This is a genomic window from Micromonospora sp. NBS 11-29, from assembly GCF_002140155.1.
Lineage (GTDB): Bacteria > Actinomycetota > Actinomycetes > Mycobacteriales > Micromonosporaceae > Micromonospora.
Genome location: NZ_NAPR01000013.1, coordinates 338,444 through 396,114, shown reverse-complemented (window position 1 = coordinate 396,114; position 57,671 = coordinate 338,444). Strand labels below are relative to the sequence as shown.

At 73.5% G+C, this 57,671-nt stretch carries 39 protein-coding genes and 10 pseudogenes (1 of these 49 cut by a window edge); 25 read left to right on the top strand and 24 right to left on the bottom strand.

Annotated features, from left to right (window positions below):
- Nucleotides 1-378, top strand: the 3' portion of a protein-coding gene (locus tag B1205_RS18220) for a metallopeptidase family protein (protein WP_089156690.1). Its footprint begins 66 nt before the window's first position; only the last 378 of its 444 coding nucleotides appear in the window; the start codon falls outside the window, past its left edge; it ends in the stop codon at nucleotides 376-378.
- A gap of 81 nt (nucleotides 379-459) precedes the next feature.
- On the opposite strand, the gene B1205_RS18215 is transcribed toward B1205_RS18220, so the two are convergent.
- The 5 genes and pseudogenes from B1205_RS18215 to B1205_RS18195 all read right to left on the bottom strand — a co-directional run bounded on the left by B1205_RS18215 (nucleotide 460) and on the right by B1205_RS18195 (nucleotide 5,845).
- Complete coding sequence (locus B1205_RS18215) at nucleotides 460-720, bottom strand: WhiB family transcriptional regulator (protein ID WP_013284161.1); 261 nt, start codon at nucleotides 718-720, stop codon at nucleotides 460-462.
- A 458-nt stretch (nucleotides 721-1,178) separates the two neighbouring features.
- A complete protein-coding gene (locus tag B1205_RS18210; protein ID WP_089156689.1) occupies nucleotides 1,179-1,520 on the bottom strand; it encodes a phospholipase in 342 nt (113 codons plus the stop codon).
- A gap of 13 nt (nucleotides 1,521-1,533) precedes the next feature.
- A pseudogene (locus tag B1205_RS18205) lies at nucleotides 1,534-2,876 on the bottom strand (DUF4331 domain-containing protein).
- Between the two features lie 71 nt (nucleotides 2,877-2,947).
- A complete protein-coding gene (locus tag B1205_RS18200) occupies nucleotides 2,948-3,238 on the bottom strand; it encodes a hypothetical protein (RefSeq protein WP_089156688.1) in 291 nt (96 codons plus the stop codon).
- Between the two features lie 151 nt (nucleotides 3,239-3,389).
- A pseudogene (locus B1205_RS18195) lies at nucleotides 3,390-5,845 on the bottom strand (bifunctional FO biosynthesis protein CofGH).
- Between the two features lie 1,343 nt (nucleotides 5,846-7,188).
- On the opposite strand from B1205_RS18195, the gene cofD reads away from it, so the two are divergent.
- From cofD to B1205_RS18170, 3 genes and pseudogenes are all read left to right on the top strand, one after another.
- Nucleotides 7,189-8,136, top strand: coding sequence for a 2-phospho-L-lactate transferase (cofD, locus tag B1205_RS18185; protein ID WP_089157075.1), 948 nt, complete (start codon nucleotides 7,189-7,191; stop codon nucleotides 8,134-8,136).
- 16 nt (nucleotides 8,137-8,152) lie between these two features.
- Nucleotides 8,153-9,108, top strand: a pseudogene (locus tag B1205_RS18180) (coenzyme F420-0:L-glutamate ligase); the annotation flags it as partial.
- A gap of 1,232 nt (nucleotides 9,109-10,340) precedes the next feature.
- Nucleotides 10,341-10,901, top strand: coding sequence for an NUDIX hydrolase (locus B1205_RS18170; protein WP_089156687.1), 561 nt, complete (start codon nucleotides 10,341-10,343; stop codon nucleotides 10,899-10,901).
- A 52-nt stretch (nucleotides 10,902-10,953) separates the two neighbouring features.
- Here B1205_RS18170 and B1205_RS18165 read toward each other — a convergent pair whose 3' ends face one another.
- Nucleotides 10,954-12,045 carry a mannose-1-phosphate guanylyltransferase gene (locus B1205_RS18165; RefSeq protein ID WP_089157074.1) on the bottom strand — a complete coding sequence of 364 codons (1,092 nt, stop codon included), beginning with the start codon at nucleotides 12,043-12,045 and terminating at the stop codon, nucleotides 10,954-10,956.
- Between the two features lie 53 nt (nucleotides 12,046-12,098).
- Nucleotides 12,099-13,244 carry a glycosyltransferase family 4 protein gene (locus B1205_RS18160; RefSeq protein WP_089156686.1) on the bottom strand — a complete coding sequence of 382 codons (1,146 nt, stop codon included), beginning with the start codon at nucleotides 13,242-13,244 and terminating at the stop codon, nucleotides 12,099-12,101.
- A gap of 150 nt (nucleotides 13,245-13,394) precedes the next feature.
- Between B1205_RS18160 and B1205_RS18155 the strand changes: the two genes are divergently transcribed.
- The gene (locus tag B1205_RS18155) at nucleotides 13,395-14,087 is read left to right on the top strand and encodes a TIGR03089 family protein (RefSeq protein WP_089156685.1); all 693 of its coding nucleotides are present in this window, start codon (nucleotides 13,395-13,397) and stop codon (nucleotides 14,085-14,087) included.
- A gap of 73 nt (nucleotides 14,088-14,160) precedes the next feature.
- Here B1205_RS18155 and B1205_RS18150 read toward each other — a convergent pair whose 3' ends face one another.
- Together B1205_RS18150 and B1205_RS18145 are read right to left on the bottom strand one after the other, a co-directional pair.
- Nucleotides 14,161-16,137, bottom strand: coding sequence for an acetoacetate--CoA ligase (locus B1205_RS18150; protein ID WP_089156684.1), 1,977 nt, complete (start codon nucleotides 16,135-16,137; stop codon nucleotides 14,161-14,163).
- Nucleotides 16,138-16,430: 293 nt separating this feature from the next.
- The gene (locus tag B1205_RS18145; RefSeq protein WP_089156683.1) at nucleotides 16,431-16,946 is read right to left on the bottom strand and encodes an acyl-CoA thioesterase; all 516 of its coding nucleotides are present in this window, start codon (nucleotides 16,944-16,946) and stop codon (nucleotides 16,431-16,433) included.
- A 23-nt stretch (nucleotides 16,947-16,969) separates the two neighbouring features.
- On the opposite strand from B1205_RS18145, the pseudogene B1205_RS31760 reads away from it, so the two are divergent.
- A pseudogene (locus B1205_RS31760) lies at nucleotides 16,970-17,575 on the top strand (hypothetical protein); the annotation flags it as partial.
- Between the two features lie 39 nt (nucleotides 17,576-17,614).
- Here B1205_RS31760 and B1205_RS18135 read toward each other — a convergent pair.
- Complete coding sequence (locus B1205_RS18135; RefSeq protein ID WP_089156682.1) at nucleotides 17,615-18,778, bottom strand: acyl-CoA dehydrogenase family protein; 1,164 nt, start codon at nucleotides 18,776-18,778, stop codon at nucleotides 17,615-17,617.
- Between the two features lie 246 nt (nucleotides 18,779-19,024).
- Between B1205_RS18135 and B1205_RS18130 the strand changes: the two are divergent.
- Together B1205_RS18130 and B1205_RS18125 are read left to right on the top strand one after the other, a co-directional pair.
- Nucleotides 19,025-20,397, top strand: a pseudogene (locus B1205_RS18130) (UDP-glucose dehydrogenase family protein).
- 161 nt (nucleotides 20,398-20,558) lie between these two features.
- Nucleotides 20,559-25,465 (top strand): annotated as a pseudogene (locus B1205_RS18125) (SCO7613 C-terminal domain-containing membrane protein).
- Between the two features lie 436 nt (nucleotides 25,466-25,901).
- Here B1205_RS18125 and purE read toward each other — a convergent pair.
- The 4 genes and pseudogenes from purE to B1205_RS31755 all read right to left on the bottom strand — a co-directional run bounded on the left by purE (nucleotide 25,902) and on the right by B1205_RS31755 (nucleotide 29,857).
- Nucleotides 25,902-26,393 (bottom strand): 5-(carboxyamino)imidazole ribonucleotide mutase, encoded by a 492-nt coding sequence (purE, locus tag B1205_RS18120; RefSeq protein WP_089156681.1) that lies wholly within the window; start codon nucleotides 26,391-26,393, stop codon nucleotides 25,902-25,904.
- The gene (locus tag B1205_RS18115) at nucleotides 26,390-27,550 is read right to left on the bottom strand and encodes a 5-(carboxyamino)imidazole ribonucleotide synthase (RefSeq protein WP_089156680.1); all 1,161 of its coding nucleotides are present in this window, start codon (nucleotides 27,548-27,550) and stop codon (nucleotides 26,390-26,392) included. The genes purE and B1205_RS18115 overlap by 4 nt, the downstream gene beginning before the upstream one ends.
- A 61-nt stretch (nucleotides 27,551-27,611) precedes the next feature.
- Nucleotides 27,612-29,593, bottom strand: a pseudogene (locus B1205_RS18110) (thioredoxin domain-containing protein).
- Between the two features lie 129 nt (nucleotides 29,594-29,722).
- Nucleotides 29,723-29,857 (bottom strand): hypothetical protein, encoded by a 135-nt coding sequence (locus B1205_RS31755; protein ID WP_254910024.1) that lies wholly within the window; start codon nucleotides 29,855-29,857, stop codon nucleotides 29,723-29,725.
- A gap of 36 nt (nucleotides 29,858-29,893) precedes the next feature.
- Here B1205_RS31755 and B1205_RS18105 point away from each other — a divergent pair, with 36 nt between their 5' ends.
- The gene (locus B1205_RS18105) at nucleotides 29,894-30,706 is read left to right on the top strand and encodes a phosphatidylinositol-specific phospholipase C domain-containing protein (RefSeq protein WP_254910023.1); all 813 of its coding nucleotides are present in this window, start codon (nucleotides 29,894-29,896) and stop codon (nucleotides 30,704-30,706) included.
- A gap of 45 nt (nucleotides 30,707-30,751) precedes the next feature.
- Here the strand turns inward: B1205_RS18105 and B1205_RS18100 are convergent, their stop codons facing one another.
- The 3 genes from B1205_RS18100 to mca all read right to left on the bottom strand — a co-directional run bounded on the left by B1205_RS18100 (nucleotide 30,752) and on the right by mca (nucleotide 34,677).
- Nucleotides 30,752-33,214, bottom strand: a complete 2,463-nt coding sequence (locus tag B1205_RS18100; protein ID WP_254910069.1) for a putative bifunctional diguanylate cyclase/phosphodiesterase — start codon at nucleotides 33,212-33,214, stop codon at nucleotides 30,752-30,754.
- 248 nt (nucleotides 33,215-33,462) lie between these two features.
- Nucleotides 33,463-33,747, bottom strand: coding sequence for a hypothetical protein (locus B1205_RS18095; RefSeq protein ID WP_089156678.1), 285 nt, complete (start codon nucleotides 33,745-33,747; stop codon nucleotides 33,463-33,465).
- A 48-nt stretch (nucleotides 33,748-33,795) separates the two neighbouring features.
- The gene (gene mca, locus B1205_RS18090) at nucleotides 33,796-34,677 is read right to left on the bottom strand and encodes a mycothiol conjugate amidase Mca (RefSeq protein WP_089156677.1); all 882 of its coding nucleotides are present in this window, start codon (nucleotides 34,675-34,677) and stop codon (nucleotides 33,796-33,798) included.
- A gap of 246 nt (nucleotides 34,678-34,923) precedes the next feature.
- Here mca and B1205_RS18085 point away from each other — a divergent pair, with 246 nt between their 5' ends.
- The gene (locus B1205_RS18085; protein ID WP_089156676.1) at nucleotides 34,924-35,349 is read left to right on the top strand and encodes a DUF4307 domain-containing protein; all 426 of its coding nucleotides are present in this window, start codon (nucleotides 34,924-34,926) and stop codon (nucleotides 35,347-35,349) included.
- 144 nt (nucleotides 35,350-35,493) lie between these two features.
- Entirely contained in the window at nucleotides 35,494-35,994 is a 501-nt protein-coding gene (gene greA / locus B1205_RS18080) for a transcription elongation factor GreA (protein ID WP_089156675.1), read from the top strand.
- Between the two features lie 121 nt (nucleotides 35,995-36,115).
- On the opposite strand, the gene ilvA is transcribed toward greA, so the two are convergent.
- The 3 genes from ilvA to B1205_RS18065 are packed head-to-tail and all read right to left on the bottom strand — an operon-like array spanning nucleotide 36,116 to nucleotide 39,964.
- Nucleotides 36,116-37,336: a threonine ammonia-lyase gene (ilvA, locus tag B1205_RS18075; protein ID WP_089156674.1), complete on the bottom strand. Its 1,221-nt coding sequence runs from the start codon at nucleotides 37,334-37,336 to the stop codon at nucleotides 36,116-36,118.
- Nucleotides 37,337-37,391: 55 nt separating this feature from the next.
- Entirely contained in the window at nucleotides 37,392-38,804 is a 1,413-nt protein-coding gene (locus B1205_RS18070) for an amidase (protein ID WP_089156673.1), read from the bottom strand.
- A 17-nt stretch (nucleotides 38,805-38,821) separates the two neighbouring features.
- Nucleotides 38,822-39,964 (bottom strand): cystathionine gamma-synthase, encoded by a 1,143-nt coding sequence (locus tag B1205_RS18065; protein ID WP_089156672.1) that lies wholly within the window; start codon nucleotides 39,962-39,964, stop codon nucleotides 38,822-38,824.
- Between the two features lie 76 nt (nucleotides 39,965-40,040).
- Here B1205_RS18065 and B1205_RS18060 point away from each other — a divergent pair, with 76 nt between their 5' ends.
- The 4 genes from B1205_RS18060 (at nucleotide 40,041) to msrA (ending at nucleotide 42,346) form a co-directional block, all read left to right on the top strand.
- A complete protein-coding gene (locus B1205_RS18060; RefSeq protein WP_089156671.1) occupies nucleotides 40,041-40,370 on the top strand; it encodes a hypothetical protein in 330 nt (109 codons plus the stop codon).
- Complete coding sequence (locus tag B1205_RS18055; RefSeq protein ID WP_140158090.1) at nucleotides 40,370-41,080, top strand: nucleotidyl transferase AbiEii/AbiGii toxin family protein; 711 nt, start codon at nucleotides 40,370-40,372, stop codon at nucleotides 41,078-41,080. The genes B1205_RS18060 and B1205_RS18055 overlap by 1 nt, the downstream gene beginning before the upstream one ends.
- A gap of 116 nt (nucleotides 41,081-41,196) precedes the next feature.
- Entirely contained in the window at nucleotides 41,197-41,610 is a 414-nt protein-coding gene (locus tag B1205_RS18050) for an HIT family protein (RefSeq protein ID WP_089156669.1), read from the top strand.
- 76 nt (nucleotides 41,611-41,686) lie between these two features.
- The gene (msrA, locus tag B1205_RS18045) at nucleotides 41,687-42,346 is read left to right on the top strand and encodes a peptide-methionine (S)-S-oxide reductase MsrA (RefSeq protein WP_089156668.1); all 660 of its coding nucleotides are present in this window, start codon (nucleotides 41,687-41,689) and stop codon (nucleotides 42,344-42,346) included.
- Between the two features lie 156 nt (nucleotides 42,347-42,502).
- Here msrA and B1205_RS18040 read toward each other — a convergent pair whose 3' ends face one another.
- Complete coding sequence (locus B1205_RS18040; protein ID WP_089156667.1) at nucleotides 42,503-42,910, bottom strand: winged helix-turn-helix transcriptional regulator; 408 nt, start codon at nucleotides 42,908-42,910, stop codon at nucleotides 42,503-42,505.
- Between the two features lie 51 nt (nucleotides 42,911-42,961).
- On the opposite strand from B1205_RS18040, the gene B1205_RS18035 reads away from it, so the two are divergent.
- The 6 genes and pseudogenes from B1205_RS18035 to B1205_RS18010 form a co-directional block, all read left to right on the top strand.
- Nucleotides 42,962-43,735 carry an alpha/beta fold hydrolase gene (locus B1205_RS18035; RefSeq protein ID WP_089156666.1) on the top strand — a complete coding sequence of 258 codons (774 nt, stop codon included), beginning with the start codon at nucleotides 42,962-42,964 and terminating at the stop codon, nucleotides 43,733-43,735.
- A 200-nt stretch (nucleotides 43,736-43,935) separates the two neighbouring features.
- Nucleotides 43,936-45,726 (top strand): N-acetylglutaminylglutamine amidotransferase, encoded by a 1,791-nt coding sequence (locus B1205_RS18030; protein WP_089156665.1) that lies wholly within the window; start codon nucleotides 43,936-43,938, stop codon nucleotides 45,724-45,726.
- Nucleotides 45,727-45,728: 2 nt separating this feature from the next.
- Nucleotides 45,729-47,515: pseudogene (gene ngg / locus B1205_RS18025) on the top strand (N-acetylglutaminylglutamine synthetase).
- Nucleotides 47,512-48,696 carry an osmoprotectant NAGGN system M42 family peptidase gene (locus B1205_RS18020; RefSeq protein ID WP_089156664.1) on the top strand — a complete coding sequence of 395 codons (1,185 nt, stop codon included), beginning with the start codon at nucleotides 47,512-47,514 and terminating at the stop codon, nucleotides 48,694-48,696. Before ngg ends, B1205_RS18020 begins: the two are co-directional and overlap by 4 nt.
- 281 nt (nucleotides 48,697-48,977) lie before the next feature.
- Nucleotides 48,978-49,907 (top strand): ribonuclease Z, encoded by a 930-nt coding sequence (locus B1205_RS18015; RefSeq protein ID WP_089156663.1) that lies wholly within the window; start codon nucleotides 48,978-48,980, stop codon nucleotides 49,905-49,907.
- A pseudogene (locus B1205_RS18010) lies at nucleotides 49,904-50,305 on the top strand (GNAT family N-acetyltransferase); the annotation flags it as partial. The gene B1205_RS18015 and the pseudogene B1205_RS18010, both read left to right, overlap by 4 nt.
- 331 nt (nucleotides 50,306-50,636) lie before the next feature.
- On the opposite strand, the gene B1205_RS18005 reads toward B1205_RS18010, so the two are convergent.
- Together B1205_RS18005 and B1205_RS18000 are read right to left on the bottom strand one after the other, a co-directional pair.
- Nucleotides 50,637-52,007: a cystathionine beta-synthase gene (locus tag B1205_RS18005; protein WP_089156662.1), complete on the bottom strand. Its 1,371-nt coding sequence runs from the start codon at nucleotides 52,005-52,007 to the stop codon at nucleotides 50,637-50,639.
- A 75-nt stretch (nucleotides 52,008-52,082) separates the two neighbouring features.
- Nucleotides 52,083-52,439 carry a YkvA family protein gene (locus B1205_RS18000; protein WP_089156661.1) on the bottom strand — a complete coding sequence of 119 codons (357 nt, stop codon included), beginning with the start codon at nucleotides 52,437-52,439 and terminating at the stop codon, nucleotides 52,083-52,085.
- Between the two features lie 131 nt (nucleotides 52,440-52,570).
- Here B1205_RS18000 and B1205_RS17995 point away from each other — a divergent pair, with 131 nt between their 5' ends.
- The 4 genes and pseudogenes from B1205_RS17995 (at nucleotide 52,571) to B1205_RS17980 (ending at nucleotide 57,216) form a co-directional block, all read left to right on the top strand.
- On the top strand, nucleotides 52,571-53,617 hold the full coding sequence (locus B1205_RS17995; protein WP_089156660.1) for an SGNH/GDSL hydrolase family protein: 1,047 nt from the start codon (nucleotides 52,571-52,573) through the stop codon (nucleotides 53,615-53,617).
- Nucleotides 53,614-54,371: pseudogene (locus B1205_RS17990) on the top strand (SGNH/GDSL hydrolase family protein). Before B1205_RS17995 ends, B1205_RS17990 begins: the two are co-directional and overlap by 4 nt.
- A 58-nt stretch (nucleotides 54,372-54,429) precedes the next feature.
- On the top strand, nucleotides 54,430-55,692 hold the full coding sequence (locus B1205_RS17985) for an acetyl-CoA C-acetyltransferase (RefSeq protein ID WP_089156659.1): 1,263 nt from the start codon (nucleotides 54,430-54,432) through the stop codon (nucleotides 55,690-55,692).
- Between the two features lie 39 nt (nucleotides 55,693-55,731).
- Complete coding sequence (locus B1205_RS17980) at nucleotides 55,732-57,216, top strand: CYTH and CHAD domain-containing protein (protein ID WP_089156658.1); 1,485 nt, start codon at nucleotides 55,732-55,734, stop codon at nucleotides 57,214-57,216.
- 113 nt (nucleotides 57,217-57,329) lie between these two features.
- On the opposite strand, the gene B1205_RS17975 is transcribed toward B1205_RS17980, so the two are convergent.
- Entirely contained in the window at nucleotides 57,330-57,650 is a 321-nt protein-coding gene (locus B1205_RS17975; protein ID WP_089156657.1) for a hypothetical protein, read from the bottom strand.
- Nucleotides 57,651-57,671 lie beyond the last annotated feature (21 nt).

The following is a 57,671-nucleotide window of genomic DNA, read 5'->3' as shown; positions in this document are numbered from 1 at the left end:
CGCGGGCGGTTGGTGCCGGCCACGGTGCCGCTGGCCCGGACGAAGGCCGAGGTCTTCGACGACCTGGTGCTCGACACCGTGGAGACGCTCGAACGCCGGTTCGCCAAGGAGTTGGCCGGGGTGGAGTTCGCGGTCGAGGACGTCCCGCCGGATTTGAACGTCTACGACTCGGACGTGCTGGAGGACGGCGAGGTGCCGCTGGCCCGACTGCTGCCGGGGCGGCCAGGCCGGCAGGAGGTGCCGCCGCGCATCGTGCTCTACCGGCGACCGCTCGAATTCCGGGCGATGGACCGAGAGGATCTCGCCGACCTCGTGCACGACGTGATCATCGAGCAGGTGGCGAACCTGCTCGGGGTCGACCCCGACGAACTGGCCTGACCGCCGCCGCCCGACCGGCCCCCACCGGCCGGACAGCACCCCGGACCCGGGCGGCCCCCACCGCCCCGGCCGGTACGCGCCTCAGGCGGCGACCCGCCGCTTGAGCTTGCGCCGCTCCCGCTCGGAGAGGCCGCCCCAGATCCCGAACCGCTCGTCGTGGCCGAGCGCGTACTCCAGACATTCCGTCTTGACCTCACACCGCGAGCAGATGCGCTTCGCCTCGCGGGTCGAGCCGCCCTTCTCGGGGAAGAAAGCCTCCGGGTCGGTCTGCGAGCAGAGCGCCCGCTCCTGCCACTCCGGCGCGTTCCCGAGCAGGTCGGCCACCTCGAGCTGGCCGTCCATCCAGTTGCCTCCTTGTCGCGCACCGGCGTCATTCGCCGCTGCAACCCCCCACGCGAAAGGCGTGCGTGTCCGTCCGGTCACATTTGTTGTGTTCCGTGCGAACAACCCCATTCAAATTACACGCGTGTAATGCGTGCGGCGTCAAGCCAAACTTGATAATGGAGTCGCCCTCCCGACACGTCCGGGACGACCGCTGCGGCCGCCCTTAGCCTCGCAACCTGCCCTATCGATTCAGACCCCGGACGAGTAACGCCCTCCCCGGCGAGTTGCCCCAAGTTTTCTGCCGTGGCGCACCGCCGGGTGGGCCGGCCGGACGCCCCCGTCGGCCGCCGTTCCAAGATCAGAATGGTGGGGCAAAGGTTAACGTGCCCGCCGCGGTACCGCCCGCCGAGCCGGCCAACGCCGACCGCGCCCCGTCCAGCATGTGGACGGAGCGCGGCGGCGGAGGTGGCGGACGGTCAGTCCATCCGGGGCGGTGAGCTGGTCGGCCAGACGAATTCGACGATCGCGCCACCGGTGACGGAAACCGCCCCGGCGGGCGTACTTTCGTCCCACCAGACGGTATACGGACCCGCCTCCAGGTCCGGATAGACCGCACTGTGGAACACGCCGTCACGGACGTGTCGCTCCCGGACGGCGGAGTGGGTACGCGGTCCGTCCCGATCGGCACGACTGATCTCGATCTCACGTCCGTGCAGGTCGCGCCCGGTGTGGATGATCAGCGCGCCGGAGTCGCCGCCCAGGTCCAGCACGACGCTGCCGCTGACCGACGGACCGAGGTCGTGGTGGTGGTGTGGCATCCCCCCGCTCCCCTCAGGACTTCTTCGCCGTCGGGTTGCCGAACCCGTCGTACGGCGTGCCGAGGAACGGGAANCCGCCGCGGCGTCCGGCTTGAACGTCTTGTCCACCAGCGGCACGGTCAGCCCGGCGATCGCCCGCAGCGCGATGGTCACCACGTCGTCACCGACCCGCCGCCCGTTCGGAAAGCCGGCGAGGTCGCCGCCGAGCACCCCGAACCGGTCCGGCCGGGCGGCCGGCCGGATCGCCGTGTTCAGCCGCAGCATGTCGGCCTGCACGTCGCCGGTGGTGTTGGCGAACCCGTCGATCAGCCCGGCCGGTACGCCGGTGAGCAGGATCGCCACCAGGTCGGCGCGTGCCTTCTTCGCCTTGTTCAACGCGTCCAGGTTCGGGAAGACACCCGGATAGAGCGCCGGCAGCAACGCGGCCAGCTCCGGCCGCTCGACGAAGCCGGCGAACCGCTTGTCCTCCGACGGCGGCAACGTGTTCCACAGGTCCTTGCGCGACATCGGCACGATCACCTCGTTGAACAGAGGGTTGCCGAGCCGGGAGACCTGGGTGAAGGGACCGGCGGCGGTGTCGGCCGCCACCCGCTCGCCGAGCACCCGGACCTGCTGGCGGGACGCGCTGGTCCAGACGCCGATGGTCGACGCCCGGTCCGCGTAGCCGTACCGGCTGGCCCTGCGGCGCACCTTGGCCAGCGGCACCTGCACCGCGAGGCTGTGCACGTTCAACCGGTCCAGCGCGTTGACCGGCTCGCCCTCGGTCCGGAACAGCTTCTTCCCCGCGACGTGGAGCTGCTGGAACGGCCGCAGCGTACCCAGGTCGAACACGGCGCCCAAGTCGACGAAGAACCCGTCGGCCCGCTGGCCGGCGAAGACCTTCTCCCCGGTGGAGAGCTTGAACGTCGCCTGCCGCACCAGGTTCTGGTAGTTCGGCGTGGACAGTGGACCCACGTTGCACGGTGGGCAGGGCAGCTTGTGCGCCAGGACGTGCGCGCGGCCGTCCGCGATCCGGGTGAGCCGGTAGAACTGCCGCCGGTTCCAGTTCTTGCTCTCCAACGACTCGATCGGGCCGGTGTTGTAGAGAAAACTGTTCTCGTTCGTGATCTCGGTGGTGAATTCGAACCGATAGGTGACGTCCGGATGACCGTCGCCGTCGTTGTCGATGTGAATCTCGTACCGGACGTCGTCGCCGAACTCGAAGAAGTTCGGGCCGCCGGACGGAAGCTGCACCGGCACGTAGTTGGCGATCAACGTGACCGTGTCCGGCTGGTTCGGGGTGACGAACGCGTACAGGTCGGAGCTGTCGGCGACCGGATCCTTGGCGATCTCCGGGGCCTCGCGGTGAGAGGACATGGCGGACCACACCTTCGTCGGGGGAACGGAAGCAGGGGCCGGCGTGGGACCCGCGCCGGGCGGGGGCGGGGTCAGCGCCGGGCGGCGCGCACCAGGCGGTCGGCCAGACCGCGGTCGCGTACCTGGACCCGGGTCGTACCGACGAAGACGTCCATCTCGCCGGTCTCGGCGTCGCGGAGATGGACCACGATCGGCTCGTCGCGCCGGCTCGCGGACGGCGCGTTCTGTGCGGCGGACAGGCCCGGCACGGTGAGGGCGGCGGCGCCCAGGGTGGCGCTCGCGGCGGCGGTCAGCGTCTGCCGGCGGGTCAGCCGCGGCCAGGGCCGCCGCTTCGGCGCGTCGGGGGTCTCGTCAGTGCTCATCGGCAACCTTTCCGCATCCGGCGCCGCAGCGCCGCAGGGCCGGGCACCCGGACGCCGCCGGATCCCCGGGCTGGGGGTCACCGGCGGCGGTCCTCGCCGCAACCGCCGCCGGCACCCACAGGTACGGCGGACGGCCGGAAAAGGTTCGACGTCAGGCGCGGATGTGACCGTACGCGGTCGTCCGCTTGCGGAACGGCCGCCCGGCCGCCACGGCGATCCCCCGCAACTGCTCCTCGGTACGCGCCGAACCGTTGCCCGAGCCGGCCATCCGGGAGATGGTCTCCTCCATCAGCGTGCCGCCGAGGTCGTTGCAGCCGCCCCGCAGCATCTCCACCGTGCCCGCGTCGCCGAGCTTCACCCAGGAGCACTGGATGTTGTCGATCCGGCCGTGCAGCAGCAGCCGGGCCATCGCGTGCACCACCCGGTTCTCCCGCCAGGTCGGCCCCGGCCGGGCGATGCCGGCCAGGTAGATCGGCGCGTTGGTGTGCACGAACGGCAGCGCCACGAACTCGGTGAACCCGCCGGTGCGGTCCTGCACCCCGGCCAGCACCCGGAAGTGCGCCAGCCACTGCCCGGGGTGGTCGACGTGGCCGTACATCATCGTGGAGCTGGACCGGATGCCCAGCTCGTGGGCCGTGCTGACCACCTCGACCCAGGCGGCGGCCGGCAGTTTGCCCTTGGTGAGCACCCAGCGCACGTCGTCGTCGAGGATCTCGGCGGCGGTGCCCGGGATGGTGTCCAGCCCGGCCTCGCGCAGCCGGCCCAGCCACTCCCGCACCGGCACGCCGGCCTTCGCCGCCGCGGTGACGATCTCCATCGGGGAGAACGCGTGCACGTGCATCCCGGGCACCCGCGCCTTGATCGCGCGGACGATGTCGGCGTAGGCGGTGACCGGCAGCTTCGGATCGATGCCGCCCTGGAGGCAGACCTCGGTGGCGCCGGCCGCCCACGCCTCCTCGGCCCGGTCGGCGACCTGGTCGAGAGAGAGCCGGAACGCGTCCGCGTCGCTCTCCCGCTGGGCGAACGCGCAGAACCGGCAGCCCACGTAGCAGACGTTGGTGAAGTTGATGTTCCGGTTGACCACGTAGGTCACGTCGTCGCCGACCGCGTCCCGGCGCACGTCGTCGGCGATCCGGCACAGCTCGTCCAGCGCCGGCCCGTCCGCGCCGAACAGCGCCAGCGCCTTCGCCTCGTGCGCCGGCGTCAGCAGCGCCGCCGGGTCGTCGGCGGCCAGCCGCAGGCCCGCGCGCAGGTCGGCGTCCTTCCCGGGTACGCCGACCGGACGGCTGACCTTGTTGGCCACCTCGGACCAGTCGCCGTAGACGCTGTCGAAGTCACCCCGCCGGTCCTCCGTCCGGCCGCTGACGTCGATCGTGACGTGCAGGTCGGTCCGGCCGCCGTAGACCTCCTCCGGCTCCTGCCAGGGCCGCCCCACCGGGCGGGCCGCCTCGACCGCGAGCCCGGTCTCCGGGTCGGCCAATGCGGTGACGTGCGGCAGCAGGCGCGGGTCGAGCCACGGCCCGCCGGCCCGGACGTACTCCGGGTAGACGGTCAGCCGCTCGCGCAGCGTGAAGCCGGCGCTCGCGGTGCGCGCCGCCAGTTCGTCGAGCTGCGGCCAGGGGCGCTCCGGGTTGACGTGGTCGGGCGTGACCGGCGAGACACCGCCCCAGTCGTCGATGCCGGCGCGCAGCAGCAGGTCGTACTCGCCGGCGATGAGGTTCGGCGGGGCCTGGATGCGGGCCCTCGGACCGAGCAGCACCCGGGCCACCGCCACGGTGGCGGCCAGGTCGTGCAGCTCCGCGTCCGGCATCCCGCGCATCGCGGTGTCCGGCTTGGCGCGGAAGTTCTGCACGATCACCTCCTGGAGGTGGCCGTACTCCCGCATCGCCCGGCGGATCGCGAAGAGCGCGTCGACCCGCTCGGTGCGGTTCTCGCCGATGCCGATCAGGATGCCGGTGGTGAACGGGACGCCGACCCGGCCGGCGTCGTCGAGCACCCGCAGGCGTACCGCGGGCTCCTTGTCCGGCGAGCCGAAGTGCGGGCCGCCCGGCTCCGACCAGAGCCGGGTCGCGGTGGTCTCCAGCATCATGCCCATGCTCGGCGCGACCGGCTTGAGCCGCTGCAACTCCGACCAGGTGAGCACGCCCGGGTTCAGGTGCGGCAGCAGGCCGNCCCCCGCTCGTCCAGCCACTCGCGGGCCGCCGGCCACCGCTCCTCGGGTCGGTCACCGAGCGTGAACAGCGCCTCCTTGCAGCCCTGCGCCGCGCCCTCCCGGGCGATGGCGAGGACCTCGTCGCGCTCCAGGTAGGCGGCGGGCAGCCGGTGCGGCACGGTGGCGAACGTGCAGTAGTGGCAGCGGTCCCGGCAGAGCCGGGTCAGCGGCACGAAGACCTTCTTCGAGTACGTCACCACGCCCGGCCGCCCGGCGTCGCGCAGCCCGGCGTCGCGGAGTTCGCCGGCGACCCGGAGCAGCTCGTCGAGCGCCGGACCGCGGGCGGCGAGCAGCGCACTCGCCTCGTCCGCGTCCAGCGCCCGGCCGGTGGCGGCCCGGCTCAGCGCCCGTCGAATGCTCGCCTCGGTCGGGACGGAGTCGCTGCGCTCAACCATCCGCCCAGCCTAAGCCCACCCAGGTGCAAGGAGGGGCCCCCACTTAACGCTTCCGGTAGAGGAGGGGCCCCTTGTTAACACCCGCATCGGGCAGCCCGATGCGGTGGCGGGCAGTGCAAGCACCGCCCGCCACCGGGATTCACCGGGGCTGGTTCGGGTCCTCGCGGTCGACGCGCTGGGTGCGCTCGTCCTCCACCGGGGACGCCGGCGGGGTCGAATCGCCGGACTGGCGCGGGACCGCCTGGTCGAAGCGCTGGGTGCGCTCGTCCTGAACCGGGGACGCCGGCCGGTCGGGCTCGCCGGGCTGGCGCGGGATCGCCTGGGTCGGGTCGGCCGACGGCGGCTGGCCGAACGGCGGCGCGGTGGGCGTCGAGCCGAACGGCGGCTCNGCCGAACGGCGGGCCACCGAACTGCGGGCCGTCGGCCGACGGGCCGGCCTGCGGAGCCCCGGGCGGCGGACCGTACTGCGGGCCGACGTTGAACGGCGGGCCCGACTGGGGGCCGGCCTGCGGACCACCGAACGGCGGGCCGGACTGCGGGGCGTGCGGCGGGGCTGTGTTGAACGGCGGGCCCGACTGCGGCGGACCGTACGGGCCGGCCTGCGGCCAACCGGGCTGCGGCGGGGCGCCGGCCGACGGGTAACCCGCCGGGGGCTGGCCGGGCTGCGACGGGTAGCCGCCCGGCGCGGGGTAGCCACCGGGCTGCTGCGGCCAGCCCGGCTGGGGCTGGCCGTAGACGCCGGGCTGCGGCTTGGGCCTCGGTACGTGGTAGAGCGTGCGCCACACTTTGAACACCACGTACGCGGCGACCGCGAAGATCGCCAGCCAGGCGGCCCGGGCGAGCAACCCGAGGAACGCGTCCAGCACCTCGCCGTCGGCGAGTCGGCCGACCAGCCAGACCAGGAAGGTGAGCGCGCCGAACACGACGGAGACGGCGTACTCGACGAGCGCCACCTGCGTGATCAGTTTCGCCCTCGACAGCGTCGGACGGACGTGGGTGGCGAGCAGGACCGCCAGCAGTGGCAGGACGGTCGACTCCAGCCCGACGAAGGCGAAGTACGCGCTCCCCGCCCGGCCGCTGAACGTGCTGTAGTCGTCGACCGGCACCAGCAGGCGCAGCAGGCCGACGAAGAGCAGCACGGCGTTCGCGCCGAGCAGCACCAGCGCGGCCAGTTCGCGCAACGGTTTGGTCAGTTGGCTGGCCTGCGCGGCGTCACCGGACGCGGGCTCGGCGGGGCTGCTCACGGACTCCCCCAGGGGATGAAGACGGACAGTTGCCGAAGTGAGCCTAGTCTCTCCGGACACCGGATGATCGGTGGCGGCGCGTGCGGAAGGATGGACGGCATGCGCATCGTGGTACTGACCGGCGGCATCGGGGGCGCCCGGTTCCTGCTCGGCGTCCGGGCGTACGCCCGGGAGGTCGGCGCCGAGGTGACCGCCGTGGTCAACGTCGGCGACGACCTGCTGCTGCACGGGCTGCGGGTCTGCCCCGACCTGGACAGCGTGCTCTACACGCTCGGTGGCGGCGCGGACCCGGACCGTGGCTGGGGCCGGGTGGGCGAGACCTGGACGGTGAAGGGCGAGCTGGCCGCGTACGGCGCGGAGCCGAACTGGTTCGGCCTCGGCGACAAGGATCTCGCCACCCATCTGGTGCGCACCACGATGCTCAACGCCGGCTACCCGCTGTCCCAGGTCACTGAGGCGCTGGCCGACCGCTGGCAGCCCGGCGTACGCCTGCTGCCGGCCACCGACGAGCGTCTGGAGACCCACGTGGTCGTCGAGGACGAGCAGGGCCGGCGGGCGATCCACTTCCAGGAGTGGTGGGTGCGGTACCGCGCCGACGTACCCACGCACCGGTTCGTCTTCGTCGGCGCGGAGGCGGCGAAGCCCGCCCCGGGCGTGGTCGAGGCGATCGCCGGCGCGGACGTGGTGCTGGTCGCGCCGAGCAACCCGGTGGTCAGCATCGCCCCGGTGCTGGCCGTTCCCGGCCTGCGTGACGCGGTGGTCGACGGTCCGGCCCCGGTGGTCGGGGTGTCGCCGATCATCGGCGGCGCGCCGGTGCGGGGCATGGCCGACCGCTGCCTGGCCGTGGTCGGCGTCGAGTGCAGCGCGGCCGGGGTGGGTGGCCTCTACGGCGGCCGGGCCGGCGGTGGTCTGCTCGATGGTTGGCTGGTCGCGCCGGAGGACGAGGGCACGCTGGTGCCGGACGTGGTGGTCCGTTCGGCGCCGCTGCGGATGACCGACGATGCGGCGACCGCCGCGATGGTGCGCGCCGCGCTGGAGTTGATGTGAGGCTGGAGATCCTGCCGGTGCCGGNCCCTGGCTGCGCGACGGCGACGTGCTGGTGGTCACCAGCAAGATCGTGTCGAAGTCGGAGGGTCGGCTGGTCGACGTGCCGGCCGACGGTCCGGAGCGGCTGTCCGCGCGGGACCGGGTGCTGGCCGGGGAGACCGCCCGGGTGGTCGCCACCCGCGGCGCGACCCGGATCGTGCAGACCCACCACGGGTTCGTGATGGCGTCCGCCGGCATCGACGCGTCCAACGTGGACAAGACCCGCCTGGTGCTGCTCCCGGCGGACCCGGACGCCTCCGCCCGGGCGCTGCGCGCCGACCTGCGCGACCGGTACGGTCTCGACGTCGCCGTCATCGTCAGCGACACGATGGGCCGCCCGTGGCGCAACGGTCTCACCGACGTGGCGCTCGGGGTGGCCGGCATGCCGGCGATCCGCGACCACCGGGGCGAGGTCGACCCGTNGGCGAGCTGATCAAGGGCAAGTGCGACCAGGTTCCGGTCGCGGTGGTGCGCGGCTACCTCACCGCGACCCGGGACGACGACGAGGGCGCCCGGCCACTGGTGCGGGACGCCTCGCTGGACCTCTTCTCCCTCGGCACCGCCGAGGCGCACGCCGCCGGGCTGCGGGCGGCGGCCACCCTGCCCGACGGGCCCGGTCCCGCACCGGCCGATCCGGCCGCGGTGGGCCGGGCGATCGACGCGGTCGCCGAGGTCGTCGCGCCCGGCACGGTCTTCACCCACGTCACCGACGAGGAGGTACGCGCCGGACTCGCCGCCACCGTGCCCGGATGGCCGGAGGGGGCCACCGGCCTGGTGCTGGGTGCCGCGCCGACTCCGGTCGACCGGCCGGATCTGGTGCGGTTCGGCGCCGACCTGCAACGCCTGCGTACCGCGCTGGCCGCCGAGGGGATCGGGTCCGCCCTGCTGCCGCCGCCGGCCGGGAGCGCCGCCAGCGCCTCGTTGGCGCTCTGACCGTTCCGCTCGGGCCGGGTCAGGTGTCCAGGACGGCTCGGCCGAGCGGCGTCAGGGTGTGCAGGACGGTGTTGCGGTCGCGGTGGCTGACCAGCAGCCCGGCGTTGCGGAGCACGGTGGTGTGCTGGCTGGCTGCGGCGGCCGAGATGTGCAGCCGGCGGGCCATCTCGCCGGTGGTGCACCCCTCGTCGGCGGCGTGCAGCACCGCCGCGCGGGTGCGGCCGAGCAGCGCGGCGATCGCCTCCCGCCGGCCGGGTTCGCCGGCCCGGGCGACGCCGGCCGCGGANCGACCAGGGCCACCGGGGTACGCGAGCAGAAGAACGACGGGACCAGCAGCAGGCCACGACCGTCCAGGTGCAGTTCCCGGGTGTCCGGGTAGTCGAGCACTTCGAGCAGCCCGTGCCCCCAGCGCATGCTGGGCCGGAGGCTGGCGAGCAGCCCTTCCGCGCCACCGTCGAGCATGGCCCGGGCACGTCGGGCCCGGTCCGCCTCGACCGCGGCCTGCACCCGGGCCCAGTACGGGGTGACCGCCAGCGACTGGTACCGCTTCATCGCGTCGGTGAGGTGCCACAGGATCTCGGGTTCTCCCCGGGCGAGCGCGGTCGCGGTGGACGGTAGCGAGGTCTCCTCGGCGAGCAGGGTGAGGTCGCGGCGCAGCATGTCGACCGGGGTGCCCCGGACCGCTTCCAGACCGGCGTCGAACCCGTCCCGGCTGGCGGAGGGGGTGAGGAAGTCGGGAAAGTAGCCGCGCGGTGGGTTGAGCGCGAGGAGCAGGCGGTAGCGCTCAGCGTCGGTGTCGGTCCGCAACTCGTGCGCCACCGCGCGGCGCCAGGTGTTCATGAGCGGGTCACGACTGCGCCCCTGGAGCAGGTGCAGACTGAGGACCAGTTCCCAGAGCGGATCCGCGGCCGGGGCGACCCGGGTCCGCAGAACGTCCTCGCTCGAGAAAATGATCTTCAGCATGGAGCACTCCCGGGCGGACGGCGGGGGTGCCCGCCACCCCTGGCACTTTACCCGCCGGTACTTATCTCCATCTTTAAGCGTCAGGTGAAAGACCTCGACGGCGGGTGGACCGGTTGGGCAGACTCTCCCTTGCCCGCCGACGCCGGGGCGCACTGTCGAACCGGTCGCCGGCTGACGGGCAGGGCCGGACGGCACCACGAGGGTCTGCGGGTTCGCCCCGCAGGGGTGCCGTCCGGCCTTCTCCGTCGGCCCGCTCGTAGAGTGTCCGGGTGTCCGACACCGCCCCCACCACGTACGCCGGCCTGCACGCCGATGCCGTCGCGGCGCTGAGCCGCTGGACGGCGACCAGCCCGACCGCGGCCGCGAACCGGGACCGGACGCTGGCGCTGCTGGCCGCCGGGCCGGTGGCGATGAGCCGGGCGCACCGGCCCGGGCACGTCACGGCCAGCGCGCTGGTGCTCGACCCGACCGGCGGCCGGGTGCTGCTCTGCCTGCACGGCAAGTTCCGCAAGTGGGTGCAGCTCGGCGGGCACTGCGAGCCGGGTGACCCGACCCTGGCGGCGGCCGCGTTGCGCGAGGCCACCGAGGAGTCCGGGATCGACGGCCTCACCTTGGTCCCGGAACCGATCGACGTGGACATCCACCCGGTCGCCTGCCAGGGCGGCTCACTGCACCACGACGTCCGCTACGCCGTGCTCGCCCCGGCGGGCGCGGTCGAACGGGTCAGCGACGAGTCCGAGGCGTTGGGCTGGTTCCCGCCGGACCGGCTGCCGGCGCCGCTGGCCGGCGGGACCGCCCGGTTGGTGGNGGCCCGCCACGCCGCCGGCTGAGACACCGCCCCGCCGGGCCACCGGCGCGGGTGGCCCGGCGGGTACGGGCGGCTCAGACCAGGCCCTCCTCGCCCCGCTCCTTGAGCTGGTCGACGATCTTCTTCACGTCCTGCGCCCGGTCGCGGGGGCAGACCAGCAGCGCGTCCGGGGTGTCCACCACGATCAGGTCGTGCACGCCGACCGTGGCGACGAGGCGGCCCGAGTGCGGGACCACCACCGTGCCGGTGGTGTCGTGCAGCAGCACGCCCGGCTTCGCGTCGCCGCCGAGCACCACGTTGCCGGCGGCGTCGGCCGCCAGCACCTCACTGAGGGTGTGGAAGTCACCGACGTCGTTCCAGCCGAAGTCGCCCGGCACGGTCGCCACCCGACCGGCGGTCGCCGCGCCTTCCATCACCGCGTAGTCCACCGAGATCTTCGGCAGTGTCGGCCAGACGGCGCCGAGCACGTCGTCCTGCTCCGGGGTGCCCCACGCCGCCGCGATCGCGGTGATCCCGGCGTGCAGCGCCGGCTGCTGGCGGGCCAGCTCGGCCAGGAAGACGTCCACCCGCCAGACGAACATGCCGGCGTTCCAGAGGTGCCGGCCGGAGTGGAGGTAGCCCTCCGCCACCTCGGCCACGGGCTTCTCCTTGAACTCGCGGACCGGGCGCAGCGGCCCGCCACCGACCGGGTCACCGGTCTCCAGGTAGCCGTAGCCGGTCTCCGGCCGGGTCGGAGTGATCCCCACCGTCATCAGCAGCCCCTGCTCGGCGCTGTGGATCGCCTGCCGCACCACCTCGGCCCAGCGGACCGGGTCGCCGATCAGGTGGTCGGCGGCGAACGCGCCCATCACCGCCTCCGGGGTCCGGCGGGCGATCACCGCGGCGGCCAGCGCGATGGCCGCGCAGGAGTCCCGCGGCGACGGCTCGACCAGGATGTTCTCGTCGGGCAGGCCAGCCAGTTGCCGGGCCACCGCCGCGGCGTGCGCGACCCCGGTGACCACCAGCGTGCGCTCCGGTGTGGTCAGCGGCGCCAACCGGTCGACCGTGGCCTGCAACAGCGAGGCGGGGGTACCGGTCAGCGGGTGGAGGAACTTGGGATGGCCGGCGCGGGACAACGGCCACAACCTTGTGCCGCTGCCGCCCGCCGGGATGACGGCGAAGAACATCAGCACATCATGCCCGAAGCGGGCGAGCCGCCAGGGCGGGTCACGCGGACCTCTCAGGGACGCGCCCGCCGCCACGCGGCGATGTGGACCTCCGCGCTGGACTCCCAGGTGAACTCCTTGGCCCGCTCGAACCCGGCCTTGGCCAGCGACAGTCGCCGCTGCTCGTCGTCGAGCAGGGCGGCCAGGTCGGTGGCGATCTGGTCCGGGTCCTCACTGGTGTACGCCACCGCGTCGCCACCCACCTCGGGCAGCGACAGGCGCGGCGTGGTGAGCACCGGCGCCGCGCACGCCATCGCCTCCAGGATCGGCAGACCGAAGCCCTCGCCGTAGGAGGGGTAGGCGGCGACCAGCGCGCCGCCGAGGAAGCCGGGCAGGTCGGCGTAGCGCAGGTAACCCGGGCGCAGCAGCCGCAGGTGCGACGGCACCTCGGCCACCGCGCGGTCGATGTCGTCGTCGTGCCCCTGGCCGCCGGCGACCACCAGCACCGGCGGGTTCGGCCGGTCGGCCACCGCCCGGGACCAGCCGCGGATCAGATTGGGTACGTTCTTGCGCGGCTCCTTCGCGCCGAGGAACGCGATGTAGCTGTTGTCGCCCAGCCCCAGCCGGGCCCGGACCCGGGCCTTCTCCTCCTCGCCCGGCGCGTGGAACGCGGCCTGGTCGACGCCGTGGTAGGCCACGTCGATCCGGGTCGGGTCGGCGTCGAGCAGCCGGATCAACTCGTCCCGGGTGGCCTTGCTCGGCACGATCACCCGGCTGGCGCGGCGCAGCGAGGTCTTGATCGCGCTGCGGAAGAACGTCCGGCGGGACTTGTCGTAGTGCTCCGGCTCGGTGAAGAACGTCGCGTCGTGCACGGTGACCGTCACCGGACATCCCGCCCGCAGCGGGCAGGTGTAGAACGGCGAGTGCAGCACCTCCGCGTTGACCTGCTGGGCCAGCAGCGGCAGGCCGGTCTGCTCCCAGGCGAGCCGCGCCGGCCGGTGCGCCACCGCCGCGGGCGCCGGGATCACCTCGGCACCCGGCAGCATCCGGGAGTAGCGCTCCAGATCGGTGCGGAGGCTCACCACGGCCAGGTCAACGCCGGAGCCGCAGAGCCGACCGAGCGCGCCGAGCAGGCCGTCGACGTATCTACCGACGCCGCCGCGATCGGCGGGGACACTCGTGGCGTCGATGAGAACGCGGGGCGGGCGACCGGCGGTCACGGGGCGACTCCTCAGATGGCACGGTTGTGGGGAACAACACTGTCGGCAAGCCTACGCCGGAGGGGTAGCCCGGCGCTGACTGCGACCCGACCGTACGCCGACTTGTCGTTGCCATCGAGTACGCACCCGGGGCGCGTATCGTTCGCCCCGATGGCCGACAACATTGCCCGGGTGTTCGCCGACGCGATCGCGCCCGATCCCTCCCGACCGTTGCTGACCTGGTACGACGACGCCACCGGTGAGCGCACCGAACTGTCCGGCGCGACGCTGGCGAACTGGGTCGCCAAGACCGCCAACCTGCTCGTGGACTCCGTCGGCGCCGCGCCCGGCGACCCGGCCGGCGTGTCGCTGCCGCCGCACTGGCAGACCGCCGCCGTGCTGCTCGGCTGCTGGTCGGCGAAACTGACCGTGGTCGACGCCCCCGGCCCGGTGGAGGTGCTGTTCGCCGCCGTCGACCGGGTCGGCGAGGCGGCCGGGTGGCCGGCCGGCGAGCGGTACGCGCTGGCGCTCGACCCGTTCGCGCTGCCGATGCGGGAGGTGCCCGCCGGCTGGGCCGATTTCGTCGCCGCCGTACGCACGCACGGTGACCACTTCACCCCGTACCCCTCGGGTGGCGCGCAAGACGCGACGCTGCTGGGCCGCGCGGTGGCCCGCGCCACGGAGCTGGGCCTGGCTTCCGGCGACCGCCTCCTGGTCGACGTGACCCGCCACCCCGACCCGGTCGACTGGCTGCTCACCCCACTGACCGCAGGCGCCAGCGTGGTCGCGTGCGCCCACCCAGACCCGCCCCGCCTGCCCTCCCGCGCCGAGACCGAAAAAACCACCCACACCCTCGCCCGCTGAGCCCCCGCGATCTTGCACTTTCGGCCCTGAGCGCGGGCGATTCACCCCTTTCGTCGGGGCGGAAAGTGCAAGATCAACGAGGGTGGGGGGCGCGGCGTCGGGCCAGGGTGGCGAAGGCCGTCAGGGACTCCGGGTTGGCCAGGGCGCCCTTGGCCGCGGCCTGGTCGACCGGGGTGCCCGTGAGGATCTTCTTGACCGGGACCTCCAGCTTCTTCGCGCTCAGGGTGCGGGGCACCGCGCGGACCTGGTGGATCTCGTCGGGAACGTGCCTCGGCGACAGGGCGGTACGCAGCTCGCGGCAGATCTTCCTCCGCAGCTCGTCGTCCAACTCCAGGCCGTCGGCGAGCACCACGAAGAGCAGCAGCTCCCCCGCGCCGCCCTCGTCGTCCTCCAGGTGCACCACCACCGAGTCGACCACCTCGTCGAGGCCCTCCACCACGGAGTAGAACTCGGCGGTGCCCAGCCGCACCCCGCCCCGGTTCAGCGTGGCGTCGGAGCGGCCGGTGATGACGCAACCGCCGCGCTCGTTCACGGTGATCCAGTCGCCGTGCCGCCACACCCCGGGATAGACCTCGAAGTACGCCTCCCGGTAGCGGGCGCCGTCCGGGTCGTTCCAGAACCCGACCGGCATGCTCGGCATTGGCTCGGTGATCACCAGCTCGCCGAGCTGGCCGATGACCGGCGAGCCGTCGGCCGAACGGGCCTCCACCTTCGCGCCCAGCGCCCGGCAGGCGATCTCACCGGCGTGCACCGGCAGCAGCGGCACCCCACCGACGAACCCGGTGCAGACATCCGTGCCGCCGGACAGCGACTGGAGCTGGAGGCGGTCACCGACGTTCTCGTACACCCAGGCGAAGCCCTCGGCCGGCAGCGGCGCGCCGGTCGAACCGAGGCCGCGTAGCGCGGACAGGTCGGCGATCTCCCGCGGCACCAGCCCGGCCTTGCGGCAGGCCAGCAGGAACGGGGCCGAGGTGCCGAAGTAGGTGGTGCCCGTCTCCGCCGCCAGCCGCCACAACGCGCCGAGATCCGGGTGGCCCGGGTTGCCGTCGAAGAGCACGATCGCCGCGCCCACCGCCGGCCCGGAGACCAGGAAGTTCCACATCATCCAGCCGGTCGTGGTGAACCACAGGAACCGGTCGGCCGGGCCCAGGTCGTGGTGCAGCGCCAGCATCTTCAGGTGCTCCAGCAGGATGCCGCCGTGGCCGTGCACGATCGGCTTCGGCAGCCCGGTGGTGCCGGAGGAGTAGAGCACGTAGAGCGGGTGGTCGAACGGCACCGGGGTGAAGGCCAGCGGCTCGTCGGTCTCCGCCGCCAACTCCGCCCAAGCGAGCGCGCCGTCGGGGGCCGGGCCGTCCGGGTCGAGGTACGCGATGGCGACGGTGTGCCGCAGCGACGGCAGCGCGGCCCGGATCGCGGCCACCTCGGCGCGCCGGTCGACCGGCTTGTCGCCGTAGCGGTAGCCGTCCACCGCGACCAGCACCGTCGGCTCGATCTGCTGCCAGCGGTCGGTGACGCTGCGGGTGCCGAACTCGGGCGCGCAGGAGGAGAAGATCGCGCCCAGGCTGGCGGTGGCGAGCAGCAGGACGTACGTCTCCGGGATGTTCGGCGCGTACGCGGCCACCCGGTCGCCCGGGCCCACGCCGAGCCGGCGCAGGCCGGCGGCCACCCGGCGGACCCGCTCGCGCAACTGCGCGGCGGTGAGCGTCTCCGGCGCGCGGGTCTGCCCGTACGCGACCACCGCCGGGTCGTCGTCGCCGAGCCCCGGCATGCGCAGCACGTTCTGGGCGTAGTTGAGCGTCGCGCCGGGGAACCAGCGGGCACCGGGCATCACCCGGTCGCCGAGCGTGGCGGTCGGCGGGGTGTGCGCCACCACCTGGAAGTAGTCCCAGATCGAGCGCCAGAACGCGTCCAGGTCGGTGACCGACCACTGCCAGAGCGCGTCGTAGTCGGCGAACTCCAGCCCCCGGTGCTCGGCCAGCCAGCGCAGGTAGTCACCGATCCGGGACCGCTCGCGCACGTCGGCCGGCGGCGTCCACAGCACGTCACCCACTGTTCCACCCTCCCCTGAGGCCCGGCACGACACTGTGCATGGGCCGTGGCGCCATCTTGCCCTACCTTTCCGCACCAGCCCCCGCCTACGGGGCGTGCCCACCCCACACCCCCCACCCCCCCGCGCATGTGGGTGGAGTGCAAGGAGGGGGCCCCGCTTAACGCATTCTGCATAGGCGGGGGCCCCGCTTAACACCGCACGACGGCGCGGCGGCGGCGCGACGGCGCAGCCGGCTTGTTAAGCGGGGCCCCTTCCTCTACCAAAGGCGTTAAGCGGGGCCCCCGCCTTACACCTCAGGCGGCGCGGTGGGCCTGGATGGCGCGGCGGCGGGCGAGGCGGTGGGCGCGGCGGATCTCCGCCTCCCGGAAGCGGCGCTCGTCGTCGGGCGTCTCGGGCAGCACCGGGCGGACCGGGCGGGGCGCACCGCCGACGTCCACCCCGACGAAAACCAGGTACGCGGTGGCGACCCGAACCGGCTCGTCCTCGGCCGAGTCCCAGCGTTCGGCGACCACCCGCACCCCGACCTCCATCGAGGTGTTGCCGGTCCAGTTGACCTGGGCGTGGGCGTGCACCAGGTCGCCCACCCGGACCGGCTCGGAGAAGACGATCTCGTCGATGGAGGCGGTGACCGCGGTGCCGCCGCTGTGCCGGGCCGCCGCCGCGCCGGCCACGTCGTCGACGAACTTCATCAGCACCCCACCGTGCACGGTCCCGTACAGATTGACATCGACGGCGGTCATGATGCGACTGAGCGTGACGCGGGAGTACGAGGTCGGCTTACCCGGCGGGACCGCGGGATGATCTGTCATGCCGGAAACGGTACGGTGCGCGGATGCGACATCTCTGGAGCTTCCTCGCCGGGTTGGTGGTGGCACCGGTCACCTGGGTGCTCGTCACCCTCGGTCAGGACGGATCTGGGCGGACCGTGAACCGCTGGGTGGAGATCGGCACGTACAGCACACCCAACCTGATCGAGCCGGCCGTCTACCTCGGCGTCGCCGGCGTCCTGCTCGGCCTGCTCGGCACGCTGCGTTTCTCGCCGCTCGGCCCGCTCGTGGCGGGCCTGCTGCTGGTGGCACCGTACGTCGGGCTGTTCGTCGCGCCGTTCACCGTGCGGGACCGGGTCCCCGACGACCTGAGGCTGCTCGGTGACCCGCTGCCGCTGCGCCAGCCGCTGGACAACGGCACGCTGTTCCTCATCGGCATGCTGTTGCTGATGGCGGTGTTCAGCGCGGGGCGGTGGCGGCGTCGACCCGTGCCGCCGGCGGACGGGGCGGAGCCGACCCCGCCCGTCGCACCGGCCGAGCCGGAGCCCACCCTCACCGACTGGTCGGGGCCGGCGCGGGACCCGGACACGGCCCCGCTCACGCTGGCCTACCCGGACACCCCCACCGAACCGCTGCCCCGCCGCGTCGGCGGCGAGTCGCCGTGGNGGGCGGGCCGGGAGTACCGGCCCGCCCGCCGGAACGGCTACCGATCAGCCCTTCAGCAGCTGACGGGCCATGACGATGCGCTGGACCTGGTTCGTGCCCTCGTAGATCTGGGTGATCTTGGCGTCCCGCATCATCCGCTCGACCGGGTAGTCGCGGGTGTAGCCGTAGCCGCCGAGCAGCTGCACCGCGTCGGTGGTGATCTCCATGGCGGCGTCCGAGGCGAAGCACTTGGCGGCCGCGCCGAAGTAGGTCAGATCCGCGTCGCCCCGCTCGGACTTGCCGGCGGCGGCGTACGTGAGCTGCCGGGCCGCCTCCAGCTTCATGCCCATGTCGGCGAGCATGAACTGGATGCCCTGGAACTCGGCGACCGGCTTGCCGAACTGCTTGCGCTCCCGGACGTAGCCCTTGGCGTAGTCCAGTGCCCCCTGGGCGATGCCGATCGCCTGGGCGGCGATGGTGACCCGGGTGTGGTCGAGGGTCTTCATAGCGGTGGCGAAGCCGGTGCCCTCGGCGCCGATCATGCGGTCGGCCGGGATCCGGACGTTGTCGAGGTAGACCTCGCGGGTCGGCGAGCCCTTGACGCCGAGCTTCTTCTCCGGGGCGCCGAAGCTCACGCCGGGGTCGGACTTCTCCACCACGAACGCCGAGATGCCCTTCGAGCGCGCTGTGGGGTCGGTCACCGCGAAGACCGTGTAGTACTCGGAGACGCCCGCGTTGGTGATCCACCGCTTCACGCCGTCGAGCACCCAGTGGTCGCCGTCACGTACCGCCCTGGTGGTCATCGAGGCCGCGTCGCTGCCCGCCTCCGGCTCGGAGAGGCAGTACGAGAACATCGCCTCGCCGGCCGCCACCGGGGTGAGGTACTTCCGCTTCAGCTCCTCGGAGCCGGCCAGCAGCAGCGGCATGGTGCCCAGCTTGTTCACCGCCGGGATCAGCGAGGACGAGGCGCAGGCCCGGGCCACCTCCTCGATCACGATTGCCGTGGCCAGCGCGTCCGCGCCGGCGCCGCCGTACTCGACGGGGACGTGCGGGGCGTGGAAGTCGGCCGCCCGCAGGGCGTCGTAGGACGCCTTGGGGAATTCGCCGGTCTCGTCCGCCTCGGCGGCGTGCGGCGCCACCTTCGCCGCACAGACCTCACGGACCGCCTCCCGGATCGCCTCGTGCTCCTCCGGCAACCGGTAGACGTCGAACGACTGCTCTGCGGCCATGTCGGCCCTCCCCTTTCACCGCTAAGATGCGCAGTCTGTGCCGCCCGAAGGCCGCCGACTGCCGCAGACTGAAGAATAGCCACCGGCTACGTCCGAACCCTACCGACGGGTAGGCTCGCGCCCGAGTGTCGTCGCCCCGACGCCACTACCCTCACACCAGAATCAGTCCCCCTCGGTGCCCGGCCCAGGCGCCCCAGCAGATTGCGACGCGAGGATGCGCCGCCAGTGCGAGCGGAGAAGACAGGCGTGACGATCCCGTACCCGAACTCCCAGCCGACGCCCGCCATCGCCGCGGTGACCCCGCCGTCCGGCGCGGCCCGGCCCCGGGTGACCTTCCTCGGCACCGGCTACCTCGGTGCGACGTACGCCATCTGCTACGCCGAGCTGGGCTACGAGGTGCTCGGCTTCGACGTCGACGCGGACAAGATCGCCAAGCTGAACGCCGGCGAGGTGCCGATCCACGAGCCGGGCCTGGACGAGCTGCTCCGGCGCAACCTGGCCGCCGGCCGGCTGCGGTTCAGCACCGACATCCAGGAGACCGCCGACTTCGGCGACGTGCACTTCATCTGCGTCGGCACCCCGCAGCGGGCCGACGGCATGGGCGCCGACCTGTCGTACGTCGAGGCGTCGGTGACCGCGCTGGCGCAGCACCTGACCCGCAAGGCGCTGATTGTCGGCAAGTCGACGGTACCGGTGGGCACCGCCGAGTGGGTGGAGCAGTTGGTCGGCAAGCACACCCCGACCGACCTCGGGGTCGAGGTGGCGTGGAGCCCGGAGTTCCTCCAGGAGGGCTTCGCCGTCGACGACGTGCTGCGCCCCAACCGGATCGTGGTCGGCGTCAAGAGCGAGTGGGCCAACGGCATGCTCTTCGCCGCCCACAAGGGCGTGTTCGACCTGGCCGCCACCGAGGACCGCGAGGTGCCCCTGGTGGTCACCGACTTCGCCACCGCCGAGCTGGTCAAGGTCGCCGCGAACGCGTTCCTGGCCACCAAGATCTCCTTCATCAACGCGATGGCCGAGGTCTGCGAGGCCGCCGGCGGCGACGTCACCCAGCTCGCCCGCTCGATCGGGTACGACCCGCGTATCGGCAACCGGTTCCTCCANCCCGCGCCCAGGAGCTGGGGGCCGGCGAGGCGCTGCGTTTCCTGCACGAGGTCGACCTGATCAACCTGCGCCGGCGTACCCGGGTGGTGCAGCTCGCCGCCGAGCTGCTCAGCCGCCGCTCCGGCCCCGCCGGTCCGGACCTCTCCGGCACCCGGATCGCGGTGCTGGGCGCGACCTTCAAGCCCAACACCGACGACGTACGCGACGCCCCGGCCCTCGCGGTGGCCGCGTTGCTCGGCAAGGCCGGCGCCGACGTGCACGTCTTCGATCCGCAGGGGATGGAGAACGCGCGCCGCGCGGTGCCCGACCTGACCTACGAGGAGAGCATGACCGAGGCCGTCCGCGGCGCCGACCTGGTCTGCGTGCTCACCGAGTGGGCCGAGTTCCGCAACGCCGACCCGGTCGCGCTGGGCGAGTTGGCCACCGGCCGCAAGGTCGTGGACGGACGCAACTGCCTCGACTCGACACTGTGGACGCAGGCCGGCTGGGAGTACCGCGGCCTGGGCCGCCCCTGACCGATCGACGCCGGGCCGACCGGCCAGGAAGCTGCTTCCCGGCCGGTCGGCCCTTTTTGTGGCTCGGAACGCGCCGACAGATGTCGAAATCCCGGCCCGGTCAAGGCATGCTGCCTCTGGGAGGTCCACAGTGCGGGGGCACGGGCGGACGGGAGACTGTCGTGGAGAGCTTCAAGTGCGCCTCGTGCGGGCGTGAGATCAAGCCTGCCGCGGTCTGCCCGCACTGCGGCGCGCAGCAGCCGCAATGGTCCGGCCACCTGGCCGACATCGAGCGCTCCATCGCCGAGATGAAGGCCCGCGACGCCGAGATCGCCCGCGAGCAGCGGCAGATCGCCGCCAAGATGCAGGCGGCCCTGTTCCAGCGCGACATCCTGGCGCACGCCGGCGAGGAGCGGATCAAGCAGGCCACCCGGCCCCGCCGGGTGCTGCGCCGGCGTCCGGGGCGTCGGCCGCCCACGGCCACCACCGGCGCACCGCCGCGCGTGCCCCGGCAGGGCACCCCGCCGCCCGCCCCGGACGACCCGCCCCCGTCGCCGCCCCGAGGTCGCCCGNGCAGAACATCCCGCTCGGGCTGGGCGCGCTGGTGCTCGGCGTCGCGGCGGTGGTCTTCGCGGCGGTCGCGACCAGCTCGATCGACGCGCTGGCCCGGCTCGGCGTGCTGTTGGTCGCGACCGTGCTGATGCTGCTCGCCCCGCCGGTGCTGGCCCGCCGCGGGCTGACCTCGACCGCCGAGACCGTCGCCGCGGTCGGGTTGCTGCTGGTGCCGCTGGCCGGGTACGCGGTCTGGGCCGTCGACCGGATCGGTGGTGGCACCTCGGGCGCCGCGTTCGCCGGGTCGATCTTCCTGGTCACCGCCGTGGTCGCGGTCGGGTACGCGTACGCCACCGGGCTGCGCGCGCCCCGCTTCGCCACCGTACTGGCCGCCCAGCCGGTGCTGCCGCTGCTGGCCTACGAGCGGGTCACCGGGACGGCCGGCTGGGCGCTGCTGCTCACCGTGGTGGCCGTGCTGGACCTGGCGCTGGTCCGCTCGGCGGTGATGCTGGAGCGGCCGGTTCGGGCGGACGTGCCGCCCGCCGCGCCGGCGCCCGTACCCCCGCACCGCCGCGCCGACGACGACCGGCCCGAGTCGGCGCCGGAGGAGGCCACCGAGGTCCTCGACGGCGAGCCGCTCACCGGGCGGGCCGCCGACGCGCCGACCCGCCCGGTGCCGGGGCTGCGCGAGCTGACCTGGCTGCTGCACGGCGCGGCGGTCGTCGTCGCGCTGGCGTTCGCGGTCACCGCCCTACTGCGCGCCGCCACGGTGGGGGCCGCCGCCGGCGCCGGGACGGTGCTGCTGCTGGCCGCGCTGACCGCCATGGCCGGCACGCTGCTGCTGCGTCGACCGCCGCTGCCCGACGTGGGTGCCGCGATCCTCACCCTCGCGGTCATCGGCGCGCTCGGCCGGGTCGCCTCGGTGGCCCTGCCCGGCCGGTCCCTGCTGCTGATCGCCGCGATCATCGCGCTCGTCGGGCTCGCCGTCCGGACCGTACCGGAGACGGCCCGCCGGGGTCCGCAGCTGGCCGCCGCGGTGGCGCTCACCGCCGCCGGCCTGGTGGTCGCCGTCGGCGCGCTGCGCGCCGGGCTGGCCCCGGTGCGGGCGGCGCTGCCCGCCTGGTCTGCCGACCTCGACGGCTGGCACGCCGAACTCGCCCGGGCGGTCGGTTCGACCGGCTGGCAGCTCGCCGCCAGCGCCCTGCTGCTCACCGTCGCCGCCGCGGTGGCGCTGCCGACCGCGATCCGGCGCGAGTTCGCGGTGGTCGCCGCCGCGCTGACCGCGCTCGCCGTGCCGGCCTCGCTCGGTCTGGGCTGGGCCGCCGCCTGCTGGCCGATGCTGCTGACCGCCGTCGCCGTCGGAGCGCTCGGGCTCACCGCCGGCACCGAACGCGCGGCCGTGGTGCACACGGCGACCGCCACCGGGCTGGGCCTGCTCGGTGCCGGGGCGGCGCTCGCCCGGCCGGCGCTCACCGCCGCCGCGCTGACCCTGCTCTTCCTGGGCGGGGCACTGGTCTCGCTGGCGCCGCGGGTCCGCATCGCCGCCGCCGCGTCGGACACGGTCTGCGCCTGGGCGGCCGGCGGCGCGGCGCTCGCCCTGCCCGGCGCGGTGGCCGCGTTCGTCGCCGCCACCGTGCCGACCCCACCGGTGCCCACCCCGGCCAACCTGCGCGAGATCACCGTCCCGATCCTGGCCGCGAGCTTCCTCGGCGTCTGCGTGACGCTCGCCTACGCGGCCCTGGTCCAGGTGGCGCAGCGGCACCTGAGCGTGCCGCACGCGCTCGGCACGGTGCTCGGCGCGCTGGCCGTGGCCGCCGCCGCGTTCCGCGCGCCCGGCGCCACCTCCGCGGACGCCTGGGTCGGTGGCCTGCTGCTGATCGCCGCCGCGCTGCTGGCGTTGGCCCCACGGATCGACGCCGGGCGCCGGGCCGACCTGTCCTTCGACGGTTCGGACCTGGCCCTGGCCGCCGCCACGGTCGCGCTGGTCGCCACGCTGGCCCGGATCGTCGCCGTGCTCGCCCCGGGCGGTCAGCTCATGGTGGGTGCCGCGCTGGTGCTGGTGGTGGCGGTCGCCGCCCGGGCACTGCCTGCGGAGTGGCGGCGCGGCCCGATCCTCGGCATCGCGGCCGGCGGCACCCTGATCGGCCTGATCGCCGCGTGGAGCGCGCTGCGCGGCGGCGTCGGTGTGCTGGCCACCCCCGGCCCGATCTGGGCCGGCGACCTGAGCGGCTGGCCGGCCGCGCCCACCGGCGGGGACACCTGGCAGGCACCCGTCGCGTTGGCGCTGCTGGCGGTCACCGCCGCCATCCTGCTGCCGCCACCCTGGAAGTACGACGTCTCCGGCGTGGCCGCGGTGCTCGCCACCGTGGGCGTACCGGCCGCGTTCGACCTGCCCTGGTGGTCGCCGGTGCTGGTCGGCGCCATGGTGGCCACGGTCTACGGCATGGCGGCCGTCGCCGCGGCGGAGCCACGGGCCGCGCTGTCCCGGGCCACCGTGGCCGGCGTGGTGGCGCTGCACGCGGCCGGGGCCGGGCTGGTCCGGCCGTGGACGACCGCGCTGGCGCTGGGCAGCATCGCGCTGATCGGGGTGACGGTGGCCGCGCTCGCCCGGTTCTTCGCGCCGTCGCTGGTCGACGACGTCCGGTCCGAGGGGATGCCGCCGCACCTGGTCCAGGTGGGCGGTGCCGCCGCCGGGGCGGCCCTGTTCGCCCTGCCCGGCGCGGTGGCCGCCTTCGCGGCCGAGTTCGACCGTCCCGCGCAGGTGGTGCTGACCGCCGCGCTGGCCGCCGCCAGCATCGGCCTGGCCGTGGTGGGTGCGGTCCGCCGGCAGGTGCCGCAATACCTTCCGTACGCGAGCGTGGCGGTCGTCGCTGGGGGCACCGTCACCGCTGCCGCCGCTCTGCTCGTGCACCTGCCCGCCGGGGTGTTCGCCGCTGCCGCCGCGCTGCTCGGCGTGCTCGCCGAACTGATCCGGGCGGCCACCGTCCCGCCGGCCGGTTCGGCCCGGCCGGTGCGTCGCTGGTCGGTGCTGTTCAACGGCGCGCTGCGCCGGGTGCCGGGCGATCCCACGGAACTGCGCTGGCGGGTCAGCCCGGCCGCCGGGGCGCTGGCCGCGGCGGCGCTGCCCACCGCGTTGGCACTGGTGACCCTCGCCGCGCCGCTGGCGGTGGCGCTGTTCTCGACGTTCGCCGTGCTCGGTCGGGTGTGGCAGGGACCGCCACCGGAGCTGCTCACCCCGCCGCCGGAGGCCGTGGACCCCACCCATGTGCTGACCGCGCTGCTGCTCACCGCGACCGCGGCACTGGCCGCGACCGGGTTCAGCGGCGGTCGCCGGTCCCGGGCGGTGCCGGTGGTCCTACCCGGTGCGGCGGTCACGCTGCTGATCACGCCGGTGGCGCTCGGCCAGGGCTGGCCGGTGACCGCGCTGTCCGGGCTGGTCGTGTTCACCATCTCGATGCTGGGACTGGCGCTGACTCCGCCGCCGGCGCCGGCCGAGCCGGGCCGGTCGATCCGGGTCGCCCGGGTGCTGGTCTTCGCCATCGGGCTGGCCGCCGGCGGCGCCGGGTTGGCCGGGAGCCTCGCCACCCGCGACCTGACCCTGATCACCCTGGGTGGTGCGGTCGGCGTGGGTACGGTCGCCGCGCTCTTCGGCACCACCCAGCGGGCGCGCATCCTCGGCTGGCTGTTCGGCTCGCTGATGGCCCAGCTCTTCGTGCTGACGCTGGGCCTGGTGGCCGGCCTGGCGGCGGTCTGGTCGGCGTTCGGGGTGCTCATGGTGGGTGCGGTGTTGCAGGTCTTCGCCGCCACCCTGCCCCGGCTGCGCCGGCCGGAGGCGTACCGGGAGGCGGCCACCGTCGAGTGGAGCGGGTACGGGGCGGCGCTCATCGCGCTGGCGCTGGCGTTCGACTCGCCCCGGCACATCGCCGCGTTGCTGGCTGCCTGGGGCGCTGTCCTCGGGGTGGCGGCCAGCCGCCCGGGACGCCGTCCGGTGGAGCGGAACCTGCTGTTCTGGGCGGTGGTCGCCTGCGAGATCACCGCCTGGTGGATCCTGATGCGGGTGGCCGACGTGGCCCTGCCCGAGGCGTACACGTTGCCGTTCGCGGCGCTGGCCCTGCTGGTCGGCGTGCTGCAACTACGCCACCGGCCGGACCTGTCGAGCTGGGTGGCGTACGGGCCGGCCCTGGTCGCCGCGTTCCTGCCCACGCTCGCGATCGTGCTGGCCACCGACTCCAGCGTGCTGCGTCAGGTGCTGCTCCTGCTCGGCGCCGTGGCCGTGCTGATCTTCGGCACGACGAGCCGGCAGCAGGCACCGGTGATCGTGGGCGCGACGGTGACCGCGGTGGCCGCGGTGCACGCGCTGTTCAGCCTCGGCCCGTGGCTGGTGCTGATCCCGGTCGGCATCGTCCTGCTGGTCCTCGGTGCGAGCAACGAGCGCCGCCGCCGGGCACAGGAGCGCCTGCAGACCGCGCTGCGCGGGATGCGNGCCGACCGCTGGACACCGACCGCTAGCCGCCGACCGCTAGCCGCTGACCGCTAGCCGCCGCCGACCAGGCAGACGACGGGCGGCGGGCGCGCGACGGCGGTGGGCACACCGCGGCAGCACGACGGCCGCACACCGGCGGCGGCCGAACCGCGGCGGGCGCACGACGGCGGCGGACGGGCGGCGGACGGGCGGGCGGCGGCGACCACACCCTCGGCCCATCCATCGATCACACTCCGTATCGGATGGGCGGACAGGACCCACCTGCCTGTTTCGCCTTTGCTCTGCAGCCACCGGCGCAGCAGTCACTCGGCGTGACCTGGGACCGTCGAGCCGAGGTCCCAGCGCAGAAATGGAAGCGCAGGTCAACGCGGTGTTGCGCGAATGGCTGCAGAGCAAAGGGGGCGACAGGCGAACAGCGCTCCCGCCGCCGGGGATCACGATCAGTGACAACGAAAGAGGCAACACGAAGCGTGAGCGGAGGGGCTTGTCGTCAGGCCAGCGAGGCCCGCAGCGCGGCTTCCTTCTCGGCGACCAGGTCCTCCAGGCTCGCCTGGTAGGCGGCCATCCGATCGCGCAGCGCCGGGTCCGAGGCGCCCAGGATGCGGACGGCGAGCAGGCCGGCGTTGCGGGCGTTGCCGATCGACACCGTGGCGACCGGCACGCCCGCCGGCATCTGCACGATGGAGAGCAGCGAGTCCATTCCGTCCAGGTACTTCAGCGGCACCGGCACGCCGATTACCGGCAGCGGGGTGACCGAGGCGACCATGCCGGGCAGGTGGGCCGCGCCGCCCGCCCCCGCGATGATCACTCGGACGCCACGTCCGGCGGCTTCCCGCCCGTACTCGATCATCTTGAGCGGGGTGCGGTGCGCCGAGACCACGCCGACCTCGTGCGGCACGCCGAACTCGTCCAGCGCCTCGGCGGCGGCCCGCATGGTCGGCCAGTCCGAGTCGCTGCCCATGATCAACCCGACCGTACTCATGCGCGTCCCTCCTGGAGCCAGCGGGCGGCACGCGCCGCCCGGGCCCGTACGTCGGCCAGGTCGCTCCCGAGCACGGTGACGTGCCCGATCTTGCGGCCCGGACGCACCTGCTTGCCGTAGAGGTGGACCTTGGCGCCGGGCTCGGCGGCGAAGAGGTGGTGCAGCCGCTCGTCGATCGACATCCCGCCCGACTCCCCGCCGAGCACGTTCGCCATCACCACGACCGGCGCGGTGAGCGAGGTGTCCCCCATCGGATAGTCGAGCACCGCCCGCAGGTGCTGCTCGAACTGCGAGGTGCGGGCACCCTCGATGGTCCAGTGCCCCGAGTTGTGCGGACGCATGGCCAGCTCGTTCACCACCAGGCCGGCGGCCGTGTCGAACAACTCGACCGCGAGCAGCCCGACCACGCCGAGCGCGGTGGCCAGGTCGATGGCGAGCTGCTGCGCGGCGACCGCCTGCTCCTCGGGCAGGTCGGGCGCGGGCGCCAGCACCTCGACGCAGATGCCGTCGCGCTGCACGGTTTCCACCACCGGGTACGCGGCGACCTGCCCGAACGGCGACCGGGCCACCTGCACGGCCAACTCCCGGCGCAGCGCCACCCGCTCCTCGACCAGCAGCGGCGTGCCGCCGTCGAGCAACGTCGCGGCCAGCTCGGCGGCCTGGTCGGCGTCGTCCACCAGCCAGACGCCCCGGCCGTCGTAACCGCCCCGGGCCGCTTTGAGCACCACCGGCCAGCCGATCTCCTCGCCGAACGCGACCAGGTCGGCTGCGGACTCCACCGGACGCCAGGCCGGGTTCGGCGCGCCCAACTCGCCGAGGCGCTCCCGCATCACCCGCTTGTCCTGCGCGTGCACCAGCGCATCGGCCGGCGGGAACAGCTTCACGCCCTCGTCGGCCAGCGCGCGGATGTGCCCGTTCGGGACGTGCTCGTGGTCGAAGGTGACCACGTCGCAGCCCTTCGCGAAGGTGCGCAGCGCGGCCAGGTCGGTGTGGTCGCCGTACTGGACGTCGGCGGCGACAAGCGCCGCGCCGTCGTCCGGAGCGAGCGCCAGCACGCGCAACGACTGGCCGAGGGCGATGGCGGCCTGGTGGGTCATCCGGGCGAGCTGGCCGCCACCCACCATGCCCGCGACGGGGAGACCGGTACGGGAGTCCATAGCGCCGCCAGCCTATCCGGGCCGGTGGCGGGCCCGGCCGCGAGGGCGGCCCGTCCCACGCTCAGCCGAGCTGGGCCACCAGCTCGTCGACCGAGGTCACCGGCCGCTGACACACGAAACCCCGGCAGACGTACGCGGTGGGTCGCCCGTCGACCAGCGGCCGGCCCGCGAGCAGCGGGACGCCGGGCTGATCCGGGGCCCCGGCGACCACCACCGCGCCGGGCGGGGCGTGCCGGTGGGCGGCGGCCACCAGCGGATCAGCCGCCGGGTCGTCGGTCGCCACCGCGATCTCGTACGGCCCGGAGAGCAGCGCCTCCCCGACCGTGGCGGCGTAGCCGGTGAACCGGGCGTGCCGGTGGACGATCGGCGCGACCGTCGACAGCGTGGCCTCGGCGGCCTCCCGGTAGCGGGTCTCCCCGCTCAACGCCGCGTACGCGACGAGCGCCGCGACGATCGCCGAACGGCCGGACGGGGTCGCGTTGTCGGTCGGGTCGGCGGGACGGGTGACCAGCCGTTCGGCGTCGTCGGCGGTGTCGTAGAAGCCACCGTCCGGCCCCGCGAACCGGGCCAGCGCCACGTCGAGCAGCTCACCGGCCAGGGTCAGCCACCGCCCCTCGCCGGTGAGCTGGTGCAGCGCGCAGAACGCCTCCGCCACGCAGCCGTAGTCCTCCAGGACCCCGGCCGGCTCGCCGACCACCCCGTCCCGGGACACCCGGCGTAGCCGGCCGTCCACCAGGTGCACGGCGGCCAGGTGCTCGGCGGCCTCGCGCATGGCCCCGTCGGCGACGATGACCACACCCTCCATCAGGTTCGCGTCCTCCTCCTGCGGGGACGCGTAGAGCGCGGCGACCTGCTGGAACTCCGCGAGGGCGGTGATCGCCAGCCCGTTCCAGGCGGCCACCACCTTGTCGTCGCGGGCCGGCTGGGGGCGGGTGTCCCGGGCGGTGAGCAGCCGGCCCACCACCTCCCGCCAGCGGGCCCGCACCGCCGGGTCGGCGTCGTCGACGTCCCGGGCGAGCTTCAGCACGCTGGCACCCTCTTCGAAGGTGCCGGACTCGGTGACGGTGAACAGGTCGGCGGCGAAACGGCCGTCGTCCTCCCCCAGCACCTCGACGAGCTGGGCCGGCGTCCAGACGTAGGTGAGCCCTTCGACGCCCTCGGTGTCGGCGTCCAGCGCGGACGCGAAGCCCTCGCCGGGCCGGTGCAGTTCGTCGGCGAGGAACCGGGCGGTGTCCCGGGCCACGCGGCGGGCCAGCCGGTCGCCGGTGAGCCGCCAGAGCTGGGTGTAGACGCGCAGCAGCAGCGCGTTGTCGTAGAGCATCTTCTCGAAGTGCGGCACGGTCCAGTGGCCGTCGACGGAATAGCGGGCGAAGCCGCCGGCGAGCTGGTCGTTCAGGCCGCCCCGGGCCATCGCCTCGGCGGTGTGCCGGACGATCTCCAGGCTCCGCGTCGAACCGGTCCGCCGGTGGTGGCGGAGCAGGAAGAGCAGGTTCATGTGCGGCGGGAACTTCGGCGCGCCGCCGAAGCCGCCGTTCGTCTCGTCGTACTCCCGGGCGAGCTGGNCTGGGCGCCGCCGATCGCCTCGACCACGGCGGCGCCCTGGCGCAGCACCGCCTCACGCTGGTCGCGCCAGGCGGCGGCGACCGAGCCGAGGAGGCGGACGAAGTTCGCCCGGGGGAAGTAGGTGCCGCAGAAGAACGGGGTGCCGTCCGGGGTGGCGAAGACCGTCATCGGCCAGCCGCCCTGGCCGGTCATCGCCTGGGTGGCGGTCATGTAGACGGCGTCGACGTCGGGGCGCTCCTCGCGGTCGACCTTCACGCAGACGAAGTCGTCGTTCATCAACCGGGCCACGGCCTCGTTCTCGAACGACTCGTGGGCCATCACATGGCACCAGTGGCAGGCGGCGTAGCCGACGGAGATGAGCACCGGCACGTCGCGCCGTTTCGCCTCGGCGAACGCCTCGTCGCACCAGGGCCACCAGTCGACCGGGTTGTCGGCGTGCTGGAGCAGGTAGGGCGAGGTGGCCCTGGCGAGTCGATTCACCACCCGACCCTATCCGCCGGGCCGGGACGCCGCCGCCGGACCGACCCGAGTCACGGTCCGTCCTTCCCCTATTCACCTTTGTCTATTTGAATCGGCGTATGACCGGCGTCGCCCACCGCCGGCACGGCCCTAGGAGACGGTCATGCGCAGACTCGCCGCCCTGCTCACCCTCGCCGCCCTCACCGGCTCCACGCTGACCCCCGGCGCCGCGTCCGCCGCGGTGCCGCCGGAGACCCGCTGGTCCGCCACCACCGGCGTCGGCATCCACAACACGTACGAGCNCTGGACGTCTGGCCCGACGTGCTCACCCGGCAGTGGCGGGTCAGCCACAGCAACCCGCTCGGCAACGACAACAACTGCGTGGCCGCCACCAGCGCCGCCGAGCTCTACACCGGCACGCGGAACAAGAACCTGGAACACTGCCTGGACGACATCCGGCTCTGGCTGGGCGCGCACCCCGACGCCGGCCCGCTGATCCTCAAGCTGGAGCTGAAGACCGGCTTCAGCAGCCGTACCGGGCAGGGGCCGGCGCAACTCGACGCGGTGCTCGCGGCGCGGCTCGGCGACCGGGTGTTCCGCCCGGCCGACCTGCTCGGCGGCCATGCCAGCCTGGACGCCGCCGCCCGCGCGGACGCCTGGCCCACCCGGGCGCAGCTCGCCGGCAAGGTGATCGTGGAGCTGATCCCCGGCACCGTCGAGGAGGGCAACCCGACCGACACGCTCTGGACCGACGTCGAGTACGCCCGCCACCTGGCCGGGCTGGCGGCAGCCGGCACGCTGGGCACCGCCCGGGCGTTCCCGGCCGTGCACCGGGCCCAGGCCGCTGACCCCCGCACCCGGTACGCCGACGCGGCGTTGCGCCCCTGGTTCGTGCTCTTCGACGGCGACGCCTCCGCGTACGTCACCGGCGGCATCGACACCGCCTGGTACGACACCAACCACTACCTGCTGGTGACGACCGACGCGCAGAACGTCCCGCCGGCCGTCGGCGACGCGGACGCCGACGCGGCGGCGGCCCGGGTCGCCCAGTTGGCCCGGGCGCACGCCAGCATCGCCTCGGCCGACTGGTCGACGCTGCCGACCGTCCTCGACGACGTACTGCCCCGCGGCTGAGCCGCGTCTCCGCGCCGTCGGTGGTCCCGGCGGCGCGGTGTCGGGTCAGGACGCGCCGTCGGCGCGCAGCGGGAAGACGTTGCCCCGGGCGGTGTCGCGCAGCGAGCCGAGCACCGCGCCGATCTTGTCCGCCGGCATCGGCTTGAAGAAGTGGTAACCCTGGGCGGCCGTGCAGCCCAGCTCGGCCAGCGCGGTGCGCTGCTCGGCGGTCTCCACGCCCTCCGCCACCACCCGCAGGCCCAGTTCGTGGGCGAGCCCGACGGTGGTCCGGACGATCGCCGCCGCCTCCGGCGAGTCGGCCATCCGGATCACGAAGGAGCGGTCCACCTTCAGCTCGTCCACGGCGATGCGGGTGAGGAACGTCAACGAGGAGAAGCCGGTGCCGAAGTCGTCCACGGCGAGTTGCACGCCCATCGACCGCAGCGTCGCCAGCACCTCGTCGATGACCTCCAGCTCGCTCATCACCACCGTCTCGGTGATCTCCAGGACCAGCCGGTGCGGCGGGACCTGGTGCCGGCGCAGCGCCTCCCCGATCTCGGCGGGCAGCCGCGGGTCGAGCAGGCTACGCGCCGACAGGTTCACCGAGATCGGAATGTCCAGCCCCTCCCGGTCCCACTCGGCGGCCACCGCCAGCGCCTTGTCCAACACGTAGCGGGTGAAACTGCCGAGCTGCTCGCTGTTCTCCACCGGGCGGATGAACTCGGCCGGGCCGAGCCAGCCCCGGCGCGGGTGCCGCCACCGGATCAACGCCTCCACCCCGGTCGGCGCGCCGGTGGCCAGGTCGACCGCCGGTTGCAACGCCAGCACGAGCTGGTCGTCGGTGGCCAGGGCCTCCCGCAGCTCCGCGAGCAACGCCAGGTGGTCGGTGCTCGCCGCGTCCCGGGAACTGTCGTACGCGGCGACGCTGCCGCCGATCTCCTTCGCCTGGTACATGGCGATGTCGGCCCGGCGCAGCAGTTCGGTCAGGTCGGCGACGCCCGCGTCGGCCACCACCACGCCGACCGCCACCTCGACGGACATCCGCACCCCGGCCACCTCGGTCGGCGCGGCGAGCCGCTCGGCCACCTCCCGGGCCTGACGCAGCGCGTACGCCAGCGGGGCGGTCCGGTCCTCGACCACCGGGACCGAGGTCAGCAGCAGCGCGAACTCGTCCCCGCCGAGCCGCCCGAGCAGGTCACCCGGCCGGGTCAGCGCGGCGAGCCGGTCTGCGGTGAGCCGCAGGAGCTGGTCGCCGGCCGAGTGCCCGAGGGTGTCGTTGACCTCCTTGAACTGGTTCACGTCCAGCAGCAGCAGAGCCACCGGATGGTCGTGGGGGCGCTGCCGCAGCGCCTGGTCGCCCTGGGCCAGCAGCGCCGCCCGGTTGAGCAGCCCGGTGAGCTGGTCGTGCACCGCGTCGTACGACGAGCGGGCGGTGACCAGCCGCAGCTCGTGGTGGGTCGCGGCGTCGTGCAGGGCAGCGGCCAGGGCGTCGGAGAAGGCGGCCACGCCGTCGCGTTCCCGGGCGCTGGGTGGGGCGGAGCGGGCGAACCGCACCCGCAGCCGGCCCACCTCGGTGGCGCCCACGGTGAGCCGCCGGATCAGCTCGTGCTCGGCCGTACCGGCGCAGGCGTGCGGCTCCACATCCCGGTCCCGCACCTGCCCGCCGAGGTCGGCCCGGTAGCGGCGCCAGCGCCCGTCACCGCGCGCCACGTCGACCTCGACCAGTTCCGCTCCGAACAGGGTCAGTGCGCCGGTCACCGCGGCGGTCGCCACGCCGCGTTCGTCGAGCTGGTTGAGCGCGGCGGTGGCCTCGGCGAAGGCCCGCCAGGTCCGCCGCTCCGCATCGGCCCGGAGCCGGTGCCGGTAGGTCTGCTGCAACAGCCACAGCGGCGGCGGCAGGAGCAGCAGCCAGCGCGGGTCGAGTTCCAGCAACGTGACGACCACCAGGCCGACCGCGACGTTGCCGACGAACATGAGCAGCTTGCCGCGGAGCGCGGCGAGCAGCGTCGGCCCGACCGGGATGCCGTGTCGCAGCGCGAGGGTGGCTGCGCCCAGCCAGGCGGTGGTGAGCAGGTAGGTCACCGCGCCGGCGCTCAACGCGAGGGCCAGCTCGGGGGTGGGCGCGGCGAGCAGCGGCCGGCCGAGGGCGCTCGCGACGGCCGCGGCCAGCGTGGTGGCGGCCGTGAGCGAGGAGGCGATGCGGACCAGTTCCAGCACCGGTCGGCGGTCGGCCATCAGCGACATCGCCGTCCAGGCGGTGCCGACGCCGAGCAGCGCCGCGGCGGGCAGCCAGCCGGCGGGTGCCAGCCAGAGGCAGACGACGAGCGCGGCTTCGCCCCAGGTGATGCTGACCATGCCGGCCGCGGTGCGGAAACGCAGCCGGGCGAGTTGGGCCACGGCGAACGCGACCGCGGCGAGGCCGAACCGGGCCGGCGCGGGCAGCGCGTCGTCCGCCGGCAGATGCGTCGGGACGGCGAGGCCGAGTGCCGCCGCCACGAGCGCGGTGACGGCGACCGCGGCGGTCAGCAGGACGACGCCCCGCGGTGTCCCGCGTAGGCCGAGCCGGTCGGGGGGACGGTCGGCCGGCTCGGACGTCACGGACCCGCTCCGTCGAGGTGTGGGACCGGGGCACGGTGGGGGCCCGCTGCTGCCTCCGACATCGGCGCCCCCTTCCGCGCAGGGTCCGGGGCCTGATGGCCCCCCCGGCGGAAGGCTAAGCCAAAGCCGGTGGCCGCAACAGGGGTCGACGGCCGGCTCGGGCGTGATTCATGCGGTGTTCAGCCGTTCCGGCGCTGCTGGGGGCCGGTGGGAGTGTTCGTGGGTGAATCCTGCGCGGCGGGCCCGTCTGTCGGATCGACGACTGCCGCGTCGACCCGGCCCGGCTCGCCGTGCTGCGGGAACCGGTCGGGCAGTCGGCGCAGCCGGGCGTTCATGTTGCGGATGAGCAGAACGGTGACGGTGGCCAGCGCGACGATCATAAGCAGGCCCATCGGACCGGCCAGACCACCCGTGCGGGTGTCACCGAAGTTGTTCTCCGCGAGCACCTGGACGGTGGTCAGCATGGTGTTCCTCCGATGTGCGGCTGACGACCAGGGTAGCTCTCGGGGATGTCAGCCGGCACGGCACGTCTCGCGCACACCGGCGAAGAGATCGGACTCGGGGAGCGGGCTGTCCACCAGCGACCGGGCGAGTTGGAAGTCCTCCGTGGGCCAGGCCCGCTGCTGGAGATCCATCGGCACCTGGAACCAGAAGCCGTCCGGGTCGATCTGGGTGGCGTGGGCCCGCAGCGCGTCGTCGCGGACCGGGAAGTAGGCGGCGCAGTCGACCCGGGTGGTGATGCGCTCCCCCTTGTCGGGACGCTCCTCCCAGCGCTTCATCCACTCGCCGTAGGGCGACTCGAGGCCGGCGGCGAGCATCGCCTCGTGCAGGCCCAGGATCTTGGCGCGGGAGAAGCCCACGTCGTAGTAGAGCTTCAGCGGCTGCCACGGCTCGCCCAGCTCCGGGTGACGCTCCGGGTCACCGGCCGCCTCGAACGCCGCCACGGTGATCTTGTGGGTCATGATGTGGTCGGGGTGCGGGTAGCCGCCCTCCTCGTCGTACGTGGTGACCACGTGCGGGCGGAACTGCCGCATCAGTCGCACCAGCGGGGCGGCGGCGGCCTCCACCTCCTGCAGGGCGAAGCAGCCCTCCGGCAGCGGCGGCAACGGATCACCCTCGGGCAGCCCGGAGTCGACGAAGCCCAGCCATGCCTGCTCGACGCCGAGAATGGCGCGGGCCGCGTCCATCTCGGCCCGGCGGATGTCGCCGATGTTCGCCCACACGTCGGGGCGGTCCATCTTGGGGTTCAGCACGCTGCCCCGCTCGCCGCCGGTGGCGGTGACGACCAGCACGTCCACCCCCTCGGCGACGTATTTCGCCATGGTGGCGGCACCCTTGCTCGACTCGTCGTCGGGATGGGCGTGCACCGCCATGAGACGCAGCTTCTCTGCCACCTTCGGCGCTCCTCGTCTGTGCCCGTCGACCGACCCTGCCCGGGTCGACCGGCTGGCCTGCCGGAATCTCCCCCCGCACCCGCGAAAGCCCCCGTGCTGGCCGGTCGGGACCGCCCCACCGGGTGACCGGGGTCACCCGGGCCGGTCGAGGCCGACCTGCCATCCTTGGCTCAGCGCCGGACTGGGAAGATGGACCCTGCCATTCTTGCCGATGCCGCCGACAACGACGCCAGGAGATACCCGCCGGTGAGCGAGACGCACACCACAGTCGCACCGATCTTCCCACCCGGCCGGTACGGCCGCCGCCGGGAGCCGGGGCGCCGTCGGCCGGTCCTGCTCGCCCTGACGGTGACGGTCCTGCTGGCCGTCCTCGGGCTGGCCGCCACGAAGCTCTACCAGCAGTACGGCGACCCCGACTACCGGGGCGAGATGATCAGCTACACCGGGATCACCGACTCCCGGGTGGTGGTCGACTTCCGGGTCACCGTGCCGTCCGGCGGCTCCGCCACCTGCCTGCTGCGGGCCCGCTCGCACGACGGCGCCGAGGTGGGGCACGCCGAGGTCACGGTGACCGCCGAGCCGGGCCAGCGACACGTCCGTTCCCGCCAGGAGGTGCCGACCACCGCCCGACCGTTCATCGGCGAGGTGCTGCGCTGCCGACCGGCCGGCTGAGCCGGAACGCCGGCGCGCCGCCGGCACGCGTACCCCGGTCCCGCCGCCGGCACCCGGGGTGATCGTTCACACCTCGACGGGTACGGCACTGGTAACTTGGTAGTTCACCTGTCAGCCAGTCCGCACCAACCGAGGAGATCGCCTGTGTCCACCAAGGGAAACGAGGCGCCCGCCACCTGGCTGTCCCAGGACGCTCACGACCGCCTTCAGGCCGAGCTCGACGAGCTGATCGCCAACCGGCCGGTCATCGCCGCCGAGATCAACGCCCGGCGCGAGGAGGGCGACCTGCGGGAGAATGGTGGCTACCACGCCGCCCGCGAGGAGCAGGGCAAGGCCGAGGGACGCATCCTCTACCTCAAGGAGCTGCTGCGCACCGCCAAGGTCGGTGAGGCGCCCGACGCCGACGCGGTGTCGCCCGGCATGGTCGTGACGATCTACTTCGACGACGACGCCGACGACACCGAGACGTTCCTGCTCGGCTCCCGGGAGATCGCCTCCACCACCGACCTCACCGTCTACAGCCCCGAGTCCGCGCTCGGCAAGGCCATCCTCGGCGGCAAGGCGGGCCAGACCTGCACCTACACGGCCCCGAGCGGGGCCGACATCAAGGTGACCGTGGTCTCCTTCGAGCCGTACTCCGGCTGACCCCCCTCCGGACCCGTGCCGGACGGCTCGGGTCCGACCCGACCGAGGCTGACAGGCTCCTCGGACCCGAGCCCCACGATCGAACGCCCCGACCGGATCATCCGGCCGGGGCGTTCGCGGTTCACCCCTCGCCCGCGAAGCTCACCTGGTAGCCGCTGGCCCGCAACGCGCTGATCAGCGTGTCCGAGTGCGCCACCCCGCGGGTCTCCACGGAGAGCGCCACCTCCACCTCGCCGAGCCGCAGGTGCGGGTTGGCCCGCTGGTGCACCACGTCGACCACGTTGGCCCGGTGCTCGGCGATCTCGCCGAGCAGCGAGGCGAGCTGCCCGGGCCGGTCGGTGCAGCGCACCGTGACGCGCAGGAAGCGGCCGGCCGCCGCCAGGCCGTGTTCGATCACCCGCAGCATCAGCAGCGGGTCGATGTTGCCGCCGGAGAGCACCGCGACCACCGGCGTGGTCACCTCCACCGCGCCGGCCAGCAGCGCCGCCACGCCGACCGCGCCGGCCGGCTCCACCACCTGCTTGCCGCGTTCCAGCAGCATCAGCAGCGCCCGGGAGATGTCCTCCTCGGAGACGGTGACCACGTCGTCGACCAGCTTGCGGACGTGGGTGAAGGTCAACTCGCCGGGACGGCCGACGGCAATCCCGTCGGCGATCGTCGCGAACGAGGGCAACCGCACCGGCTCGCCGGCCTGGAGCGAGGGCGGGAAGGCCGCGGCGCTCGCCGCCTGCACCCCGATCACGCGTACGTCGGGTCGCAGCGCCTTCGCGGCCACGGCCAGACCCGAGACGAGGCCACCGCCACCCACCCCGGTCACGATGGTGCGCACGTCCGGGCACTGCTCCAGGATCTCCAGCGCCACCGTGCCCTGGCCGGCGATGACGTCCGGATGGTCGAACGGGTGGATGAACACCGCCCCGGTCCGTTCGGCGAAGGTCTGCGCCGCGACCAGCGACTCGTCCACCGTGTTGCCGACCAGCTCGATCCGGGCGCCGTACCCCTTGGTCGCGGCGACCTTCGGCAGCGGCGCGTTCACCGGCATGAAGACGGTGGCCCGCGCGCCGACCAGGCCGGCGGCGAGCGCCACCCCCTGCGCGTGGTTGCCGGCGCTCGCCGCCACCACCCCGCGGGCCCGTTCCTCGGCCGACAGCCGGGAGATCCGCACGTACGCGCCGCGCACCTTGTACGAGCCGGCGCGCTGCACGTTCTCGCACTTGAGCCAGACCGGCCCGCCGAGCTCGGCGCTCAGCGGCCGGGACGGCTCCAGCGGGGTGGTACGGGTGACACCGGCGAGCAGTTCCCGCGCGGCCTGTACGTCGGCGAGACCGACCAGTTCCGTCATGCCCCGATCGTGCCACCCACCCCCGGCGCGAGCTGTGGCGACGTCGCCGCCGCGATCACGCCGAAGCCGGCGACCCGGTTCCGACGCGGGGATAGCCGGGGGCGTGCCGCTGCCACGGTGCCTGCATCTCGAACTGGCCGGCCACGCCGAGCAGCAGCAGCTCGGAGCCGGGCGGGCCGACGAACTGCACGCCGACCGGCAACCCGTCCGGGCGGCGGCCCACCGGCACCACGATCGACGGCAGGCCGGCGATGTTCCACGGCGCGGCGTACGGCGCGTACCGGATGTTCGTCCGCATGTTCGCCAGCCAGGAGCGACCCGACCAGCCGGCGGCCTCCGGCGGCGGTCCGGCCAGCGCCGGGGTGAGCAGCAGGTCGACCGCGTGGTCGGCGAAGAACTGCACCGACCGGTCGCGCCAGGCCGCCCGGTCGGCCTCCTTGACGTACCCCCGGCGCTGCGCCCACTCGCCGAGCGCGACGTGCCGGCGGCTGCGCCGCTGGAGTCGGCCCGGCGCCACCCCGGCGGCCCGCACGTCGGCGGCGGCCGCCGCGAACCAGGTGGCGATGCCCTGGAGGCCGAGCCGGGTCGGGTAGACCGGGTCGGTTCCGACGGTGTCGTGCCCGGCGGCGGCGAGCAGCCGGCCGGCGGCGGCGACCGCGTCGCGGTTCGGCGCGTCCGGGGAGACACCCTTCACCGGGGAGCGCAGCGAGACGCCGACCCGCAGCCGCGGCGGCGGGACCAGCTTGTCCGGCCGGCGGCCGGCCAGCACCGAGAAGCCGACCACCGCGTCGGCCACCGTGCCGGTCAGCATGCCGTGCTCGGTGAGGCCGAACCAGTCGTCCGCGCCGAGCTGGCACGGCACCACGCCCCGGCCGGGCTTGAGCCCGACCAGGCCGCAGCAGGCCGCCGGGATGCGGATCGAGCCGAGGCCGTCGTTGCCGTGGGCCATCGGCACCAGCCCGGCGGCCACCGCGGCGGCCGCGCCGCCGGAGGAGCCGCCGGGGGTACGCGTCGGGTCCCACGGATTGCGGGTCACCCCGGTGTCGTCGTCGGTGAGGGCCCACAGGCCCAGCTCCGGCATCCGGGTCACACCGAGGATCACCGCGCCCGCGCCGCGCAGCCGGCGGACCACCTCGTGGTCGGCCTCCGCCACGGGAGTACGCATGGCGGCCGACCCGTTCCAGGTGGGCAGCCCGGCCACCGGCGTGTTCTCCTTCACCGCCACCGGCACCCCGGCGAGCGGCAGCTCGGCCAACTCCTCCTGCTCGTCGACCTTCTCCGCCTCGGTGAGCGCCTCACCGCCGCGCACCGTGCGGAACGCGGCCAGCTCGGCGTCGACCCGGGAGACGTGGTCGAGGTGGTCGGCCACGACCTGGGTGGCGGAGACGTCACCTCGGCGTACCGCGCGGGCGATCTGCTTGGCGGTCGCCCCGACCCAGGTCGTCGGCAAGATGTCCGGCACTGCCACCCTCCGTCGTCCAGCGGTCAGCCCAGTGCCTGCTCCAGATCGGCGAGCAGGTCGTCGACCGTCTCGATGCCGACAGACAGTCGCACGAGATCGCCGGGAACTTCAAGCGGCGAGCCGGCAGCGCTCGCGTGTGTCATCCGACCCGGGTGCTCGATCAGGGACTCGACCCCGCCGAGCGACTCCGCGAGCACGAACAGCCGGGCCCGGTTGCAGATCTGCACCGCGTGCTCCTCGCCGCCCGCCGCCCGGAACGAGATCATCCCGCCGAACCGGCGCATCTGCTTGGCCGCGACCTCGTGACCCGGGTGCGAGGGCAGGCCGGGGTAGATGACCTGCGCGACCTTCGCGTTGCCGTCGAGGAAGGCGGCGATCCGCTCGGCGTTGTCGCAGTGCCGGTCCATCCGTACCCCGAGGGTCTTGATGCCGCGCAGGGTGAGCCACGCGTCGAACGGGCCGTTGATCGCACCCATCGCGTTCTGGTGGTAGCGCAGCTCCTCGCCGAGCGCCCGGTCCGCCGCGACCAGCGCGCCACCGACCACGTCGGAGTGCCCGCCGACGTACTTCGTGGTGGAGTGCACCACTACGTCCGCGCCGAACGCGATCGGCTGTTGCAGGTACGGCGAGGCGAACGTGTTGTCCACCACCAGCAGCGCGTCGGCGTCGTGCGCCACGGCGGCCAGCGCGGCGATGTCGGCGATGCCGAGCAGCGGGTTGGTCGGCGTCTCCACCCAGATGATCCGGGTGGCGCCGGGCCGGATCGCGGCGCGCACGGCGTCCGGGTCGGAGACCTTCGCCGGAGTGAAGTCCAGGCCCCACCGCTGCGCCACCTTGGCGAACAGGCGGTAGGTGCCGCCGTACGCGTCGTCCGGGATCACCACGTGGTCGCCCGGCTTGCAGACGGTCCGCAGCAGGGTGTCCTCGGCGGCGAGACCGCTGGCGAAGGCGAGCGCCACCGGGCCACCCTCCAGCGCGGCCAGGCACTCCTGCAACGCGTCCCGGGTGGGGTTGCCGGAGCGGCTGTACTCGTAGCCCTCGCGGGGGGCGCCGACGGCGTCCTGGGCGTAGGTGCTGGTCTGGTAGATCGGTGGGATCACCGCGCCGGTGCGGACCTCGGGGTCCTGGCCGGCGTGGATGGCGAGCGTCTCGAAGCCGTGACTCATGCCGGAGACGTTAGTCCGCTGGTCCGCCCCGGCGCGGGGAACCCGGCGCGTCGGACCGGTCGGCCATACTGGTTCGGTGAGTTCGACCGAAGTGCTGCCCTCCCGCCTGCACGGCGTCGCCGACCGGATCCCACCCTCGCTGGAGATGCTGGCCGGTCCACGGTCGGGCCGCGTCACCTTGCCCGTGCGGTTGGCCTGGTCGGGTCCGACCGATTACGACATCGGCGATCCGCACGAACGACTGACCTTCTACTGCTTGCTGCTCGACTGCGGCCAGCGTCGCGACATCGTCAACTACGTCAACGCCGCGCTGCTCCGCCAGGACTGGCCCCGCATCCGACGGCTGACCGCGCGCCGGGTGATGCGGCTCTGGGAGCGACGGCTGCCTGACCTCACCGCCGGGTGATGGACGAGCTGCATCGTCGCCTGTTGAAGATCGGCTTTGCCGCCGGCGACGACCTGGGCTTGATGCTCGCGGGTGGCTACGCCATATGCGCCCACGACCTGGTCGACCGGCCCTCCCAGGACATCGACTTCGCCACGTCCGCCGTGATGCCGCTTCCTGTCGTGACGGACCGCCTCGCCGCCGCCTACGTCGCAGCCGGGTTCTCCGCTCGGATCATCGAGTCGACACCTCGGATGGCTCGCCTGCTGATCTCGGACGATGTGACGTCATGCGAGGTCGACCTACTCAAGGAGGCGCTTGCGCCACCGGCCCGGATGGCTCTGGGCCCGGTGTTGGCCTTCGAGGACGCTGTCGGGCTCAAGGTCCGCGCGCTGCACGACCGCGCCGCCCACCGGGACTACATAGACGTCCGCGCCGCGCACGGGCGACTCGGGTGGTCCGAGCTGGAGCGCCTCGGTGCCCGCCACACCGCGGGCTTCTCGCTGGACGAGTTGGCCGATCGGCTGGGTGGCGTGATTGAGCGGGACGTCCGAACCTTCCGTTCATACGGTCTCACCGAGCCACAGGTCGACGAGCTGCGCGGGTGGGCGCTGCGGTGGGAGGCGGACATCCGCGCACGCCTCGCCAACGGCGAAACCGGCCCACCCGGCATCCCCGACGACGACTGGGACGCCTACCTGGACCGACCCGGATCCACCCGCCCGCGTTGATCATGAGGTTGACGGTGGTCGCCGTCCGAAATGTCGCCGTCAACCTCATGATCACCGCGGCGGGACGGGGTGAGACGCGCCGGGCGGAAGCGTGCGGTGGGGCCTAGCCTGGGCGGATGGGTGGGTGCGTGTTCTGCGGGATCATGGCCGGCGAGGTGCCGGGCTTCGTGGTGACGGACGAGCCGGACGGGGTGGCGTTCCTCGACACCCGGCCGGTGTTCAAGGGACACGTACTGGTGGTGCCCCGCGTCCACCTGGTCACGCTGACCGATCTGCCGGCCGACGCGCTGCCCGGCTACTTCCGGCTGGTGCAGCGGATCGCGGCGGCGGTGCAGACCGGTCTGGGCGCCGGGGGGACGTTCGTGGCGATGAACAACCTCGTGTCCCAGTCCGTTCCGCACCTGCACACCCACGTGGTGCCCCGGACGAAGGGCGACGGGCTGCGCGGCTTCTTCTGGCCCCGCACCCGCTACGCCGACGACACTGAGGCGAGCGGCTACGCCGAGCGGATCTCGGCCGCGCTGGCCTGAGGTCGTGGCGGGCGGGTAAGGAACCGGGGACCGGCGCTGTTGCACACGCTGGGAAAGCCACGAGAGGAGTCCCACCGTGTTCCTCCGCCGCATGAAGGCCGAGATGATCGCTCCTGACCAGGCCCTGCCGGGCCGTCCGCTCGCCATGCCGATCGCCGACCGGCACGAGGTGCTGCCGTCGTCGCTGACCGGCCCCTTCCCCGAGGGCGCGCAGGTCGCTGTCTTCGGCATGGGCTGTTTCTGGGGTGCCGAGCGCCTGTTCTGGACCCTTCCCGGCGTGATCACCACGTCGGCCGGTTACGCGGGCGGGTACACCACCAACCCGACGTACGAGGAGGTCTGCTCCGGCATGACCGGGCACGCCGAGGTGGTGCAGGTGGTCTACGACCCGTCGACGATCGCCTACGAGGACCTGCTCAAGGTCTTCTGGGAGAACCACGACCCGACCCAGGGCATGCGCCAGGGCAACGACGTGGGCACCCAGTACCGCTCGGCGATCTACACCACCACCGACGAGCAGCGCGCCGTGGCGGAGGCGTCGCGGGACGCGTTCGCGCCGATCGTCGCCCGGGCCGGCAAGGGCGAGATCACGACGGAGATCGCGCCGCTGGGCGACTACTTCTTCGCCGAGGACTACCACCAGCAGTACCTGGCCCCGACGAAGAACCCGGGCGGTTACTGCAACCACGGCCCCAATGGCATGACCTGCCCCGTAGGTGTCGCGAAGACCATCTAGCCACCACAGGCCACCGGGCTACGGCCCGGTGGCCTTGGCCGGACGGCTACCAGAGCGTGTCGGCAAACGACTCCTCCTGCCGCCGTCCGAAGGCAAACACCGCGCCAACGCTTACCGGTCGGTCCACCAACCGCTCGAAGGCATCTGCCCGGCGGCTCAGCGTCCACGCCTTCGGGCATCGCGTATGGCGGGCATGTTCGCCTCGGCCCAGGCACGCACCGCGGCGAGCGGCTCGTCCAGCGTCCGGCCGAGCTCCGTCAGCGAGTACCAGGTGCGTGGGGGAACCGCCGCCTCGACACGGCGGCTGACCAGGCCGTCGTCGATCAGATGACGAAGGGTCTGCGACAGCATCTTATGCGAGATGCCGGGCGCGGCTCGGCGTAGCTCGGCGAAGCCGCACTCGCCCGGGTAGGCGTGGGCCAGCACCTTGACCAGCATGGACGTCCAGCGATCGCCGATCCGGTCGAGGAGTTCGCGGGTGGGGCACGCGGGATCGAACAGGTCACCGGTTACCGGGCGGTCACCAGGTGACGGCGAAGTGCCTTCTTGATGATCCACGGCCATTCTCCCAGGCTCGGTGATGTCCGACCGACCCTACCGAGAAGGATCTCCACGATGCGGGTCATGACGAATGGGACCGAACTGGCGGTCCAGGTGCACGGCACCGGCGCACCGCTTCTGCTGTTGCACGGGTGGCCGCACACCGGTCGGATCTGGGATCAGGTGCGGCCGGAGGGCCGACGGGTCATCGTGCCGGACCTGCGCGGCCTGGGAGACAGCGCTGAGGCGCGGGACGGGTTCGACGCGTCCTGCGGGGCAGCGGACCTGATCGGCCTGATGGACGCGATGGAGGTCGAAACCGTCGAGGTGGCCGCCATCGACGCCTCCGTGCCGACGGCGTTCCTACTGGCGATGACCCGTCCCGAGCGGGTCAGCCGGCTGGTGCTGATGGAAGGCACACTTCCCGGGCTGCCCGGCGGCTTCGACGCGCCACCGTGGTGGTTCGGGTTCCACGCCGCGCCGGATCTTCCGGAGGCGCTTGTCGAGGGACGAGAGGACGCCTATCTCGGCTGGTTCCTGCGGGACGTCCGCGACGCCGATCTGCGCGCCGGCCTGGTCGACGCCTACCGCGGCCGGCCTCGGCTCTCGGCCGGCTTCGGCTCCTACCGCGCGATGGGCAGAAACGCCGAACTGATTCAGGCCGCGACGGGGGCCGGGCGCCTGCGCGTCCCGACTGTCGCCCTCGGCGGGAACGTCGTGGGCGAGCGTCTGCACCGTCAACTTGAACCGGTCACCGACGACCTGCGAGGCGAGACCCTGGAGCGATGCGGGCACATCGTCCCGCTCGACCGGCCCGATGCTCTCGTGAAACTGTTCGCCAACCCGTGAGTTGCGGACTGATCCGATCCGGGCCTGCGGTGTTCGTCACACCGCGGGCCCGGCGCGCTTCGGACATCCATCCCGGGCGGGCAGGAACCGAGTCTGTGACAGGCAACCACTGTCGGTGACGGCGCATCGTAGCAAGTTGTCACACGCTCGTCATCGGCTCAACAGGCGAACTGCAACAACCTCTGGCAGCATTGGCTCGCATGTGCGGACTTGCGGGAGAGTTCCGCCGTGACGGTTCACGGGCCGATGTCTCGGCCGTGGAACGGATGGCGGCCACGATGAGTGACCGAGGGCCCGACGACAGCGGCGTCTGGTCGCAGGGCCCGACCGCGCTGGGACACCGGCGTCTGAAGATCATCGACCTGTCCGCGGCGAGCGGCCAACCGATCGTCGACGCCGCCGCGGGCCTCACCGGGGTCTTCAACGGCTGCGTCTACAACTACCGGGAACTGCGCGCCGAGCTTCAGGCAAAGGGCCACCGCTTCTTCTCCACCGGGGACAGCGAGGTCGTGGTCAAGGCGTACGCCGAGTGGGGGCTCGACTTCGTCGACCACCTGATCGGCATGTTCGCGGTGGCGATCAGCGAGCGCGACACCGGCCGCCTGGTGCTGGCCCGGGACCGCCTCGGCATCAAGCCGCTCTACCTGGCCGAGAGCCCCGGCGTGGTGCGCTTCGCCTCGACCCTGCCGGCGCTGCTGGCCGGCGGCGGCGTCGACACCACCATCGACCGGGTGGCGCTCGCCCACTACCTGAGCTTCCACAGCATCGTCCCGCCGCCGCGCACCATCCTCGCCGGCGTCACCAAGCTGCCGCCGGCCACCGTCCGGGTGTACGAGCCGGACGGCTCCACCCGGGAGCGGGTCTACTGGGACCCGACGTTCGGTCGCGCCGCCGAGCGCACCGGCTGGTCCGAGCGGGACTGGCAGGACGCGCTGCTCGACTCACTCACCACCGCGGTCCGCCGCCGGATGGTGGCCGACGTGCCGGTGGGTGTGCTGCTCTCCGGCGGCCTCGACTCCAGCTTGGTGGTCGCGCTGCTGGCCGGCGAGGGGCAGGCCCGCTCCGGCCTGGCCACGTTCTCCATCGGCTTCGACGCCGTCGGCGGCCGGGAGGGCGACGAGTTCGTCTACTCCGACCTGGTGGCGAAGACGTTCGGCACCGACCACCACCAGATCCGGGTGCCCACCGGCGACCTGCTGCCGCCGCTGGAGGCCGCCGTCGCAGCCATGAGCGAGCCCATGGTCAGCCACGACTGCGTGGCGTTCTGGCTGCTCAGCCAGGAGGTCGCCCGGCACGTCAAGGTGGTCCAGTCCGGCCAGGGCGCGGACGAGATCCTGGGCGGCTACCACTGGTACCCGCCGCTGGCCGGCGTGGACCGGGAGGCGGCGCTCGACACGTACGCGAAGGCGTTCTTCGACCGCGACGCGGCCGGACTGGCCCGGGTGCTGAACCCCGACTGGCTGGCCGACGGCGATCCGGCGCGGGAGTTCGTGGCCGCGCACCTGGGTCGGGCGGGCGCGCAGACCGCGGTCGACGCCGGCCTGCGGATCGACACCCAGGTCATGCTGACCGACGACCCGGTGAAGCGGGTCGACAACATGACGATGGCGCACGGGCTGGAGGCCCGGGTGCCGTTCCTCGACCACGAGTTCGTCGAGCTGGCCGCGAGCTGCCCGCCGGAGCTGAAGCTGGCCCAGGGCGGCAAGGGTGTGCTCAAGGAGATCGGCCGGCGGGTCCTGCCGCACGAGGTCATCGACCGGCCCAAGGGCTACTTCCCCGTGCCCGGTCTCACCCACCTGGAGGGCAAGCTCCTCGACCGGGTACGCGACGCGCTCACCGCCCCCGAGGCACGCCGTCGTGACCTGTTCCGCGCCGACTACGTCGACGCGCTGCTCGCCGACCCGAATGCCGAACTCACTCCGTTGAACGGAAACAAGCTGTGGCAACTGGGACTCCTGGAAATGTGGCTCCAGAGCCACGGAATCGACTGACCGTGACCGACACCCTCGCCACCGGCACGGCGCGTACCGATCGGGAACGGGTGCTGGGCCGGCGCCGGGAACGCACCGGCCCGGGCGGTGACCCGGTCGCCCCCGGCGCACCGGAGCCTCGCCTGCCGTCCACCGCCGCCGCCACCGACGCCTCCGGCGTGGTGCTGGACTGCGGCTGGGGTCGGCTGGTCTTCGGCCAGACCTTCACCGACCAGGTGCACGTCGCCGACGTGCTGCGGTCCGAGGCGAACGGCGCCCGGGACATCTGCATCTACCTGCGCGACCCGCATGTGCTGGTCTCCCGGCTGCCGGACGAGCTGTTCATCGACCCGTCGCTGACCTACCGGCTGCCGCTGGGTGAGCGCCGGCCGGCCGCCACCGAGGGTGGCGAGGTCCCCGGGCTGACCATCCGGCCGATGCGCGACGCCGCCGACGCGGACGCGGTGAACCGGATCTACGCCCGCAACGGCATGGTCACCGCCCCGGTCGAGGTGCTGGTGGACAACGCCGCCACCGACCGGTTCCTGCACCTGGTCGCCGAGGACGCCACCGGCGAGGTGGTCGGCACCATCACCGGCGTGGACCACGTCGCGGTCTTCGACGACCCGGAGAACGGCGCCAGCCTCTGGTGCCTGACGGTGGACTTCAACACCGCGCCGCCCGGCACCGGCCAGGCACTGCTCACCGCGCTCGCCGACCGGCTCGACGAGCGGGGCCGGGCGTACGTGGACCTGTCCGTGCTGGCCGAGAACTCGGGCGCGATCCGGCTCTACGAACGGCTCGGCTTCCACCGCACCGGCACGCTCTGCGTGAAGCGGAAGAACCCAATCAACGAGCGGCTGTTCCTGCCCGCCATGCCCGAGGGGTACGACGAGCTGAATCCGTACGCGAAGATCGTCGCGGACGAGGCGATGCGGCGCGGCATCCGGGTGGAGGTGACCGACCCGCGCTGGGGTGAGCTGAAGCTGACCACCGGCGGCCGGACCATCCACACCCGCGAGTCGCTGTCNGCATCCTCACCGAGGCGGGGCTGTCGGTGCCGCGCGGGCGCACCGCCACCGGCGACGCCGACGACCTGGCGTTCCTTGCCGACGTCGGTCCGGTGGTGGTCAAGCCGGCGCGGGGCGAGCAGGGCAACGGCATCACCGTCGGCGTGCGTACGCCGGAGGCGCTGACCGCGGCCGTCGAGCTGGCCCGGCGGTTCTGCCCGGACGTGCTGATCGAGGAGATGCGCGCGGGCGAGGACCTGCGGGTGGTGGTGATCGACCACGAGGTGGTGGCCGCCGCGGTCCGCCGGCCGGCGCAGATCACCGGCGACGGGGTGCACGACGTCACCGAGCTGATCGAGCGGCAGAGCCGCCGCCGGGCCGCCGCCACCGGTGGCGAGTCGCGGATCCCGATCGACGACATGACCCGCGAGGTGGTGGCCGAGGCCGGCTACCGGATGCACGACGTGCTGCCGGAGGGCCAGGTGCTGGCGGTCCGGCGGACGGCGAACCTGCACACCGGCGGCACCATCCACGACGTGACCGCCGAACTGCACCCGGCGATCGCCGGGGCGTGCGTGACGGCCAGCCGGGCGCTGGACATCCCGGTCACCGGGCTGGACCTGCTGGTGCCCGCCCCGGACGCACCGGAACACGTCTTCATCGAGGCCAACGAGCGGCCCGGCCTGGCCAACCACGAGCCGCAGCCGACCGCCGAACGCTTCGTCGACCTGCTCTTCCCGGGCACGCGGGCACCGCAGCGACTCTGGTCGCCGGCCGGTGCGGCAGGCTCTGGGGCATGACCGCACGGAAACCCGAACCGCTCACGCTCGACCTCGAATACCTGCGCCAGGTGCTGGTGGAACTGCTGGAGATCCCCAGCCCGTCCGGGCGTACCGACCACATCCAGCAGTACGTGGGCGAGCGGCTCTCCGCGCTCGGGATCAGTTCCACGCTGACCCGGCGCGGCGCGCTGAGCGCCTGCCTGCCCGGTCCTCGGGAGACCGGCGCCGACCGGGCGATCGTGGTGCACACCGACACCATCGGCGGCATGGTGAAACGGCTCAAGGAGAACGGCCGGCTGGAGATCAACCCGATCGGCACGCACAGCGCACGCTTCGCCGAGGGCGCCCACGTACGGATCTTCACCGACGACCTGGACCGGGTGATCACCGGCCAGGTGCTGCCGCTGAAGGCGAGCGGACACCGCTACAACGAGGCAGTGGACCTCCAGGGCGTCGGGTGGGAACTGGTCGAGGTCCGGGTCGACGAGCCGGTGCACGACGAGGCCGGCCTGCGGGCGCTCGGCGTCGACGCCGGGGACTTCGTCGCGTTGCTGCCCAACCCGACCATCACCCCCGCCGGGTACGTGAAGTCCCGGCACCTCGACGACAAGGCCGGCGTGGCGGCGGTACTGACCGCGTTCAAGGCGATGGTCGACGCGCGCGTCACCCCGGCGGTCACCGCGCACCTGCTGGTCACCGTCACCGAGGAGATCGGCCACGGCGCCAGCCACGGGCTGGACCCGGACGTGGCGGAGATCGTCTCGGTGGACGCGGCGGTGGTCGCCCCCGGGCAGCAGTCCCGGGAGAACGCGGCGACGCTGGCCATGGGCGACGGGGTCGGGCCGTTCGACTACCACCTGACCCGCAACCTGGCTTCGATCGCCACCGAGCACGGCGTCGACCTGGTCCGCGACGTCTTCGACTACTACCGCTCGGACGCGGCGTCGGCGGTCGAGGCCGGGGCGCACGCCCGGGTGGCGCTGCTCGGCTTCGGCGTGGACGCCACCCACGGCCACGAGCGCACCCACCTCGACGGCCTGCGCCAGCTCGCCCAACTGCTCTGCCTCTACCTGCAGAGCCCGCTGGTGTTCCCGGAGTGGGACGCCGAGCCGGAGGGCGACCTGGCCGACTTCCCGTCGCTGGCGGTCCAGCCGGCGCACGAGGAAGGCCCCCGCGAGGGCCCCATCGGCGTGGAGTGAACGTGTGTGAGGGAAATCCGTTGCCGAGGCCGCCGGGAAGTGGATAGCGTGGCGGTACACGGGAAAGGAGGTGGTCCAGACTTGTATAGCAATCGGACTCGTGAGGTGGCTGTCCGCTAGCCGCTGTCCTCGACAGTGAACAACGATCGTCGAGACCGTGTGGCAGCGGTGCGGCGAAACCACGACAGCCACCCGACCCCCGGGGTGCCGGCCATAGTCCAGCCGGCCCGCGCGCGAGCGCGGAAGCCCCGGGGGTCGCTTCATGTCAGCCGGAGGATGCGGTGTCGATGCGTGAGCTGGTGGTGCTCGGCACGGCCAGTCAGGCCCCCACCCGGGCCCGCAACCACAACGGCTACGTGCTGCGCTGGGACGACGAGGTGATCCTCTTCGACCCGGGCGAGGGCAGCCAGCGGCAGATGCTGCACACCGGGATCACCGCCACCGACCTGACCCGGATCTGCGTCACCCACTTCCACGGCGACCACTGCCTCGGGCTGCCCGGCATGATCCAGCGGCTCTCCCTGGACCGCGTGCCGCGCCCGGTGGCGGTGCACTTCCCGGCCGGCGGCGCCGACTACTTCACCCGGCTGCGGCACGCGTCGAGCTTCCACGAGACCGCCGAGCTGGCCGTCGAGCCGATCGACGCCGACGGGCAGCGGATCACCGTGGGCGTCGGCACGCTGGAGGCCCGCCGGCTGCGGCACCCCATCGAGACGTACGGCTACCGGCTGGTCGAGCCGGACGGCTGCCGGATGCTGCCGGAGCGGCTCGCCGCGTACGGCATCGCCGGTCCGGCGGTGGGGCGGCTGCTCCGCGACGGCCACCTGGACCTCGACGGACGCCGCGTCACCCGCGACGAGGTGAGCGTCGTCCGGCCGGGGCAGCGGTTCGCGTTCGTGATGGACACCGGGCTCTGCGACGGGGTGTACGCGCTCGCCGAGCACGCCGACCTGCTGGTCATCGAGTCGACGTTCCTGGCGTCCGAGGCCGCGCTCGCCGCCGAGGTCGGGCACCTCACCGCCGGCCAGGCCGCGCGGGTGGCGACCGAGTCGGGGGTACGCACGCTCGTGCTCACCCACTTCTCTCAGCGGTACGCCGACCCGCGCCGATTCCACGACGAGGCCCGGGCACACTTCACCGGCGAGCTGGTGATCGCCGAGGATCTGCTCACGGTTCCGGTGCCACCCCGGCGGGTACCGTCGCCCGGGTGACCGTTGCCCTACGCCCCGCCACCGACGCCGACCTGATGGCGGTCGGTGCCCTGCACCAGCGCTCCCGGGTGGCGGCGTACGCGTCGTTCCTGCCGCCGGAGGCGCTGGCCGACCCCACCGAGGAGGCGATGGGCCGCTACTGGGTGGAGCGGCTGACCTGGGAGGCCGCCGACCACCGGATGACCGTGGCCGAACGGGCCGGGCGACTGGTCGGCTTCAGCTACCTCGGCCCGGACGACGAGGGCGACCCGACGACCGGGCTGCTCAACGCGATCCACCTGGAGCCGGCCGAGCGGGGCCGGGGCACCGGCCGGGCGCTGATGGTGGACGCGCTGGACGCGATGCGGGCCCGTGGGTGGACGCGCGCGGCGCTCTGGGTGCTGCGGGACNCCGCACCGACCGCATCGGCCCCGCCCTCGTCCCCCAGCTCCGCTACACCCGCCCCGTGTAAGGAAGGGGCCCTTCTTAACGCCTGCGGTATAGGAGGGGCCCCCTCTTAACACCGCACGATGCGCTCAGCGGATGCGCGCATGGTGGCGAGAACGGGGGCACCGCGGCGGGCCGACGACGCCGTGCTCGACGCGTACGTCGCGAGTGGCAGCCAGCGCGGCGGCGGGTGCCGCCCGCGGTGGGGCCTACCGGTGTGCGGACGCCGCCGCGCGGCCGGGCGTGTTAAGAAGGGCCCCTTCCTATACGCCAGGCGTTAAGAAGGGCCCCTTCCTTACATCGTCAGCGGGCGCCGAGGTGGGCTAGCAGGTCCTGGCGGGTGAGCACGCCCTTGGGCTTGCCGTCGACCAGCACGAGCGCCGCGTCGGCCTTCTCCAGCAGCGCCACCGCCTCGCTGACCGGCTGCCCTCCGCCGATCATCGGCAGCGGCTCGCCCAGGTGCCGTTCGATCGTGTCGTGCAGGTGGGCCTGGCCGGTGAAGAGCGCGTCGAGCAGGTCCTTCTCGGCGATGGAACCGGCCACCTCGCCGGTCACCACCGGCGGCTCGGCCTTGAGCACCGGGAGCTGCGAGACACCGTATTCCCGCATGTAGTCGATGGCGTCGCGGACCGTCTCGGTCGGGTGCACGTGCACCAACTCGGGCATGCCACCCGGCTTGCCGGCGAGCGCGTCGGCCACGGTCGGCTCGCTGCCGGAGTCGTCCAGGAAGCCGTACCGGGCCATCCACCGGTCATTGAAGATCTTGGACAGGTAGCCCCGGCCGCCGTCCGGCAGCAGCACCACGACCACGTCGTCCGGCCCGGCCTTGCGGGCCACCTCCAGCGCGCCCACCACGGCCATGCCGCAGGAACCGCCGACCAGCAGCCCTTCCTCGCGGGCGAGCCGCCGGGTCATCTCGAACGACTGCTTGTCCGACACCTCGACGATCTCGTCAGCGATCGAGCGGTCGTACGTCTCCGGCCAGAAGTCCTCACCGACGCCCTCGACCAGGTACGGCCGGCCGGTGCCGCCGGAGTAGACCGAGCCCTCCGGGTCCGCGCCGATCACCTTGACCCGCCCCTCGGACGCCTCCTTGAGATAGCGGCCGATGCCGGAGATGGTGCCGCCGGTGCCGACGCCGGTGACGAAGTGGGTGATCTTCCCTTCGGTCTGCCGCCACAGCTCCGGGCCGGTGGTTTCGTAGTGCGAGCGCGGGTTCGCCGGGTTGCTGTACTGGTTGGGCTTCCACGCGCCGGGGATCTCCCGGGCCAGCCGGTCGGACACGTTGTAGTAGGAGCGCGGGTCCTCCGGCGCGACGGCGGTCGGGCAGACCACCACCTCGGCGCCGTACGCCCGCAGCACGTCCTGCTTGTCCTGGCTGACCTTGTCCGGGCAGACGAAGACGCAGCGGTAGCCGCGGAGCTGCGCCACCAGGGCCAGCCCGACACCGGTGTTGCCGCTGGTCGGTTCCACGATCGTGCCACCCGGCCCGAGGATGCCCGCCTTCTCCGCGTCCTCGACCATGCGCAGCGCGATCCGGTCCTTGACCGAGCCGCCCGGGTTGACGTACTCCACCTTGGCCAGGACGGTCGCCTGGATGCCCTCGGTGACGTTGCGCAGGCGTACCAGCGGGGTGTTGCCGATCAGCTCGACCACGTTGTCGTAGTACTGCACCTCGTTGTGCCCTTCGTCGCGCCGCCGTCGTTCCGGCGGCCGGTCAGCCGGTTCCGCCGCCCAGCGTACGTGCCGTCAGGGCGCCACATGCCCGGGGATGACGGAGCTGCGGCGTGCTTCCCACTCCAGGAACCGTTCGGTTTCGGCGAGCACGCTGCCGGCCAGCCAGGTGATCATCACCGCATCGTCGGCCAGGCCGAAGATCGCCAGCGGGATCTCCGGCAGCAGGTCGATCGGGGAGACGATGTACGCGGTCGCCCCGGCCATCAACGCCAGGCGCAGGCCGCCGTCGTACTCTCCCCGGCCGGTGGCCCGGATCATCCGCGGCAGTGCTGCCAGCCGGGCGCCCAGCGACGGCCCGCCCCGCGCGCCGGCCGCCAGTGCCCGGGCCAGCGCGGCGAACGCGGCGCTGCGCTTCAACGTCTTCCCCATGATTCCGCCCTTCTCGCCCGACCAGGGTGCGCCATCGGGGCAAGCCCATCCCCTCGGGTACCCAGAACGGCCGTCTCCCAGCCACCCGATCAGGGACGGCGGGGGTCGTGCCGGCGCGATACTGTCGGTTCATGGGGGACGCTGGTTCCGTGACGCCGGTCCGCCGGCAACGCGCCTGGCGGATCGCCCGTCTCGCGGCGATCGGCACGGGCGCCACGGTGGCGGCCACCGCCGCCACCGGCGGGATGCTGCTCGGCCAGGCCCGGCAGGCCCGGCGCACCATCCCGATGGCCGAGGCGCCGCCACCCCGCTGCGACGGCGTCTACGGCGCGAAGCTTCCCGGTCCACCGGTCACCATGGTCATCCTTGGCGACTCGTCGGCCGCCGGCTACGGCGTGCACCGACGCCGCGAGACGCCGGGCGCGCTGCTGGCCACCGGGTTGTCCCGCCGGCTGCACCGGCCGGTCCGGCTGCACCGGTTCGCCGTGGTGGGCGCGCTCTCCGCCGGGCTGCGGCCGCAGGTCGAGTCCGCCCTGGAGGTCGGGCCGGAGATCGCCGTGGTGCTGGTCGGCGGCAACGACGTCACCAACCGCACCCCGCCCTCGGTGGCCGTGCGCTGCCTGGCCGACGCGGTGCGCACGCTGCGCGCGGCCGGCTGCGAGGTGGTCGTCGGGACTTGTCCCGACCTGGGGGCGATCCGCCCGATCCAGCCGCCGCTGCGCTGGCTGGCCCGCCGCTGGAGCCGCCAGCTCGCCGCCGCCCAGACGGTGGCCGTGGTGGAGGCGGGCGGCCGGACGGTCTCCCTGGGCGACCTGCTGGGCCCTCGGTTCGCCGCCGAGCCGGCCCGGATGTTCGCCTGGGACCGGTTCCACCCCTCCGCGGAGGGTTACGCGATGGCTGCGGCCGCGCTGCTGCCCACTGTGCTCTCCGCGCTGGGGGCCGTCTCCGAACGCAGGCCTTCGCTCACCGGCCTGGAAGGCGTACGGTCGCTTCCGGAGGCGGCCCACGAGGCGGCCCGGCACGCCGGCACGGAGGTCACCGGCGCCCAACTCCGGGGCCGCGACCGCGGGCCCGGCGGGCGGTGGGCTCTGCTTCGCCGGCGGGCCTTCTTCGGCGTCGGCGCGGTGCCCCCGACCGGCACCGCCGCCGACTCGGCCACGCTGGAGGGAACGGCATGAGCGGATCGAGTGAGGCGGCCCGGTGGGGCCGGGCCGCGGCCCTGTCGCTGCTNACCGGGAGTACGCGCAACCCGAGCTGGGCCTCGTGCTGCGCGCCACTGTCGGTCGGGTGGACGCGCCACCGCTGCGGTTGGTGCTGCTCGGCGACTCGTCGGCGCTCGGCGTCGGCGTCGACCGGTTCGAGGAGACCATCGGCGGCCAGCTCGCCCACCTGCTCGCCGAGGGGGCGGCCGGCCGGCGGGTGCACCTGTCCAGCGTCGGGGTCTCCGGGTCTCGGGCCACCGACCTGGCCACCCAGGTGGCCCGTGCGCTGCTCGGCGAGCGGCCCGATGTGGCGGTGGTGCTGATCGGGGCGAACGACGCCACCGCGCTGGCCCGGCCGGTCGACGCGGCGGCGTACCTGGGCTCTGCGGTGCGCCGGCTGCGGGAGGCGAACGTCGAGGTGGTGGTGGGCACCTGCCCTGACCTCGGCGCGGTCCGCGCGGTCGCCGCCCCGCTGCGTCAGGTGCTCGGCTGGTCCGGGCGGCGGATGGCGCGGGCCCAGACGGCGGCCGTGCTCGACGCCGGGGGCACCGTGGTGGATCTGGGCACCGAGACCGGCCCGGTGTTCCGGGCCGACGTCGGCACGCTCTGCCACGACGGTTTCCATCCCTCCGCGGACGGTTACCGGGTGTGGGCGCACGCCCTGCTCCCGGCGGTCGAGGCCGCCGCGGCGGTCGCGTTCCGGCATCACCGTCGGCCGCCGGCGGGGTGACATTTCCCGCCCGGCGTGCGGCTTCCACCACAAGTTACCCGCGGGTTAACGTTGGTTCATGCCGATTGAGTCGCCCCGCGACGCCGTCATCGTCGCCACCGCCCGGTCCCCCATCGGTCGCGCGTTCAAGGGGTCCCTGCGCGAGGTGCGCCCGGACGACCTCGCCGCCACGATCGTCCAGGCCGCCCTCGACCGGGTCCCGGCGCTCGATCCCACCACCATCGACGACCTCTACCTCGGGTGCGGCCTGCCCGGCGGCGAGCAGGGCTTCAACATGGCCCGGGTGGTCGCCACCCTGCTGGGCCTGGACGGCCTGCCCGGCGCCACGCTGACCCGTTACTGCGCCTCCTCGCTCCAGACCACCCGGATGGCGATGCACGCGATCCGGGCCGGTGAGGGCGACGTGTTCGTCTCCGCCGGCGTGGAGATGGTGTCCCGGTACGCACGGGGCAACTCGGACACCCTGCCGCCGGAGGCGCAGGCGCTGGTCGGCGGCGGCTGGGAGAACCCGCGCTTCGCCGAGGCGCGCGAGCGGTCGCAGGTCCGCGCGCAGGCCGGCGCGGAGGTGTGGACCGATCCGCGGGAGTCCGGCCGGCTTCCGGACGTCTATCTCGCGATGGGGCAGACCGCGGAGAACCTGGCCCAGGTGCACGACGTCACCCGCGAGGACATGGACGCGTTCGGTGTCCGCAGCCAGAACCTGGCCGAGAAGGCGATCGCGGACGGTTTCTGGGCCCGCGAGATCACCCCGGTGACCACGCCGGACGGCACGGTGGTGAGCGCGGACGACGGCCCCCGCGCGGGGGTGACATTGGAGGGCGTGTCCGGACTCAAGCCGGTGTTCCGTCCGGACGGCCGGATCACCGCCGGCAACTGCTGCCCGTTGAACGACGGTGCCGCCGCAGTGGTGATCATGAGCGCCGAGCGGGCGGCCGAGCTGGGGCTCACCCCGTTGGCCCGGATCGTCTCCACCGGCGTCACCGCGCTCTCCCCGGAGATCATGGGTCTCGGGCCGGTCGAGGCGTCGAGGCAGGCACTCAAGCGGGCCGGGATGACCGTCGACGACGTCGACCTCGTGGAGATCAACGAGGCGTTCGCCGCCCAGGTGATCCCGTCGTACCGGCAGCTCGGCCTGCCGGAGGAGAAGGTGAACGTGATGGGCGGCGCGATCGCGGTCGGCCACCCGTTCGGCATGACCGGCGCCCGGATCACCGGCACCCTGCTCAACGCGCTGGAGTGGCACGACAGGACGATCGGTCTGGAGACCATGTGTGTCGGCGGCGGCCAGGGCATGGCGATGGTGCTCGAACGACTGAGCTGAGCGGGGTTCACCCACGCACGGTCGGGTAGGGGTCTCCCCATGGCGACCGTGGTGGAACGCGAGCGCAAGTACTCCGGCGACGAGGATTTCCGGCTGCCCGACCTGACCGGGTGCGGTGGCGTCGTGACGATGTCCGACGCCACCGACCTGGACCTGGACGCCGCCTACTGGGACACCGACGACCTGCGGCTGCTCCGCGGCGGGCACGCGTTGCGGCGGCGTACCGGCGGGCACGACGCGGGCTGGCACCTCAAGGTCGGCGCGGTCGGTGGCACCCGGGTGGAGCACCAGTTCCCGGCCGGGGAGTCCGACGACGGCCCGCCGGCCGAGTTGGTCGCGCTGATCCGGGGCGCGTCGCGGGGCCGGCCGGTGGCGCCGGCCGCCCGGGTGGTCAACCGTCGCCGGGAGCGACGGCTGCTGGACGCGGACGGCCGGGTGCTGGCCGAGGTCGCCGAGGACGACGTCCAGGCCGAGGACCTGGTGGACGGCACCAGGCGGACCTGGCACGAGATCGAGGTCGAGCTGGTCGACGGCGACGAGGCGCTGCTCGACGCGGTGGCGGCCCGGCTGGGCGAGGCGGGTGCCCGGGAGGAGCCGGTCAGCAAGTCCCACCGGGCCGTCGCGGGGCGACTGGCGCGGTTCGACGACGGGCCGGCCGGCGGCGCGGCGGGTCCGGTCGTCGGGTACGCCCGCAAGCAGCGGGACGCGATCGTCGGCAACCACGCGGCGGCGTACCAGGGGGACGAGGACGCGGTGCACGACATGCGCGTCGCGGTCCGCCGGTTGCGGGCCACGCTGCGGACGTTCCGCGGCCTGTGGGACCGGCGGGAGAGCGAGGCGCTCCGGTCGGAGCTGCGCTGGCTCGGCGGCGAGCTGGGGCGCGTACGCGACGAACAGGTGATGGCCGCCCGGCTCGCCGCGGCGGTACGCGAGCTGCCGGACGAGTTGGTGCTCGGCCCGGTCGCCGCCCGGATCGACCAGCGGTTCGCCGCCGACCTGGCCGAGGCGACCGACACGTTGCGGGCGGCGCTGGACTCCGACCGCTACCCCGAGCTGCTGACCCGCCTGGACCGGCTGCTCGACGGTCCGACCGGCGAGGTCGACCGCCGGTGGGTGGACCGCCGGGTACGCCGCGCGGTGCGCCGGGCCGACGACCGGCTGGACGCCGCGCTCACCGTCGCCGGGCCGGCCGCCGACACCGAGCTGCACGAGGCACGCAAGAAGTACAAGGCCGCCCGGTACGCGGTCGAGGTGCGCGAGCCGGCGGTCGGCAGACCGGCCGCCCGCCTGGTCAAACGGTTCAAAGCGTTGCAGGACCTGCTCGGCGGTCACCAGGACTCGGTGGTGACCCGGGAGGTGCTGCGCCGGCACGCGCTCCTGGCGTACGCCGAGGGGGAGAACACGTTCACCTACGGCCTGCTGCACGGCCGACAGTCCGCTGCCGCCGGCCACGACCGCCCGGCTGTGCTCCGGGCCCGAGACCGCGCCCGACACCGCAAGCTACGCCGCTGGCTGACCCGCTGACCCCCCGTACCCGTCGATCTTGCAGTTCCGGCCCGCCGAGCGTCCGTCATGCCCGTTTCGCCGGGGCGGAAAGTGCAAGATCGACGAGGTGGGGGGTGGGGTGGGGGTGGGGGTTAGAGGGTGGCGCGGGTGCGGGTGATCTTCTCGGCGGCGTCGGCCAGCACGGGGGGTGGTGGGTCTGCTCGGGCCAGGTCGGCGGCGACCACCCGGAGCTGGTCGGGCAGGGTCAGGTCGCTCGGCAGCCGGGGCACCTCGCGGCGCGGCTCGCCGGCCGCGTCGGCGGCCAGGTTGGCGATCTCCTGGACCAGCTTGTGCACCAGGTCGGCCCGGGACACGTTGCCCCCCTCGGCCGGCGCCGACCAGCGTGGCTGCTGCCAGTGCCCGACCTGTCGGACCAGCAGGGTCACCGCCCGGTCCAGTTCCGCTGCGCTCATCGCCGCCGAGTCTACGGTCGA

Bases quoted from the DNA above. Each gene is read 5' to 3' on its own strand.
- cofD (WP_089157075.1), top strand. From the start codon at position 7,189: ATGCGCATCGTGGTACTGACCGGCGGCATCGGGGGCGCCCGGTTCCTG.
- B1205_RS18135 (WP_089156682.1), bottom strand. From the start codon at position 18,778: ATGGCCGCAGAGCAGTCGTTCGACGTCTACCGGTTGCCGGAGGAGCAC.
- B1205_RS31755 (WP_254910024.1), bottom strand. From the start codon at position 29,857: ATGCCGACGCCGGTGGTGGCGGACCAGCGGGTCTCCGGCGGCACCGCG.
- B1205_RS18040 (WP_089156667.1), bottom strand. From the start codon at position 42,910: ATGGCCGTGGATCATCAAGAAGGCACTTCGCCGTCACCTGGTGACCGC.
- B1205_RS18065 (WP_089156672.1), bottom strand. From the start codon at position 39,964: ATGAGTCACGGCTTCGAGACGCTCGCCATCCACGCCGGCCAGGACCCC.
- B1205_RS18050 (WP_089156669.1), top strand. From the start codon at position 41,197: ATGGGTGGGTGCGTGTTCTGCGGGATCATGGCCGGCGAGGTGCCGGGC.
- B1205_RS17980 (WP_089156658.1), top strand. From the start codon at position 55,732: ATGGCGACCGTGGTGGAACGCGAGCGCAAGTACTCCGGCGACGAGGAT.
- B1205_RS18035 (WP_089156666.1), top strand. From the start codon at position 42,962: ATGCGGGTCATGACGAATGGGACCGAACTGGCGGTCCAGGTGCACGGC.
- B1205_RS18200 (WP_089156688.1), bottom strand. From the start codon at position 3,238: ATGAGCACTGACGAGACCCCCGACGCGCCGAAGCGGCGGCCCTGGCCG.
- B1205_RS18095 (WP_089156678.1), bottom strand. From the start codon at position 33,747: ATGCTGACCACCGTCCAGGTGCTCGCGGAGAACAACTTCGGTGACACC.
- B1205_RS17995 (WP_089156660.1), top strand. From the start codon at position 52,571: ATGGGGGACGCTGGTTCCGTGACGCCGGTCCGCCGGCAACGCGCCTGG.
- B1205_RS18155 (WP_089156685.1), top strand. From the start codon at position 13,395: ATGGCCGACAACATTGCCCGGGTGTTCGCCGACGCGATCGCGCCCGAT.
- B1205_RS18115 (WP_089156680.1), bottom strand. From the start codon at position 27,550: ATGGACTCCCGTACCGGTCTCCCCGTCGCGGGCATGGTGGGTGGCGGC.
- purE (WP_089156681.1), bottom strand. From the start codon at position 26,393: ATGAGTACGGTCGGGTTGATCATGGGCAGCGACTCGGACTGGCCGACC.
- B1205_RS17975 (WP_089156657.1), bottom strand. From the start codon at position 57,650: ATGAGCGCAGCGGAACTGGACCGGGCGGTGACCCTGCTGGTCCGACAG.
- B1205_RS18030 (WP_089156665.1), top strand. From the start codon at position 43,936: ATGTGCGGACTTGCGGGAGAGTTCCGCCGTGACGGTTCACGGGCCGAT.
- B1205_RS18165 (WP_089157074.1), bottom strand. From the start codon at position 12,045: ATGTTCTTCGCCGTCATCCCGGCGGGCGGCAGCGGCACAAGGTTGTGG.
- B1205_RS18215 (WP_013284161.1), bottom strand. From the start codon at position 720: ATGGACGGCCAGCTCGAGGTGGCCGACCTGCTCGGGAACGCGCCGGAG.
- B1205_RS17985 (WP_089156659.1), top strand. From the start codon at position 54,430: ATGCCGATTGAGTCGCCCCGCGACGCCGTCATCGTCGCCACCGCCCGG.
- B1205_RS18055 (WP_140158090.1), top strand. From the start codon at position 40,370: ATGGACGAGCTGCATCGTCGCCTGTTGAAGATCGGCTTTGCCGCCGGC.
- B1205_RS18210 (WP_089156689.1), bottom strand. From the start codon at position 1,520: ATGCCACACCACCACCACGACCTCGGTCCGTCGGTCAGCGGCAGCGTC.
- B1205_RS18020 (WP_089156664.1), top strand. From the start codon at position 47,512: ATGACCGCACGGAAACCCGAACCGCTCACGCTCGACCTCGAATACCTG.
- B1205_RS18000 (WP_089156661.1), bottom strand. From the start codon at position 52,439: ATGGGGAAGACGTTGAAGCGCAGCGCCGCGTTCGCCGCGCTGGCCCGG.
- B1205_RS18145 (WP_089156683.1), bottom strand. From the start codon at position 16,946: ATGACAGATCATCCCGCGGTCCCGCCGGGTAAGCCGACCTCGTACTCC.
- ilvA (WP_089156674.1), bottom strand. From the start codon at position 37,336: ATGACGGAACTGGTCGGTCTCGCCGACGTACAGGCCGCGCGGGAACTG.